Genomic DNA, 48,163 nt, shown 5'->3' on the forward strand with positions numbered 1-48,163 from the left:
CCACAGCTCCTGCTGGATCCGCGTCACCCAAGGCTGGGCCGGGGCGACCTGGGGCTCCATGGCGATCCCGCGTGTGGGTCAGGAGTTAGTGATCAGCTACCTGGACGGAGATCCTGATCAGCCGATCGCCACTGGGACCGCCTACAGACAGACCAACCTGCCGCCCTACCAACTGCCGAAACACAAGACGCGGATGACCATCAAGAGCCGAACCCATAAAGGTGAAGGTTTCAATGAGCTGCGCTTTGAGGATGAGCTGGGGCAGGAAGAAGTTTATATCCATGCTGAAAAAGACAAGAACGTCCACATCAAGCACAACAACACCACCTACGTGGGTAACGACCGAAGCGAGAAGGTCGAACACGACGAGCAGGTAGACATCGGCCATAACCGCAACGAGCGAGTAGGTAACGATGAGCACATTGCTATTGTGCAGGATCAGCATTTGGAACTGGGCCGTGATCGAATTCAGACGCTGGGGCGTAATCATCACACCAGCATCGGCGGGGACCGAGTCGAAGAAATTGCCAACAACCGGCATGATAAAATTGCCGCTGACCATAACATCCAGATCGGAGGCAGTGCTGAGCAATCAGTCCGGAACCGCTACTACCTGTCCGCAGGGCAATGCATTGAGCAAAAAACGACAGTGTTCGATGTCACATCGGGCGAACGCATTGTTCTGAGAGCCCCCGGTGGCAGCATCACGATTGATAGCGATGGCATTACCCTTGATGGGCTGACCATCAAGATCAAAGGCCCCGTCACCACAGACGCAATCGGTACGGGCAATCCGCTTGGCAGTCCACAATCGCCTCCCGCACCGCTTGGAGCATTCCTGGGACGTTACACGTTGCTGAAGAACGATCAACGTGCTTTCGCGGGCTATCGATATCGCATCACCGATGGCGCCACCCTACTCACCGAAGGCCTGACCTGCCCCCAAGGGGGAACTGACTGGACTGTTACCGAGGCATCCAAATCCGTGCAAGCTCATAAGGCAATCATGCGCGACGATCAGCGAATCACCGAAACCTGGCAGCCCTATCTGATGGCTTTCGACGATGAAGCCCCACCCGTAGAGACCAAGGCCATTTTTCCTGATGACTTTCTTGCTCAGCACAGTGGAGACCTCGACTGATGCCAGTAGCCCCCATTGCCCGTACTCTCGCTCACGTTATCGATAGAGCCTATCGGGCCTACCGAGCAAACCAGGCTTATGAAAACGCCAAAACCGCCGCCGAGTTAGCCCAACTCGCAGTAGAGATTAACGAGCGAAGAAACCAGATTAAAAAAATGCTTCGAGCAACTATTGAAGCAATGACGCGTGAAATCGACGTCAAAAGCTCCACGTTTGCCGCAGTGGACCGGGGTGGCAATAGCACGGTTTCTCGAAGAGGCAAGGAGAACTTGAATTTCAAGGAATACATTGAACGTAAAGTGCCTTTTCGCCCAGCCATTAGCCAAGTCTGCACAGTTGCTTTGCAACTGCCGATCAAAGTGCCACGCCGTATCAGCAAGAAAATTGCCGGCGATAAAATTGAGACCACTATTGAAGTCGCCCTAAAGCAGTTCACGGCTTCTCTGTTTTTTGAAGCCGTAGATGAGGCGCTGCAATGGCGAAGTTCACTCAAGGCCGAGCCCAATTACAACGGCACCAGCAAGAAAGCCTTACTGGGGATCCCTGCAACTCGTCCCAAACGGTTCGGCAGCGATATTCAGCCGTTTTGGCCACGGCCTGGAGGATTGCTAGCGCCTGATCTAGTCGTTGTTGAGTACCGACAAGAGCCATTCGAATCGGAAAATGTGTTTGCGGCAGTTGAGATCAAGTTTCCAGGGGATTGGGTAAAACAAAAACAGATCGACCAGTACGCTGAGCTTATGGAGCCGAGAACTGGCGTCAACCGAGAAAAAATTGGTCGGGAGAAAGTGGCCTTGCTACGCGTTCCGGAGGATTGCACTGGCTCTGAAACGGATAACAAACAGCCCCCGACATCCAAAGGCACCAAAAACAGGAGGTGAACGTGAGTACAACCCATGGTTTGTTTGATGAAGATGAGCGTGCTGAATTCATTGCAGAGCTCAAGGAGTGGCCAAACACTGATTGGGGTACGGATGATGCTCGACACAGTGTGAGCCCTTTCATCAACTTCTATTTCCCCCCTGCCCCAGACAAACACCAAGAAGAAGCGCTGCTGATGGTGGATATCCACGAAGCCTTTGAACAGCTCCTTGGCAAGCCTTACACCGTTGGCACCCATCCAATTTCGGAGCGCCCACACCCATATGGCTCGAAACGCCTGCCAAATCTGCGTGAGCAGGCCAGGAAAAGTTTCGACGACGAATCCTTTGTTTTTAATTTTACCGACGAAAAAAATCATGCCTCGTCACCGACGACAGCAGGATATTTCTGGCGCACATGGTTCAAAAAATACGAAGGAAGAAGAACCGCGTACTCCTCAATCACGTTTTATTACCGCTGGCAATGGTGGCTGGACAACCGCGAAGCGTGGCGCTGCTTTGTGCTCAAAACCATTGACCTGCTCAAGGCGCATCAGGTCTACAGTGGCTTCGCCATGGCCAACCCACTCGAATTTGGTACGCGATCAGCCGTTACCACTTGGGAGCGAGCACTAGCCCCCAACTTTCACGGCCTGGATATTGACTACGCCTTTAACATGCGCGGCGAACTGCTCAACGGCATTCGCCCCCCCACCTGGGCCTTCCTGCTTGCCGACCACTGGCGCGAAAAGCTTGACCTGACCCGCGAACAAGTGCATACGGCGCTGTCTCACCCACACATCAGCATCACCGAATTACAGAGCGGCCAATGGATTGAGCTGGGCGAACAGCCAGAATTGTATCCGGTCGAGCAAGGCGTGCCCGAACTGCCCATGCTCTTGAACAAACTGCTCAAGCCCATCCGCTACGACGATTTGGGATTGCTGGGCTTCGGCCAATGGGACGGCGACCCCAACGAACGTTTCACTGACGCTGACAGTCGTCGCTGGATGTCCCGCTTTGACGCCGACAGCGATTGGCCCACGCCAGCAATGCGCTTCATTGCTCCATCGCCCATGCCTTCCGCCCAAACCTCTACGCCAATGCCTCTTCGTATGGTAGCTGGAACAGCTTGTATTCAAGCCGGATGGTGGCTGGTTCCAGGGCAAGCGGAAACCCGGCGAGCCTTCAAACAGGGCGAGATCATGCCAGACCTCAATGCGGCGTCCACAGATGATTTGGTGACATGGCAGCGTGACTTTGATCAAACACCACCAGAGCCTGCCCGCTATGCCAATACCCATGATCCGGCTCCTCGCGCAGGGCGCTGGGAAGTTGAAAACGACCGCTTCATCGCACGCGATGTTCAGTTGAGCGAACCGCTACCCGCCCACGAAGGCCGAGTCGTGCGCTGGCACTGGACGGTCAGCGGCATGCGTGCGAACAGCGGTCAACCCTGTCCGTATCCGGGTGCCTGGGTGTGTGAGTATAAGCCGGGGAGTAAGCAAGTCATCGAGCATGGCGTTCTGATGCCGACAGTCGGTGGTGAGAGAGTCGTCTGGCTTTGGATGGGACTGGAGCCATCGTGATAGCGACGGACAGCGGCCCAATAAGACAATCCTCCAGCATCTAAGCCCCCCTTCACCAGCCAGTGGCAAGTGAACCGCAACGTGGTTCGCGCGCCAGTGGCCGACAAGGCCGTCAGGCCGCGTCAGCCTGAATTGGGTCATCTGTGCCAAAGAGTGATCGCGAGTAAGGGCCGTCACTGCCGCCGCAGTGACGCCCCCCAGCAGCCCCGCAACAATGCGGCATCGCGCAGTTCCTATTTACGTTGGCACTGCATGACGATGCCCTGCACACTGAGCCTGCAACGACCTGCCGGTGGGTCTCATCACCGGAACCCCTGGCGCCGGCAGTAAGCGTCACACCGTGCGATTGACTCGCCGATGCCGTACCCATCCGGTTGCCCAGAGCACAGGTTCCTGAAAGTGCTATCCCATCTCGGGAGGAACCATCCCAGATGCGCCCAGGTTCCACGCTGCGCATCGCCCCCTACCCACGGGGTGGAACCCTGTTCATCCATGGCAAGCACCTTGCCTTCCTCCCTCTTCCGTGCCCTGGGCACGTGTTCGTCTGCGGCAACGTATTCAGGCGCAATGTCTGTCGCCTGCCTTCCACTCTCTCACTCCACAGGAGGTGTTTATCACGGCAACCAAACGTGTCGTTTCTTGGCAACATCCCGCCTCGCGCTTCCCACAGGAAGCACGGCGGACGCCTCATCGAGGCAACAGGTGATCTGAGCACCTGGCCCCTCGGGGATCTCGCCTTGGCGAGTTGGCACCAACACTCACCGAATGCAACTCAGAACAACACAGAACACCGCAGCCCCCCATGGAGCGCACTATGGACGATCTCACCTATACCTTGCGTCAACTGTGCCAGCGCAACCGCGATGGAAGCAACACGACACAAGCCGACCGCCAGCGCAGTCTCACCCTGATCGCTCGCCAATTGCGCGAAGCCGGTTTTCGGCAGATGCGGGCCACTTCGCTCAAAGGCAAGCATATCGAAACGCTGATTGAACGCTGGCAGGCCGAAGGGTTGTCTTCAGGCACCCTCAAGAACCGTTTGGCCCATCTGCGCTGGTGGGCCGAGAAGATCGGCAAAGCAGGACTGATTCCTGCCGACAACACCCGATTGGGTGTTTCTGCGCGCCGCGCCACGCCCCATACCAACAAAGCACAGGCGCTGGGTGACGGCCTGGATCACGTGAGCGATCCCCATGTGCAATGAGCCTGGCCTTGCAAGCCGCATTTGGTTTGCGGCGCGAGGAGTCCATCAAATTCCAGCCACGCTTCGCTGATCACGGCGATCACATCACCCTCAAGGGGTCATGGACCAAGGGCGGGCGTGAGCGCGTCGTGCCGGTCACGACGCCAGGGCAACGAGCACTGCTTGAGCAAGTCCATCAGTTCGCCGGAGCCGGCTCTCTGATTCCGGCGCACAAGACCTACATCCAGCAACGCCATGTCTATGATGGGCAGTGCAAAGCGGCGGGACTGAGCCATATGCACGGTCTGCGCCATCGCTACGCGCAGGAACGTTACGAAGCGTTGACAGGGTGGAAGGCGCCCGCCGCTGGCGGGCACACGGACCGGCCGACCAGCTCCGCTTTAGTAGCTTTCACAGACCTAGGCCTGGGATGAGATCACCATCAATTCATCCAAGTTTTCGTCCGTACCTCCGGTGAGTCGACTTTGTATCGGTACTAACCCCTTGGGGTGATGTACCCGATCCCAGGCAACCTGATCAGCTTGATTGGCTCGGTAGCATCGTTGCTGTCGGCTTTCGAAACAGCTGCGAAATTAATTCGACTGACTTAACCCACAATCCGCAGCCCCTAACTTGCAAGTATTAATGCCGGTTGAGCCTCTCGATGACATGCCCGCGCATCGATTGCACCGTTCATTACCTGACTCCTCTACTGATAGTGATGCAGGCGTTGAAGACGCAGGGCTACGTGCATGCCATCGCACCAAAACTCTTTGCAAGGTTCGACAGCGTTGATCGATTTGACCACCTGCGTCTACCCAGCATCATGCAGGTAACGTCGATGATCGGTCCGAGAACAAACCTCTAGAAACATCACAAGCTGAAACGTATCAGCCTCAACAAAAAACTCAATTATGCATAAATGCATTTTTTCCCTTGACCCGAAAGGAGGAGTCTTTTACAGTTAAATGACTGTATATAAATACAGTATTTTTGATCAGTATTTATTTGAATCCATTCATGGACGAGGTTTTCCCCTATGAAAAGCAACACTGAGAAATTTGGCAAAACACCCCATCAACCCAGCCTGTGGACCCGAGCCGATGCGCTGAAAGTCCGCGCGGACGACCCCACTACCACCCAGCCACTGGTCAGTGCGAACTTCCCGGTACTGAGCGACGAGGTATTTATCTGGGACACCATGCCGCTGCGTGATATCGACGGCAACATCACCTCTGTCGATGGCTGGTCAGTGATCTTCACCCTGACTGCGGATCGTCACCCGAACGACCCGCAATACCTCGACCAGAACGGTAACTACGACATCACCCGCGACTGGAACGATCGCCATGGCCGGGCAAAGATGTACTACTGGTTCTCCCGCACCGGCAAGGACTGGGAACTCGGCGGCCGAGTGATGGCTGAAGGGGTTTCGCCGACCGTTCGCGAATGGGCCGGCACGCCGATTCTGTTGAACGAGCAAGGCGAAGTGGACCTGTACTACACCGCGGTCACGCCGGGCGCGACCATCGTCAAGGTGCGTGGCCGTGTGGTGACCACCGAGCATGGCGTCAGCCTGGTCGGCTTCGAGAAGGTCAAGCCGCTGTTCGAGGCCGACGGCAAGATGTACCAGACCGAAGCGCAAAACGCCTTCTGGGGCTTCCGTGATCCATGGCCGTTCCGCGACCCGAAGGATGGCAAGCTGTACATGCTGTTCGAGGGCAACGTGGCCGGCGAGCGCGGCTCGCACAAGGTCGGTGAAGCAGAAGTCGGTGATGTGCCGCCGGGTTATGAAGACGTCGGCAACTCGCGCTTCCAGACCGCCTGTGTCGGCATCGCAGTGGCCCGTGACGAAGACGGCGACGACTGGGAAATGCTGCCGCCGCTGCTGACCGCGGTAGGCGTCAACGATCAGACCGAACGCCCGCACTTCGTGTTCCAGGACGGCAAGTACTACCTGTTCACCATCAGCCACACCTTTACCTATGCCGATGGGGTGACCGGGCCAGACGGTGTGTACGGCTTTGTCGCAGATTCGCTGTTCGGTCCGTACGTACCCTTGAACGGTTCCGGCCTGGTACTGGGAAATCCGTCTTCCCAGCCGTTCCAGACCTACTCGCACTGCGTGATGCCCAACGGCCTGGTGACCTCATTTATCGACAGCGTACCGACCGACGAAACCGGCACGCAGATTCGTATCGGCGGCACCGAAGCACCGACGGTGGGGATCAAGATCAAAGGGCAGCAGACGTTCGTGGTTGCCGAGTACGACTACGGTTACATCCCGCCGATGCTCGACGTCACGCTCAAGTAATCGCTACCCAGGGCTTTCAGGCAGCGGGTTTGAGCTCGATGAAAAACTCGTTGCGGATAGGATCGAGATATCCCACCTAACTTACTGCGACTTTGCTCGGGAACCCTCTTGAACAATACGTAGTAACAACCCTTTGTTACTGGCTGCAAGGATGCAGCCAGTAATGGGTATCCCCCCTGACAACAACTACATCCGCGCGCTCGTTTATCTCGTCTGCTAAACAGCACGTGAAGATTCTCAGGATTTGCGAGAGCGTGCTCTGGCGCCCCTCCTTCAGGCTCAGCCTGCGGAACTCCACCCATAGATTGAACACGGCCTCGAAGGCCTGCTCTGCCGCAAAACGAACAGCACGACGCTGCTGTTTACGGTGCTCATAGGGTCGGCAAAATTTGTCTGGATATCTAAGCGCGCATAACTGTGCATGAGAAGACCTTAAGGTTCGCCATGTGATTAGCTCTTCACGGCTTGCAAGGTTCGTCATTCAGACCTCAATGCAGGAAAAACCCACCCACAATAGTTGCCTCTCACTGTTCATGACCGCGTATGCGACCTCTGCAATCGTCCTGTCTTGAAAGCAATGCGCTAACCGGACTTTCTCCTGAGTGCGGCAGATGTCAAAACCACCTAGAGAGGCTTCAGGGTGGAGCGTAAGGATTGCATGCCGACTTGCATAGGCCGGCCACCACCCTTGTACGCAATCGAGCACCTTGTATAACTTTTTGCAAGGCGTCTAGAGAATCCTGGGCGATTCATTTTTCTAGCTGTCGCCATTCTGACACGTATCGTCGAAATCATTAAAGGCTTGTGATGGCGCAGAGCCATCACTGTGCTATATTCATCCAATCATCCATATCAATATTGATTATACCTGCCCCCCCTTCTCAGATGACCGCGCCAGTTTTCATCGGTCACGGCTGATTACCAAAGGAACGCTATGAACTCTTGGTTCGCGAATATCAGCGTCATGCTCAAGCTGGCCTTGGGCTTTGCTGTTGTACTCCTTCTAACCGCCATCCTTGCCGCGACCAGCTGGTTCAGCTTGGGAAAAATGATTGACCGTAGTAATCGAATGGCCAGCATCACCGAACTCGGCAACCGTCTTGATCATCTACGGAGGGCCCGTTTTCAGTATCAGGTGGACAAGGGTGACGAGCAGCAAGGTGCATTGATCCAGGATGCGCTGGAACTGTTTGTCGCCAAGCAAAAAAGCCTCGCAAAAGAACTGCAGCAACCTGAAAACTTGCAAAGTCTTGCGCTGATCAACCAAGCCACCACTCAGTATCAAATGGCAATTAATACGATGCGCGAGGCCTATCGCAATAGTGCGGCCACCCGTAAGGAAATGGCCACCAATGCGGTCAAAGGCGCCGCGCTGATTGCCAAGCTCATCAATGACGTAGAAGCAATGCCAGTCTCTGATCAGCGCCGTTATGAGTTATACAAAGTCATCCTCAAGGCCAAAGAGGATGTCGCGCTGGTGCGTTATGAAGTTCGTGGCTACACCGGCAATCCCAACAGCACCACGGAACAAGCCGCCGCCCGCCAGCTTGATAGTGCGCTCAAGGGCATTGAAACCCTCAACAACACCTTTGGTGCTGCCTATGCCGATCCTATCAGGCAACTGGAAACCGCTCTGATGGCTTACCGCCGCTCAGTGCAGGATTTTACAGCCAGTAATGGGGCTATCGACCACTCCGTACAGGACACTGTCAATTTCGGAGGGGCCATCACCCGTCTGACTGATGAAATGTATGCCAGACAGCTGGCCGCCCTTGAAACAGATAGTGCTCAGGCCCGCACGCTGCAGTTGAGTTGCACTGCTCTGGCAATGTTATTGGGGCTTCTTGCAGCTCTGATAATCACCCGCCAGATTACTCGCCCATTGCAGGAAACTCTGGCTGTGGTCGATTGCATTGCAGCGGGCGATCTCACGCAAAACATGGTCGTGACCCGTAGAGACGAACTGGGTGTGCTGCAACAAGGTATTCAGCGCATGGGTCGTACCTTGCGCGATCTGATCGGTGGTATCCGCGATGGAGTCACCCAGATCGCCAGTGCAGCGGAAGAGCTTTCAGCTGTCACTGAGCAGACCAGCGCTGGGGTCAATAGCCAGAAAACCGAGACCGACCAAGTGGCTACTGCGATGCACGAAATGTCGGCCACTGTGCATGAAGTTGCGCGGAATGCGGAACAAGCTTCCGTTGCCGCATCAGAGGCCGATGCTCAGGCGCGCGCTGGTGACAAAGTAGTCGCGGAAGCCATCGCCCAGATTGAGCGTTTGTCCAGCGAAGTCGGGCGTTCAGCGGAAGCTATGAATGAGCTTGAACAAGAAAGTGGGCGCATCGTTAAGATCATGGACGTGATCAAGGCGGTGGCTGAGCAAACTAATTTATTGGCCCTTAACGCGGCCATTGAGGCTGCTCGCGCAGGTGAGGCAGGGCGCGGTTTTGCAGTGGTCGCTGACGAAGTACGAGGACTGGCTCAGCGTACTCAGCAGTCCACTGAGGAAATAGAAAGCTTGGTGGCAGGCTTGCAAGGTGGAACACGTCAGGTGTCCAGTATTATGCAGAGCAGCCGCGAACTAACCGATAGCACTGTGGCGTTGGCAGGTAAAGCAGGCGCATCTTTAGCTAGCATCACTCAGACGGTTTCCGGGATTCAAGCCATGAACCGACAGATTGCTGCCGCCGCAGTACAACAAAGTTCGGTGGCGGAGGAAATAAGCCGCAGCATTTTGAGTGTACGCGACGTGTCTGAGCAGACCGCCTCAGCTAGTGAGGAGACGGCGGCCTCCAGTATCGAACTCGCGCGCTTGGGGGTACAGTTACAGCAACTTGTCAGTCACTTCAAGGTTTGACCGATGAGCCGTTCCCTCGACCTTGCTTCATCTTTCAAGCTCGGCGCATTAGGACGCCTGGATTCGACAGCGAGGTCGATCTGGTCAAGCGAGTACGCAGTATTCTGTCGATAGTCATCGTTTTACCTCGTCTCGGAATGGAGTGAACATTGTTGAGGACTTCATCAAACCAGTGCTCGAGCAGCAGGTTTCTTCCGGCTGAATCGCCACGGACTCTCTAGACACTTTGCAAGCTCATTGCGTAACGCTGATTGGCGCGCCATTCATGGACGATGACGTGTCCAACAGCAGTATGCAGGGGCATCGTTGCTCCGGATTCTCTGCAAACTCGGCGTCCGCAAAAGGTTGCTGCTCAAAATCGGTCATCTTGTCCCCTTTCAGTCCCTGACGAAGCTGTCATACGTGATGGCACGATAACATCGCGGATCATAGAACGCACAAAATGATAGGGACAGCCTTCCGCAGCAGCGTCTCTCCCACCCCGCCCAGACGCCGTGATGGACAGGCTTGCTACCCGCATCTTCTTCCTCTGAAGTTGCCCCGCCACCTTTACGACCGAAGCGTCTCACCAATTTCCTCAATGGCAAAACCAACGTCATGGCCGGCACGAATCAACTCCGCAAACCGCAGCATCACTGAGGAACTGACATCGTGGGCCAACGCTATGGTCATCAATTCCCGTATCGGTTCGTCAAGCTCTGCTCCGACACTAGGTGAACACCCCTGCCCGGTGAGCCAGGTAACAAGGGAAGAGACCATGTGCCCTGAGGTATTTTCGTCAACACTCAGAATTTCACCCAGCACCATGCCCAATGTTCCGGCGGGATGCTGGTCCGGGCGGCTCCATGACTTGAGTTCAATCGACTCGCGCCGCACCTTCTCCAGGTTCCGCCGAATCTTCCCGGGAATGGTCGCAGCCGCTTTTGGACGGTTGTAGTACTCGCGATTAGCTAAACTTGCGGCATCTCTGACAACCTTCCAGACCACCGACCAGAGCTGCGAGACACTATAGGTTTCCAGTGCTGATCGCAGGGTACTTTTAATTTCTTCCAGCTCTTGTTCAGTGAGTTCATGGTTATAGAGTTCGCATTGGATACCCAGATAGCGCATAACATCAGCAGCTGAGTAATCAAGCCACAGATTGAAGATCCCTTCCGCGTCTGTGTACACCCTATCCGACAGACTCCGGATAACCTCGTCTGCACTTCGTGATTCAGCATCGGGTGCCAAACGGTAAACCACTTGGTCCCTCACCATCCAAATCTCATCGCCCTCCCAGTAGTAGGTGCCCGGCCTGGCCTTGCTGGGATCATCAAGGACCAGCCCCGCCTCGCGCAACTGCAGCACAAAGTCACCGATATATAGTGGTGCGAGTCCTCGGCAATCACCTATTGTGAAACCGCCATTGGCCAGTCTCGGTGTAATGGCCCTGTCTAACGCCAACAGCATCAGCACATGAGCATCCGGAATCGCTGAGTAGTCCACCGTTCGGGTTGACTGATTGCGGCAGAATTCTGCCAACTGCCGCTCAAGCTCCGCAGCTTTCGACCTTTTAGCTTCCAGCGCAATGTCATCCTGGTCTTTCTGACACAACGTACAGAGCTTGATGGCTGGCTGGGGGAGCTTCTTAGCCTGTGAGCGATTCTTTATTTCGATCAATTCTGCGCATTTGGGGCAGACCTGATTTTCATCGAACGCGTTGCAACGCTGCCGTATGAAACTGGTCAGCGTAACGCCCTGAGCCATTTCAATGAGGCCCGCTAGCGCGCTCACTTTTTCGAGGTATTGCCCGAACTCATCGACGGCCCAATAACGCTCGATCAACTCAATTTCTTTAGGGTCTTCGGTCAACATTTGTAGCCTGATTGCCATGTAAAGGTCCTTTTTCATTCGTCGTTCATTCATCTCAGCACTGGCTGTTTTTCGTGGTATTGCTCAGCGTCGCGTAACGTCGACGGCGATCTTTTTGCTCCGTCCTTCTTCCAGCAACGTCCTCGGCAGCACAAACCCTTCAAAACTGCGCTGGGTAACCGGGTTATTTGCCTTCTCTGCCCCAATCCGATAACGCATCAACCCATCAGCGACTGAAAAGGTCAGGTCCACGCTGGTGTCGGTCCTGCCATTGAGGTGCCCACGACTGAGCAGCCGGAACAACGACCACGGCCCGCGATAGCTCATGCTGGCGGTGTTGCCGGTGCTGTGTACCAGGGTCAGTTGGCTGCCATTGGTGTTGCCCAGGCTGTTGGGCCACACCAGCCCCGTGCGTTGCGGCGCGCCATGCTGGTAAGGGATCAGTTGGCCGTCGACGCTGAGCATGCTGCTCAGGCGGGTGGCGCTCAGGGCCAGGGGTTCGATGGTGAGTTGCACGGCCAAGTGGCCGCGATGGTTGAAGAAGGTGTCGCGGATGCGCTCGACTTTTTTCAGTTGTTCCAGCACGTCGCTGCGTACCAGGTAGCCGCCGAGGCTGTCGGAGTACAGGGCGTCGAGGTTGTCTTTGAGGAACACGTTCAGGTACTGATCGTGGAACTGCTGCAGGCGCCCTTGTGGGCCGAAGAAGGCTTCGAAGTCTTCCAGCGAAGCGTCCTCGCCGCTGGCCTTGAACGGGTAGCGGCCTGCCAGACGGTCGCGGTAGAAGCTGTAGATTTCGCTGTCCCAGCGTTTTTCCAGTTCGCGCAAGGCGGCGATTACCAGAACCTGTGAGGTCTGGTCGGCGAGTTTTTTGACGTGCTGGTTCAGCGGTTCGGGCAGGCCCACGGCGACGCGCTGCAGGTTGGCAATCGGGTCAGCGCCGTCCAGGGAGAAGCGGTTGAGTACGGTTTTCAGCGCCGCCTTGCCGGGATCGGGGTTGTCGTGCACGGTTTTGGCATAGTCGTAGACGGCACTGACCGAACGCAGGGTTTCTTCGTAGTAAGACGGCTGCTCGCCTCGTGCGGTGATCAGCTCTGAAAGACTGGAGAATGCGCGCCGAATCCCTGCTGCCTGTTGTTGCCCCTCTGGCATCTTGTCCAGCTTGAGCGGCGCCTGCCCTTCAGCCAAGGGCACGGTCGGGTAGATCACGCTGTTGTCGCGCAGGGTTTCCAGCAACCGTCGTAGCGGTGCGGCCGGGCCGGTGACTTGTTCGAGTACCGCCACGCCGTGGCTGAGGTCGTCGAAGTCGGTGACCGCGAACTGATTCAGCGCACGTCGCCAGCTGTCGACGTAATCGGCGCTGTATAACGCACGGACCCGCTGGGTCAGTACTTTGCGGTCTTCGTCGGAGTAGTCCAGACGTTGGCGTTCGCCAAGCACCCACTGGTCGATCATCGCCAGTTCGATGATGCCCTCGGTACCGGGTTCGAAGTAGTCCTTGAAACCCTTGGCGGTGAGCAGCGGCGGCAACTGCAGGCCGCTACCCTCTTGATTGGTGTTCAGTGGGCTGTAGACGATATCGAACGCGGGGCCGACCTCGTTGCGCAGATCCAGCGGGCGATGCAAACGTTCCAGGGCATCCTGTTTCAGGCTCATATAGACCCGTTCGGCCATGGGCAACTGGCGCAGTTGTTGCTGCATCTGGGCAATGCGTTCACGGTAGTGCGGCAGGTCAGCGTCGGCATATTTCAGTGCGTAGCCCAGGTGCCCCATCAGATCGGCCTGCAACTGGCCCTGGCCCGGATAGGCGCGCTGCCATTGCTTGGCGACCCATTCTTCGACGATGGCCGGGCGACGGTTTTGCCGCTCTTCGAGCATGCGGTAGACGCGCAGGGCCGCCAGTTGCTGATTGCTGCCGGCGGGCGCAGTGTTGATTGCATCCAACACACCGCTGGCAATCGCCGGGAGGAAGCGTTTGGACAGCAGATTCAGGTACGCCTCATCCACGGTAGGGCCAATCGCCCTCCCCTGGTACAACCCCATATCCGACAGCAACGGCCAGGCTTGGCGATAGTCGCCATAGACCAGCACCGCATCACGAATCTGGTCCAGGGGCAACAACAGGTTGCGGCCGGTAGGGTCGACCTTGGCGTCGATATCCCGCTCACTGAACTCCTGGCTCTTGGCCAAGACGTTGGCCGCCTTGTCACGGTTGATATTGAAATAAAACTGCCAGGTGCCGATGACGACCAAACAGCCCAGGGATGCGACGCTGAACCCAGCGATCAGCAACCGCCGCTTGCTGCGGGCCACCTTGATGTTGTCGCCCGCCAGGCCCGCTTCGGGATAGATCACCCGCTGGAACAGTTGCTGGGCAAAGTAGATCACCGTGCCACCGGCTGGTTTAACTTCGGGTGGCGGTGGCGGCAGTTGATAGGCTTGCCCCGCTTCTTTGACGAAAGCGTTGCTCAGGGTGCCCTGCTGCAACACCGAAGAGAAATACAGTCCGCGCACCAACGCCGGGGTAGTGAAACGGTCGCTGCCGAGCATTTCGCTGAGGAAGCCGAACAATGCCGGGCGCAAGCCCGCCATCTGATGCATCAGCGCCTGCAAGCGATCACGCTCATCCAATGTACGCGACTCCCTGGTGCTGTTGAAAACCTGCTCGGTCAGGCAGGCGACAAAGGTTTGGTATTGGCGCGTCAGTTCCGCCAGCCAGGCATCAAAATCATCCACCGCGTCCAGGCTGAAAGTGAAGCCCAGCAGGTCCTCGCGCCCGCTGCGCGATAACCGGGCGAAGAATTCTTCAAAGCCTTCCAACAGGTCGAACTTGCTCAGCGTGATGTACACCGGTAAGCGCGTGCCCAATTGCCGCGTCAGTTCAAACAACCGGGTGCGCAGCAGGTTGGCGTGGGCCTTGCGTTGTTCAGGACGTTGCGCCAACAAGACCTGCACATCGATCACCAGCACCACGCCGTTCAATGCGCGACGGCTGCGGTTGCGCGTTAGCCAGTCGAGCAGGTGCGACCAAAGGCGCGCATGGGTGCCACTGGGTAACACCGGTTTGACCTTGCCCTGCTGCTCGATGTCTTCAGCCGGTGAATCCGAGTGACTGAGGAACTCACCCGGCGGGTCGATCAAAACTGCTTCGTCGCCAATCCACCAATCCACCGGATAGGCCAATTGCTCTTCCTGATGCGCCCTGACCCCTGCTTTGGTCACATGGGACAAGGCAAAGCTCTGGTTGGAGCGGGTGATCAGGCTGGTCTTGCCGGCATTTTCCTCACCCAGCACCAGGTACCACGGCAGCTGATAGAGCGAGCGGCGACGCTCCATGTTGTTCAGCAAATTGCCCAGGCTGCGGTCCAGCGCACGCTCCTGCGCCTCGATATAAGGCAGACAAGGATCGGCCTGCACCGCCGCCTCATGCTGACGTTCAACCTGCAGACGCTGGTAACGATTGCGCACCCGCCACGCCCAGATCAGCAGCGGCACCACCAGCACAACGACACTGGCCGAGACGCGCATTGCCAGTTCACCCAGCGGCTGACGCTCGCGCCAGGTCCACTGCGGGCCCAGCCACCAGATGGCGATCAACAAAAACACCACGCCCAGCAGCACCAATACTGGCACCGCTTGGTTGAACTGACGCAGCACCGGCAGGCCCCAGCGTTTTACGTAACTCCAGACCGTCTTCATGAATCGCTCCTTGCGTATTTATGGAATTCGTTGCCTACAGATGGCACGAACGCGTTTGTTTTTGCGTCTGCTAACGCCACAGTCATGGTCATGGCTTGCGCTTTTCAAAGCTGGCGATGAACTCATCAAGGATGCGTTTGTTTTCGGCCGCTTCCTCGGCACTGGGCCCGCGAATGGTGGCCCAAGGATCCGGCTTGAGCGCAACGGCACCGTAGCGGATGCGCACGGACTTCAAAATTGCGTCCCAGACGGCCATGGCTTCGTAATCGGTGAGGGATGGGTTGACGGGATCTGGTGACGCAGGTTGTTGCCAGAGCGGCAGTTCGTAGCCCTTGTTGGCGAATTGGGGAAGGGTCCAGCGCACAAGGTCTTCAGGTTCATCGGGGTCAATTGGACCAGCGCTCATGCCCCCTGCTGAAAGGCGGATACTCATGGCGGGGCGACTTAGTGAGGGGTTGTCTCGATAGTTCTCGCTCACGAAGAGAATTTGACGGTGAGTGTCGTCACTGAAACCGATCAGGGACTCCTCGGCTTGCATATCCGCTAATGTGATTTTTCCAGCGCGCAAATTTTCATAATCGCCAGCGAGAAAAATCTGTGTGTCTTTTTGGGTGCGAACGTGCAAGCGCTCGTCGTCATCCGGTGACAGCGCGTTGATATAGATGTTCAGCGAGACATCCGAAGCAGGCGGGCGAAAGTAAAAACTGGCAATCTCCTGATCGTGATGGCTTCTGATCACAACAGGTCCCAACGCAAAGCCCGCACCTGCGTTTTCCGGCGCAACTTTGAATATTTCCTTGGACAGCTTTAACAGCCGGGCCTCAACGGGGGCTGTGTTGCCGTTGTAGGACTCGGCGCGGAGCATGATGTAGGCATCGTCTACCAGCAGGTGGAACTCATGAACGAAGGTATCCGGGAGTTCGGTGCTCTCGAAATACTGCAGCGTTACACTTTGCGGCGAGAGCCGTACCGCCGACACCAACATGGATGCATCAGACAACTTATAGTTTTTAATCGCCGCGATTCGATGCGACCGCTCATTCAAGGCGGCGTCAAACCGTTGTTGTGTCACGCCTTCTCCCAACACCCGCACCTCAACCGACGAGTGATCGGCGCCCAGCCCGTAGTACAGCTTCACATCGCCGCCGCCAGTCCAGTTGGCGGGCAAGTCGATCAGGCCCCGGCCCAACGCCCAGGTGCGCATGTGGGTAGTCATTTCGCTCACGTTGTGTTTCTCCTGTTCGCTGGGTTGTTTGAAGGTGGTACATGCGGTGAGGGAACCCAGCACCAGGCAGGCAAAAAAAACGGTCAGTTGACGCATACTCATCAACCCTCCTTCCACGGATCCGCCTTCGGCTTCTCGAAGCTGGCGATGAACTCATCCAGGATGCGTTTGCTTTCAGCCGCCTCCTCAGCGCTGGGGCCGCAATAGTTGGCCCATGGGTCTGGCTTGGGCGCGACGGCGCCGTAGCGGATGCGCACAGACTTGAGGATCGCGTCCCACACGGCCATGGCTTCGTAGTCGGTCAGTGAGGGGTTGACGGGCTCTGGGCTTGCGGGGCGCTGCCAGAGCGGCAGCTCGTAGCCTTTGTTGGCGAACTGGGGAAGGGTCCAGCGGACGAGGTCCTCGGGCTCATTTGGATCGTCAGGTCCGGTTTTCATCCCTCCTGCTGATAAACGCAAGCTCATGGCAGGCCGGCTTAGGGAAGGATCGGCTCGGTAGTTTTCACTCACGAAGAGTATTTGACGGTGAGTATCGTCACTGAAACCGATCAGGGACTCTTCGGCTTGCATTTCAGCCAGTGTGATTTTTCCGGCGCGTAAGTTTTCATAATCGCCAGCGAGAAAAATCTGTGTGTCTTTTTGGGTGCGGACGTGCAAGCGCTCGTCGTCATCCGGTGACAGCGCGTTGATATAGATGCTCAGCGAGACATCCGAAGCAGGTGGGCTGAAATCAAAGCTGGCAATCTCCTGATCGTGGTGGCTTCTGATCACGATAGGTCCCAACGCAAAGCCCGCACCTGCGTTTTCCGGTGCAACTTTGAATATTTCCTTGGACAGCTTTAACAGCCGGGCCTCAACGGGGGCTGTGTTGCCGTTGTAGGACTCGGCGCGGAGCATGACGTAGGCATCGTCTACCAGCAGGTGGAATTCGTGAACGAAGGTTTGACGGCGTGATTCTCGCTTGTAGTACTGCAGCGTTACACTCTGCGGCGAGAGCCGTACTGCCGAAACCAGCATGGATGCATCCTGCAGTTCATCGTTTTTAATCGCCGCGATTCGATGCGACCGCTCATTCAAGGCGGCGTCAAACCGTTGTTGCGTCACGCCTTCTCCCAGCACCCGCACCTCAACCGACGAGTGATCGGCGCCCAGCCCGTAGTACAGCTTCACATCGCCGCCGCCAGTCCAGTTGGCGGGCAAGTCAATCAGGCCCCGGCCCAGCGCCCAGGTGCGCATGTGGGTAGTCATTTCGCTCACGTTGTGTTTCTCCTGTTCGCTGGGTTGTTTGAAGGTGGTACATGCGGTGAGTGGCCCGAGCACCAGGCAGGCCAAAAAAACGGTCATCCGACGCACAGGGGCTCCTTGGCTTTCGCCGCAATTTTGATGATTGAATAAAGGGTGAACTGCTGTGTTAACGGGTTGGTATAGGACGCTTCATGATCAAAGCCTGGGGCCTTGATTTGCTGGCGAACGCCACCATTGCGCGCCTGTTTTATCGGCGCGCTGCCCGAACTGACCGGTACGGTGCCGTCGCCGGAGCCGTCCTGCATTTTGCAATGCAGCTCCCAGTAGCTGGTCTGCACGGTTTTGACGGGCGCATCGGGATCGCCCCGCAGGGGCGGTATGGATTGTTCGTGGCCGCCGACGTAAACAGGGCTGCGGCCGTCATCCCTGACCTGATGCATCTGCAGATTTGAAACCGTGTAGCTATCGGGGCGTGAACCGTGAAGGCCATTGACAGTGGCCCCGCGAGTCATTTTCCAAGTGATGGACTCGAAGCTGGGGTGTTTGTCTTCACTGCCGTAGTAGACGTAGGTTTGAGGGTGGTAGGAGCCAGCGATTTTCTGATGAAACTCTTTCGCTTCGGATATGTTGTCCGCAAATATCTCCCACGTGATCGAATCGCCATCTTTCGGCGCCAACCATTCTTCACGCAGCAATCCCCACCAACGGTCACGGCGTAGATAGATCTCTTCATAAGGATCTTTTACCGGCTGACGCGGCATTGCCGAAAGGCCTTGGTCGTCGACCAGCCTCAGCCAGCCAGGCGTGTAATCCTGGTTCGGCAACAATTGCAAGGCACCGGGTGCCTGGGCGAAGACCGCCGTAACTTCTTGACCGGTCGGACCAATCACTGCACCGGCAATAGGGTCTTCATCTTTCATGCCGACCTTGCAACGGCGATAGGCAACTGGCGCGCCGGTTGCCGGCATGACGCCATGCACGACACCGGCAATTTTGTCGGCCATGCCGGGCAGTTGTGCGCACCGCCTTGCCACCAGCCCGCCCATGGAGTGCGTGACCAAAATTACCTGCTGACAATTGCGACCGTACTGGCGCATCAGTTCGTCAATGCGCTCAGCCAAACGACTTGCGGCGACTTTGTTGGAATCCAACCAGTTATACCCACACGCATGCACCGGCATCCGATAACCGCCACGCGCCACCAGCTCATCCGACACAATCGGCGGCAACTGACTGGCCAGGGTGGCACCCAGCCCTGGCATGCCGATGTTTAAAGCGGGCTTGAGACGGGTGATGTGAGTCGGCCCCGGTTCGACGGCGACGGTATGCAGGTGCTCCGGCCGAATATCGAATTGAGGCCACCGCTGGGGCACGAACTCGCTATTCAGGGTCTCTTCCAGCCAAAGAAGAAACGCGTGATAGCTGGTTTCGCTGACTTCGCCCCAGCCGCGCTCCTGATAGCGTTTAGTCAGGGCAAGCATTGTGCTTTTTTTGTCCGGCCCAGGCGTCGTCAAGACGGTGCCTACAGGCCGTTCGGGCACCGCGCCTTCTCTATCGACTTCCACCCTTTGCGGGTGTAACAGGCGCTGGCGTATGCCTGCCTTTTTGTTGATCCAGTTCACGGCCAGCCACACATTTTTGCCCATGAATCCAGCGTCCAGACGCCATACAGGAACCGCCTTTTCCTTTTCCTTGCGCTTGTCAGGCTTACTCTTCAAATTCGACCCCATAATCCCCGGCACAAAGATCACCGGCAGCACCCCCTCCGGCGGCAGCATGCATAGAACCGGGTCGGTGATATGGCTGGGCGTCAAGGCCCAGGTATGCACAGGATTGCCGCGTGCGTTATAGGCCATGGGCGCAATACGAGGCGCCGAAGGGTTATCGGTCATACGGGCTCTCCGTTTTCAAGCCATTCCAATTCAAGCCCTTCCAGCGTCATGCCCTGTTGCAGGGTGACGAAGCCTTCAGCATCGGTTCGCCCTTCAAAGCGTGCGCCGTCCTTGCGAACCAAGGCGTAGGCGCGGTTTCGGATAGGTTTCCCGTCGGAGAAGAGGGTCTGAAAGCGTTCGTTGAACGATGTGCTGGGCCAGCTATTGAGTTCGGTGGCGACATTGCTTGGGTCAATGAAGTACTTGTTCGCTGCCTTCACCGTGAAATTTCCCGGCATCCCCAGCTCGATATTGCCGCCCTGCATCTTGATATATGCCCCACCGCACAACAGGGTGATGTGCTTGTCCGCCGCCACCAGCACATGTTGCTGGCTGGCGCTGAGCTCCACGCTCTGATCCGCCTGCACCCGGATGCTGTTGTGCTGGGCCTGCAACAGCAGTTGGCCGTTATGGGCGATATGGCGCATGTCGCCGCCTTGGGCAAACAGACCGATTTCGTCGCCTGCATTGATCACCACTTTTTTGCCGGCGGTGAGTTGCTGGTTTTGTTGTGCCACGCTATCGATATGCTCGCCTGCGCCTATGGCGATGCTGCGGGACGTCGCGGCAGCGATGCCGGCAGGCCCACTTAACGCGATGATGGGTTGCGCGCCATTGCCGATGCCATTGGCCTGATCATTGGCACCATGGCCCAACGCGTTCACGGCATCAGTCAGGGACTGCTGCGGCTGCGCATCCAGGGCAATTGCCTGGGCGTTTTCGGCAGATGCTCCCAGCTGTTTGGCCAATGTCAGGGCGGCTTGCAATACATCAATCACCTGCTGGCGTTCTAGCTGACCCGCACCGGCCTTCAGTTGCGCTTCGGCAGTCAGCAACAATCCTTTTGCTGCACGCAACGCACCATGACCATCCGTGCGTAATTCAAAGCCTTCGCCCCTTGGCCGACCACCACCATAGTGACGTGGATGCGTGAGGTAACCCAGGTGCAGAGCGCTGTGCGTGTGCTCGCTCATTAATGCCGCACTGATTTGCCCGGTGGTGTCGTCAATACGCAACTCATTGGCTTGGGTGCCGCCAAACTCGCGGCTTTTGGTTGTTGCTATAGCTTTCAGCTTGGGTAGCTCATAGGGCGGCAAATTGGTCTGCCGGTACGCTCGCCCAATGGCGATCGGCTGATCGGGATCTCCGTCCAGATGGCTGATCACCAATTCCTGACCCACACGGGGGATGGCCATCGAGCCCCAGGTCGCGCCGGCCCAGCCTTGGGTGACGCGGATCCAGCACGAGCTGTGGTCGTTGTTTTTGTCCGAGCGATCCCACGGGAATTGCACCTTGATCCGGCCCCATTCATCGCAATAGATCTCCTCACCCGGCGGGCCGACCACGGTGGCGATCTGCGGGCCGTCGATACGGGGTTTGTTGGGCAGAGGAGCTTTCCAGTCAGAGGTCCAGCGGATGGCCGTGGCCTTCACTTCATAGGAAGTGCCGCTGTCACTGCCAAACGCTTCTTCCTGCAAGCTGGTGTGCTGCTTGCCTTCATGCTTGATGGCAATGGTGCGCCAGCGATCATTGAAGTCTTCGCGCGGGTGGTCGTTGAGGTCGAAGGCCAACCCCGGTTGCAGGCGTTCGTCGTCACCTTCCACATGGGCCAGCTTGGCGTCATTGCGCAGGGCGGCCAGGCGGGTTTTGGTAAAAGGCTTGCCGGCAATATCGCGTTTGTAGCGGCCGGGATAGTCGTAGCGTTCGTAATCCTTGTGCTGGTTGTTCAGGTCCTGGTCGCCGGTCGCGGTGTGCTGCTGGTTGTAGAGCGGGTGGGTGAAGGTGTAGTCGCGTTGCACTTGTACGGCGGTGCGCACTTGTTCGGTGTAGTGGAAGCGGGTCAACGCCGGTTCCATGGAATCGCCGCCACCCATGGGCTGGTAGATCACCGGGCAATCGGTGTGGGTGCCGATGGTGCCCAGGCCGCCGACGCGGTCGGTAAGAACGAGGGTGTGGCCGTCGGCGCGGTGTTCGAAGGTGTAGAGCAGGCCTTCCTCGGCGGCGAGGCGGGTGATGAAGTCGAGGTCGGTTTCGCCGGCCTGTACGCAGTATTCGCGGGGTTGGTGCTCGAAGCAGATTTCGCTGCGGATGTCGGTCAGTTTCTGCTCGGCCAGCATGCTGGTGATGATGTCGGGCGCGGTCTGGGCCTGGAAGATGCGCCAGTTGGAGCGCAGATCGAAACGCTTCAGGGTCGGTTCGACCACGGCGGTGTAGCGGGTGCGGCGAAAGCCGGTGTCGCCCTGTTGGAACAGGCTGACCAGTCCATGCACGTAACGTACCGGAGTTTCACCGCGCCAGATCGTGAACAGCCCCGCCAGGTCGAGCACGTTATTGAAGTCGATGGCGGCGTTGTGGTTGGCCAGTTCCAGGGTGAGCTTGAACGGCTGGGACAGGCTTTCGTCGAGCTTGAACGAAATCACGTCGAAGGCGTCGCCTTTCAGGGGTTCGAAGGTAAAACGCAGATCGCTTTGGCGGGGCACGTGACTAGTCCTTACGTTCACTGATAATGGTTGCCACCTTCTGATACAACTCCGGCTCCCACCCCTGCGCCGCGGTCTCGCGCATCAACCGCGCCACACTGGCGTACAGGTCATCCGCCAGCCACGACAAGCCACGCGAGGCCAACAGGTCGGCAGCAATCACTGTGGCGTAGCTGCGCTGGCGCGGAGCCTCATGGGTGGCGTGCAGTTCCTGCAGGCGCAGCAGCACCACTTCCACGCCTTCGGTATTGAGCTGGGTGGTCAGTTCGTCGCGCAGGCCGGCGTATTCCTGCACCGGGCTGCCGGTGGTTTGCGCCTGGTCGGCGCCGGTGATCCAGGCCTGGGTTTGCACATCCACGAACGGTGTGCCGTCGCTGAAGCACAACTCCAGCAAGGCCGGCAAACGGCAGACAAACCGCTCGCAGGTCTGGCGAATGGCGGCCGCCACTTCTTCCATCGCCAGGCGCGAGGCGACCTCGGCGGCCAGGTAACTGCCGCGTAGCCAGTACGGCGAGGCGCAGACGCTTTTTTCGATGCGCAGCAGCAGGTTCGGCTCAATGGCGTTGTGGTTCAGCGCGTCCTGGTAGCCGTCGACGATATCCTTGGGCACGGCGGTCAATTCGGTGCGACGGTCGCGGGTGATGGGCGGCGCAGTACGCAAATGCGACCACAGGCCGAATCGTCGTAGTTGGTAGCCGGTGGGGTCGTAGGGATCTTGTTGGTTGATCTGCTCGGCCATGTTCAACACGGCGCGGCGTTGTTCGCGCTCGTTGCTCGGCGCTTGCGGTTTGGGGAGGGCGAAAAAGGCCGACTCCAGCACACTGCCGGAGGCGGCCGCACGGGCGGGCTCAGTAGCAACGACCGGCTCGCTGTATTTGTCCAGCTGGCGTTGCAACGCGTCCAACGGGGCCGGGTCGAGCTTGGCGATTTCGACACAGTGTTGCAGGTTGGCCAGGGCCAGTTCCGCCGCGGCTTGGTAGGCCGGTTCAAAACTGCTGCGCTCCAGGGTCGGCAACACCTGCCCCAGGTCGCCCAACAGGCGCTGCACTTGCTTGCGTTTGTTCAGGTAGCCGGTGGGGCCGGGCTTGGGGTGAGCGCTGTCCCAATACAACTCGACCATGCCGGCCAACAAACCCAGGGCATCGGCCCAGCGCGCCCATTGCCGGGTGCGCAGCCACACCACCTGTAGGTGCGCGACGACCCGCCAGTGCTTGCACTGGGTCGCCAGGTATTGGCGGGAGGCTTCGTCGATATACGGCCAGTCGATATCGCCTTCACGCAGGCCGCCGAGCTTGACCATCTCTTGGTCGATGGCCTGGTAGGTTTCATCCTCCACATCGAAATGCCCGGCAGGTTGCTCCGGGTCGATGGGGGTCAGCAGCAACTTGACAGTGTCCGCCGGCACGTCGATTACCAGCGACATACTTGGCGCTCCTGTTCGATCAGTTCACCCAGCCCTTCAGCGTCGAAGACCAGGCCGTGCAGCCGCGGATAGTCGCTCTCCAGTCGTAGACGCTGGCCACCGCCCATATTGCGCAACAAGGCAATCGCCTGCAGCCCGCGCCCGGCGTCGACCACCAGACCCGCGTCGTCCAGCACCTGCCACTGATAAGCCCCGGAGACTGGGCGCTCATCCTTGAACAGTTGGATGCGAATCTTGTTAGGCTTGGCCGGTTCATCCAGCACCAACTGCAGGCGCGAGATTTTCGACTCACAACTGATGGCCAAGTAAGGCCGAGGCGGTAGCGCGCCCAACGCTGGGGCTGAGATCACCAGCCGCTGTTGCTGGTCGTTGTCCGGCTCCGGGAATGACGACAACAGAAAACGCTGATCCTCGGATGGACGCTTGGCCTCATTGCGTTGGACCAGATCGACAATCGGCAACACCCGGCCCAGGGCACGTGGCGGCGCAGGTGGCTGATGAATGGGCGTGCCGGCCGCCAGATCAAAGCATTCCAGGCGTTTCAAGGGCGAGACGATGGCAGGGCAATCCTGGGTCGCTGCCCGCGCCTCCATTACCGCCACAACCGTCAGGCAGAGCGCCCATTTCCATCCTCGCCATCCGTTGCGCATCAACGCCTCCTGAATATGCCTCGTTGAATCCAAACCGGATATTTTTCAACTTTCGAACTAACGCGGCTTAGACCGAAAGTTAAATTCATTAACTTGCAAAGCGTCACCCGCCCTCAATGGATAGGCAAGTAAAAGACGAGCAACACACTGCCAAATCGAGAATAAAAAGAGATATCTTTCAGATAGCTCCATAGCGAGCGTAGGAAATTTAGAAATCCTTATCGCGATGCCTTTTCCTACATCCAAAGCCCACGAATCGCGTCCATTTCGTCCTACAAGACAAACCTTGCAACAGCTGGTTCTAATACGCCGACCTTACGAAAAGGATTTTTCCAATGTCGAAAACTCAGGGTTCTGTCGCCCCAAAAGAACGCATCAACATCAAGTACGTCCCAGCCACAGGCGATCAACAAGCAGAAGTAGAGCTTCCCCTGAAGCTGTTGGTTACCGGCGACTTCAAAGGCCACGGTGAACTAACCGCCCTTGAAGACCGGCAATCCGTTCGAATAGATAAAGACACCTTCAATGAAGTACTCACCAAAGCCGAAGTTGCTCTGGACATGGCGGTGCCGTCTTTTCTGAACAACGATCAAGACACCGACTTGAACGTGCAACTTCAATTCAAAAGCATCAATGACTTCGGCCCCGATGCGATCGCCCGCCAAGTACCGGAGTTGAACAAGTTGCTGGAACTGCGCGAAGCCTTAGTTGCGCTCAAGGGCCCGATGGGCAATGTCCCGGCCTTTCGTAAACACCTGCAAAACCTGCTGACCGATGAAACCGCCCGTCAACGCCTGGCCAGTGAACTGAATCTGGTGCTCGACGCGCCCAACAACTGACTTGAACACCCTTCTCAACGGAGTACTCCCCATGCCTATGGAAAGCGCCGCCGCCAAAGTATTGGTGGCTGACGAACCGCCGTCGTTGCTTGACCAACTGCTGGCCAACACCACCATTCGCCCGTCCCAGGAAGGCTATGCCGTTGCCCGCCAAGGCGTGGCTGCGTTTATCAGCGAGATCCTGCAAAGCGGCGATCACCAGCAGCCGGTCAATAAGCACCGCGTCGACCAGATGATTGCCGAAATCGACCGCGCCTTGAGCAAGCAGATGGACGTGATTCTGCATCAACCGCAGTTCCAGCAACTGGAGTCGTCGTGGCGTGGTCTGAAGCTGTTGGTGGATCGCACGGATTTCCGCGAGAACATCAAGCTGGAAATGCTGCACGTCACCAAAGAAGAGCTGCTGGACGACTTCGACAACGCCGGCGACATCACCCGCAGCGGCTTGTACAAGCACGTCTACACCGCCGGTTATGGTCAGTTTGGCGGCGAACCAGTGGGCGCCATCGTCGGCAACTACACCTTTGGCCCCAGCTCGCCAGACATCAAGTTGCTCAGCTATGTGGCCTCCATCGGCGCCATGTCCCACGCGCCGTTTGTCTCGGCGGCCGGGCCTGAGCTCTTCAACCTCGAAGGGTTCCAGGGTCTGCCCGACCTCAAGGAAATCAGCGATATTTTCGAGGGGCCGCGCCACACCAAGTGGCGTGGTCTGCGGGAATCCGAGGATGCCCGCCATCTGGCCCTGACCCTGCCGCGCTTCCTGTTACGCACGCCGTACAGCACTGAAGACAACTCGGCGCGCAGCTTCGGCTATGACGAAACCGTCGACGGTAATCACGATAATTATCTGTGGGGTAACACCGCGTTTCTGATGGCCTCGCGCATCACCGACAGCTTCGCCCGCTACCGCTGGTGCCCGAACATCATCGGCCCGCAATCTGGCGGCGCGGTGGATGACCTGCCGGTGCACCTGTATGAATCCCTGGGCCAATTGCAGGCCAAGATCCCTACCGAAGTGCTGATCTCCGACCGCAAGGAGTTCGAGCTGGCCGAAGCCGGTTTCATCCCACTGACCATGCGCAAGGACAGCGACAACGCGGCGTTCTTCTCTGCCAACTCGGTACAAAAACCGAAGAACTTCCCCAAGACCCGCGAAGGCCAGGAAGCCCAGACCAACTACAAGCTTGGCACCCAGTTGCCGTACCTGTTTATCGTCAATCGCCTGGCCCACTACATCAAGGTGCTGCAACGCGAACAGATCGGCAGTTGGAAGGAACGCCAGGACCTGGAGCGCGAGCTGAACGACTGGCTTAAGCAGTACATCGCCGACCAGGAAAACCCTTCGTCCGATGTGCGCAGCCGTCGCCCCTTGCGCGCCGCAAAAGTCGTGGTGCAGGACGTGGAAGGCAATCCAGGCTGGTACCAGGTGTCGCTGGCCGTGCGCCCGCACTTCAAGTACATGGGCGCCAACTTCGAGATCTCCCTGGTCGGTCGGCTGGACACCCAATAAGTGGGCGCCAGCCTGTTCGAACGCTTGGAACCCGACGCACCGCGCTACCGCCCCGGCAGCGCGGATGAGCAGGCGCGCCAGCGGGTCGAGGCGATCAAACGCCACTTGGAACAGGTGCTCAACTCACGCCAGGGCTGCTCGCAAAGCAGCCCTGAACTGGGCCTGCGCGATTTCAACGGCGTCACCCAGGCCAGCAGTGACTTGGTGGTGGCCATCAGCGCAGATATCCGGCGCTCGGTGGAAGCGTTTGAACCGCGCATCAAGGTCAGGGGCGTACGTTTTCAGCCCGACCCGGACCTGCCACTGGAGCTGAACTTTCGCCTGGATTGCCAGGTGCAGGTCAACCACAAGGAAGAACAGGTGCAGATCGAGGTGGCCATGCACGGCCGCGACGGCTACACCCGCGTGCGATGAGGATGCAATGGACTTGAAACAACGCTTTGCCGAGGAGCTGCGCTACCTGCGCGAACTCGGCCGCGAGTTTGCCGAGGACAACCCGCAACTGGCGCAATTTCTCGGTGATCAGGCCGGCGACCCGGACGTGGAGCGGCTGCTGGAAGGCTTTGCCTTCCTCACCGCCAAGCTGGGCATGAAGATCGACGACGATTTGCCGGAGCTGACCCATCCGCTGTTGCAGATGCTTTGGCCCAATTACCTGCGGCCCCTGCCCAGCGCGACCATCATCCGTTTTACACCGTTGCCGGATGCGATCAGCCAGCGCCAGGTGATCCCAAAGGGCACGCCGGTGTTTGCCAAACCGGTGGATGGCATCTCCTGCCAGTTTCGTACCTGCACTGACGTCAACCTGTATCCATTGGCGTTGCAGGAAGTCAGCGATGCCCACAGCCGCGAGGCCTCGGTGATGCGCATCGACCTCAAGGTGTTGACCGAGCAACCGCTGACCAGCATGGCCTGCGACCAACTGGATTTTCATCTGGGTGGAGATAACGCCACCGCCATGACGTTGTACCTGTGGCTCGCCCACTACTTGGACAGCGTCACGTTACATATTGATAAGCAAAGCTATCGCCTGCCAGCCAAGGCTATCGGCTTTCCCGGTTTCACCGCCGAAGAAGCGCTGCTGCCCTACCCGCGCAATGTGTTCGATGGCTACCGGATCCTGCAGGAGTATTTTGTATTCCCGCAGCGTTTTCACTTTTTCAGCCTGACCCAGCTGGCGCGCGTCTGGCCGGAGATCAGCGCCACCAGCCTGCGCTTTGAATTTCAGTTCAGCCGGCCCATGCCGCCTGATATCCGCCTGCGCACCAGTGACCTGCACCTGTACTGCGCGCCGGCGGTCAACCTGTTCCGCCACGATGCCAACCCTATTGCACTGGATGGGCGCAGTCTGGAGCGGCGTATCAGCCCCAGCGGCAACCGCCCCGAGGCCTTCGAAATTTTCAGTGTCGATAACGTGGCCGGTTGGGATGCCGCCGACAAGGAGCGCAAAGGCGATCCGCTGCGACGCTTTACTCCATTCGAATCGTTCCAGCATGAGATCGAACACGCGCGGGGCCGCACGGCACTGTATTTCCGCACGCATATCGAAGAGTCCCACGGGCGCGAGGGCTTGCGTCATCGCATCGCTTTCGTGCGCGGCGATGAAAGCCTGTACATCGGTGAGCATGAAGCAGCGTCCATCGAATTGACCTGCAGCAACCGCGATTTGCCGCAGTTGCTGGGCGTGGGAGATGTATCGCTGTCCACCGAAGTCACGCCGTCGTTTGCCACCTACACCAACCTGATCGCACCGACCCGAAGCTACCGGCCCGTGCTGGACAGCAGCCTGCACTGGACGCTGATTTCCAACCTGTCGCTGAACTACCTGTCGTTGCTGTCGGCCGAGCCGCTCAAGGCGGTGATCCGCGCCTATGACTTCGCCGCCCTGCACGACCTGCAACAAGCCCGCGCCACCCGCAAGCGCCTCAACGGCATCCGTGATGCGGTGACCACGCCGATTGACTGGCTGATGAAGGGCCAGCCCGTGCGGGGCGTGCAGACCCGCCTGCAACTGGACCAGAACGCGTTTCTTTGCGAGGGCGAGTTGTACCTGTTCGCCAGCGTGCTTTCGCACTTCTTCGCCCTCTACGCGAGCATCAATTCCTTCCACCGCCTGGAAGTGATCAATACCACTAACAACGAGCGCTACGAATGGCCACTGTTGACCGGCAGACAACCCGTGATCTAGCCGATATGCTGCTGGCCGACGCGCGGAACTACTCGTTTCACCGTCTGCTGGAGCATCTGCACGCTTTGCACGGCGATGACCTGGAGGCGCAGCCCTTGAGTGCGGCGGCGAGACGCCGCGTGCGCCTGCAAAGCCATGCAGGGTTGGGCTTTCCGGCCTCCGATGTGGTCGAAGCGGCACGCATTGAGGAGGACCGCGAAGAAGTGCGCTATCGCTTGCAGACCAGCTTCTTTGGCCTGCACGGTACCGACTCACCGCTGCCCGGCTATTACCTGGACCGCCTGGCCTACGAGCAGGCTCAGGAGCGCGGGATTCGCCCGGCGTTCATAGACTTTTTCAATCATCGCCTGCTGACCCTGCTGCACACCAGCTGGCGCAAGTACCGCTACTACATTCGCTTTCAGGCCGAGGCCAGCGATCGCTTTTCGCGCTACGTATTTTCCATGGTTGGGCTGAACGATAACGACCTTCGCGGTGCGACACCGCTGCCGTGGGGCCGATTGCTGAGCTTTGCTGGCTTGATCGCCAGTCGCAGCCGTTCACCTTCGATAGTGTCCGGCATTGTTGAGCACAGCTTTGATCTGCACGGCGTTTATATCCGTGAGTTCGAGGTGCGCTCGGTAAATTTGCCGCAGCGTCAGCGCCTGGCGTTGGGCAAAGCCAACGGCACCCTGGGCAGCGATTTTGTGGTGGGCGACCGCAGCAAGACCCGCGCCAGCAAGTTCACCCTGGTGATTCCCAACCTGACCCAGACGCGCTTTCGGCAGTTTTTGCCCAGCGGCGAGCAGTTCGGGCGATTGCGCCAGTTGATGGATTTTCTGCTGCGCGATGCCACCGCCTACGACCTGGAACTGGGGCTGCGCGAAGAAGATGTACCGCCGTTCAACCTGCAACGCACCAGCGGTACCCACCTGGGCTGGACCAGCTTTATCGAACATCAAGAACACCGCCATCCCGCCGTGGTGCGGATTCGGGGGCGCGCATGAAGTTGACACTGGTCATCAACAATCCTGCGCAGTTGTTGCACGGGTATTTGCCTCTTCACCGGTTTGGCCCACAGGGCGGCAGCATCGGCAGTGCCGCTGTGGACTGGCGCCTGGAAGATCGCCACAACAGCGTACGCCCCAACCATTGCGATATCCGCGTCATCGAAGGGCGGTTCTGCGTGATCGACCGCAGCGGTAGAACCTACGTCAACGGTCACGAACTGCCGCTTGAGCGCCATGTTGCGATAAGCCTCAACGACGGTGATCGATTGCAGATTGGTGCGTATCAGGTTGCGGTGCAGTTGGGCGAATACGCCCCCGGACAGCATTCGCTCGATGAGCTGCTCGGCGACCACCCTGAGGGCATGCACGTATGGCACCAGGAAGACCTGCCGAGTCGGCCACCAGCGGATAAGCGACCTGCCACTTGCCCGGAGTTCGAGCGTCTTTGCCAGCCAGTGGATTTGACGGAGCAAGGCGATCCGCTGCGAGCACTGGAAGCAGCGCCGCCTTCAAAAAATCAGCCGCCTGAAGTTCGCTCGATGGTTCCAAAACCTCCCACCATTTTGTTCAGCAACCTGCGCCTGGGCACCCTGTTGCTCGCCTGCCTGGCCCTCGGCGGCTGCACCATGCTCGGCAAGATCGGCCAAGTGATCTGGACGCCCTCCATCCCGGTCGGCGGCCCCGACGATCAGCCCAGCCGCTACTCCCTGAGCCTGCACGCCAGCGACGACGTCAACCCGCGCCTGATCAGCACCGGCACGGCACTGGATGAAGACGCGAGCCGTTCGCCCTACACCCTCAACGTGCAAGCAACCAGCCCGCAGGCGCTGACGGACAAAGTACAAACCTTGCTCAGTCACCTTTACGAAAGCGTACCGGCCCAGTCGCCACTGAGCTTGGAGCCAGCCCCTGTAGTGCCCATGTCGCCTATCGAAGACGCGCTGCTGGGCGACTACGACGCTCAAGGCGTGAGCCTGACCACGCCCTGGGGCAACCCGGTATTGCAGCACGTCGCCACGCCCATCGCCTTCAAGGTCTTGCAGTTGACTGACGACTCGCTGCTGGTCAACGCCAGTCCCCAAGCCATGGCCGACGACCTGAAAAAGACCCTGGGCAGCACCTACATCCGCGCCGACGACTACCTGCTCAACCCCGGCCAATTCAAGTTCATCGACCTGCGCGCCCTGGATGAAGACACCCGCTTTATCGCAGTGATTGCCAACTACCACAGCACTGATGTCGGCCGGTGGAAACAGCGCCTGCGCGTCGAGCCCAAGGGCCGCCAATACGCCGTGCTGGTGCAGTTGGACGCCGCCCAGGTCAGCCTCAAAGGAGAAACCCGATGACGCCTTTTTCAGTCGCTTTTGCCCCGAGTAATCACCGATGAGTTCACGCAACCCCGTCATCTGGCATGAAGGTTTGTTCGTCAAACCCCAGCACTTCCAGCAACAGGCCCGCGCCGCCGAAGCCGCCGTGCACCAGCGCCTGCACAGCCTCAACGACGCGCTCTATGGCTTCAGCGAGCTGGCGTTGAACGACGAATACTTGAGCTTCGGCAAAATCGCCATTACCCGGGCACGCGGGATCATGCCCGACGGCAGCGTCTTCGACATTCCCCACGACCTGGCACCGCCCTCCCCGCTGGAGATCGCTGACAGCAGCGCGGTCGGCCAGATCGTCTACCTGGCACTGCCGTTGCGCTCCAACGGAGCCCTCGAAGTGCGCTGGCCCGACCAGTACGGCAACAGCCGCTACATCGCCCGCCGCGAGGAAATCCGCGACACCCACAGCGATGACGGCGATCAAGTCGGCATGGACCTGGCCGTGCCCAACCTGCAACTGATGCTCGAACGCAGCGACCGCAGTGCCTTTACCGGCATCGCCCTGGGCAAAATCAAGGACAAACGTCCGGACGGCAGCCTGGTAATGGACGAGCACTTCTACCCCACCAGCCTGTCCCTGCAAGCGGTGCCGGCGTTGCACCGCTACCTGGGTGAAGTGGCCGGGTTGATGCGTGAACGCGCCAAGAACCTGGCCCAGCGGATCGGCTCACCGGGGCAATCGGGGGTGGCCGATGTCACCGACTTCAACCTGCTGCAAACCCTCAATCGTTTGTTCCCGCTGTTCCAGCACCTGGCCCGGCAACGCCAGGTTCACCCGGAGCGGCTGTACATCGCGCTGGCGCAAGCCTGCGGCGAACTGGTGACCTTTACCGACGAGGGCCACCTGCCCCAGGAATACCCGGCCTACCAGCACGACAACCTGCGCGAATCCTTCCAGATGCTGGAGCACACCCTGCGCCGCGCCCTGGGCACAGTACTGCAACCACGCGCGGTGTCGCTGCCGATTGTCGAGCAGCAGTACGGCGTGCGCAGCGCCGCCTTGAACGACAAGCGCCTGCTGGACAACGCCGAATTCATCCTCGCCGTGCGCGCTGAACTGCCCGCGGAAACCCTGCGTCAGCAACTGCCGAGGCAGATCAAGATCACCTCCACCGAAGGGCTGGAGCAATTGGTCAGCCTGCAACTGCCGGGCATCCCATTGCGGCCGCTGCCGGTGGCGCCGCGCCACCTGCCGTTCCATGCCGGCTTCAGCTACTTCGAACTCGACCGCCATCACCCTGCCTGGCAAAGCCTGAGCAGCGGCAGCGGGTTCGGTTTCCATATTGCCGGTGAATTCCCGGAGCTGGAGTTGCAGTTCTGGGCGATCAGGAGTGAGAGAGATGACTAAGACCACACCAAATTCATGGCACCACGAGGAAGTCTCCGGCGCCATCGACTTTGCCGGCGAAACGATCACTGCCAACAGCCAAAGACAATTGGCCGACCCTGAATTCGACTTGCGCGGCGTAGCCTGGAACCCGCTGTGCGATGCCGCCACGCCACTGATCGGCCTGGTGATCCGCCTGCGCCGCCTGGACCAGCACGATGACGTACCTGCGCTGTACCTGAGCGTCAGCAACCAGATCACTACGATCATGGAAGAAGTCAGCCAGCTCGACTACGACGCCGGCATGCTCAAGGCCTACTCCTACAGCCTGTGCCTGTTGCTCGACGAAGTGGTCATGAGTACCACCTGGGGCCGGCTCTCCAGTTGGAGCGCACGCTCATTGCTCAGCCAGTTCCATGGCGAAACCCAGGGTGGCGAAAAATTCTTCACCGTCATGAACAACATGATCCCCGAAGCCGCCCGGTATCAGCATGTGCTGGAGTTCATGTACCAGTGTCTGATCTCCGGCCTCAAGGGCAAATACGGCGCCCATATCAAGGGCGATGACGAGATACAGAAGATCATCGACCAACTGCATGGCCTGTTGCGCCCCCTGCGCGGCGAGACACCCAAGCGCCTGACCGACCCGCTGAAAAACGTCGCGCCGCGCAACTACCGGATCAAACGCGCATGGCCGCTGTGGACGCCTTGGGCCATGGCCGCCGTCATGCTGACGGTCGCCTACACAATCTACTCCATCCGCCTGAACACCATCACCCAGCAGGTGCTGGTGTCGCTGGAGCGGGTGCTGCACCTGTAACCGATTTTCAGCGTGCTCATCCCGAGCGCCTGCAAAGCCATGGCCGTATAGGCCATAACCCGCGACCCCATGGGTCGTTCACTTGATCGCGACAAGGAGCATGTCATGCCAACACCCGCGTACATCAGCATCCACGGCAAAAACCAGGGCCACATCACTAAAGGTGCCTTCACCGCTGATTCGGTGGGCAACGTCTTTGTGGAAGGCCACGAGGACGAAATCCTCGCCCAGGAAATAGACCATCAAATCGGTGCCCCAACCGACCCGCAAAGCGGCCAACCCACCGGACAGCGCGTGCATAAACCGCTGACCTTCACCAGCGCGCTGAACAAAGCCTCGCCGCTGCTTTACCAGGCCTTGGCCACTGGCGAAATGCTGCCGACCGTTGAGGTCAGGTGGTTCCGCACCTCCACCGACGGTAAACAGGAGCACTTCTTCACCACCAAACTGGAAGAGGCCACCGTCGTCGACATCCACACCGTGTTGCCTCACGCCCAGGACAGCGAGAACGAAAACTATACCCAACTGATCAAGACCAGCCTGGCTTACCGCAAGGTCAGCTGGAGTCATGTGGTGGCCGGCACTGAAGCTTCGGACGACTGGCGCAAACCGGCAGCGGCGGGTTAAGCGCGCCCCTGCTCCTCCGCTGCTCTTCGTGCAGCGGCGGAGCCTTCACTGACTCAATGCTTATCAGGAGGTTCTATGCCTGCCGTCGTTCTGGTCGGTCACGACCATGACTGTCCTTTGTGTGGCCCCACCACGGTCGACACTGGTACTCGCAACGTAACCGTCAATGGTCGCGCCGTCGCCCGAGTTGGCGACACCCTTGGATGTGGCGCCGTGATCACCAGCGGCTCGCCCTCGATGACCGTCAACGGAAAAGCCGTGGCCCGTGTCGGCGATACCACCGACCACGATGGCGAACTCGAAAACGGTGATAGCAGTTGGTTGATCGACTGACACTCACATACTTGAAATGGAGGCCCCATGCCCCGCCAAAGCGACCTGCGTTTTACCTTTGAGCCCTTGAAGGGCGATCCATTCGAGGTGGTCTCGTTCACCCTTAACGAAGGCTTGTCCCAGCCCTTCAAACTCGAACTGGAACTGGCCAGCCACAACGCCGCTGTCGACTTCAATCGGGTGCTCGATCTGGCGGGGCTGTTCACGATCTGGCGTGGAGAAACGCCGGTACGTTACGTTCACGGCCTGGTCAGCCTGTTCACCCAGGGCGACACCGGCTTTCGCCGCACCCGCTACACCGCCGTGGTCGAACCGACTCTGAAGCGGTTCGATCTGCGCTCCAACTGGCGCATCTTCCAGGCCCAGACCGTGCCCGACATCATCACCAGCCTGCTGGCCGAGCAGAAATTGACCGACCTCCGCAGCGAAATCTGCTTCGAACACCAACCCCGCGAATACTGCGTACAGGCCGGCGAAACCGACCTCGACTTCATCGCCCGCCTCGCCGCCGAGGAAGGCCTGCTCTACACCTTCGAACACCACGCCGACGGCCACACCCTGGTCCTCACCGACCGCGTCGGTGGCCTGGGCACCATCGGCACGCACACCGACTGCCCGGTGATCTACCAGCCCATGGGTGGCGGCGATGCTACGGAACCGGCGTTGACCCGCTTCCACTACACCGAACAAGTGCGCACCGCACGCCAGGTGCAGCGCGACTACACCTTCACCCACCCGCGCTACAACCAGCAACACACCGCCACCGGCGACCAGGACCTGAACAACCAGCACAAGGACTACGAACGCTACGACTACCCCGGCCGCTACAAGCACGACATCGCCGGCAAGCCTTTCACCAAGACCCGCCTGACCGCCCTGCGCAACGACGCCAAGCTTGCGCATGTGGCCGGTGACGATGCGCGCCTGCAACCGGGGTTGGCGTTCGACCTCAACGAGCATCCCCGTGAGGATTTCAATGATCGCTGGCGCACCATTGCTGTTACCCACGAAGGCAAACAGCACAGCAGTCTGGAGGAGGAAGCATTCGGCAGCGACAGCGGCACTTCCTACAAAATGAAGGGCAGCGCGATCCACTGGATGTCCGACTGGAAAGCGCCGCTGTGCGACAAACCCTGCATCGACGGCCCGCAGATCGCCACCGTAGTCGGCCCGCCAGGGGAAGAGATCTATTGCGATGAATGGGGCCGGGTCAAGGTGCAGTTCCCGTGGGATCGCTCGGACAAAAACAACGACCAGAGTTCGTGCTGGGTTCGAGTGGCGCAAGGCTGGGCGGGCGCGACCTGGGGGGCGATGGCGATTCCTCGTGTAGGGCAGGAGCTGATCATCAGCTACCTGGATGGCGATCCCGATCAGCCTATCGCAATCGGCCGGGCTTACCACCAAACCAATCTGCCGCCGTATGAGCTGCCAAAACACAAAACACGAATGACCATCAAGAGCCGCACCCACAAGGGCTCTGGCTTCAACGAACTGCGCTTTGAGGATGAGTTGGGCCACCAGGAAGTGTTCATCCATGCCGAGAAAGACAAGAACGTTCATATCAAGCATGACAACACAATATTTGTGGGAAATGACCGCAAAGAAGAGGTAGGCAACGATGAACAGATCACTATCGGGAACGACCAGTCCCATGTGATCGGCCGGGACCACACGCTCTCGTCCGGACGTGATCATGAAACAACTGTCGGTCGAGATCGCAGTGAGCGGGTCGGCAATAACCGCTACGACACCACAACGGCCAACCACCAAAGCGAAGTGGGCGGTCACTGCCAGCAAACGATCTCAGGGCAACATCGTCTGACTGCCGGCCAAGGCATGCACCACACCACCACGGTCTATCAACTGCAAGCCAGTGAGCGTGTGGTCTTCCAGAGCCCCGGCGGCAGCCTCACGCTGGATGCGTATGGCATCCACCTCAATGGCATAGCGATAACCCTACGGGGTCCGGTGACTTCCACGGCCCCAGGCACCGGCCAAGCCCTGACCTTGCAATTGCAACCCGAGTCAGGGCAGACCTGCGTGGAGAAAAACCGATGACCCCGGCTAGCGTCCAGGCGTTCGTGGCCGAACAGCACGCACCCGATGCTACGCTTTACGTGTTACTCGACCTCTTGGCCGACTGCGCCGCAGATGATCCGTTACATATCGAGGCATTGCGTCAAACGCTTGGCAATGACGCCGTCATGCCTCTGCATCGGCCCGATCTAATCCATACGCCATCGGCCTGCCCAGTGCTGGTGGCCCTCGCCACGCCCGGGACCTCACCGTCGCAAGAACTATTGACGCTATCCGCCTTACGCGCTCATGAAGATCTGGACCGTTACAAACGTTACGTGTGCGGCTGGCTCAGTAGCAGCGCTCCATCCCGAGACCTAAGTGCCCACATCGTGTTGCTCGGACAACTTCCCGTGGAGCAGGGCCGAGCGTTTTTTCCGGTCCATGAGCCCCTTCGCCTGGAGTTGCTGGCTGGCACCTTCCGTAGCAATGAGGGGCCTTGGTGGCCGATCCGTCACTGGCTGGTGCCCACCAGCAGCGGTACCGGCAGCGTTTTGGTGGGCAAACCCGAACATAGCACCGCCATGGGTATCTGCACGGCGGCCGTGCAGTTGGACGCCCTCATGGTGTCCTCCTTACTGAATAGTTGGCGACGCGCCCTTCGCTTGCCGCTGGCGTATGCCCCCGCCCGCTGGAACGGCCCTGCTGCACTCCCGCCCCAAGCGGCGGCACAGGCCTATATCCAGATCCAGCAAGCCCGCCAGCTTGGGCTTAGCCACCAGGACGACATCCTTACATTAGCCTTGCATCGCCTGATGCTGCATCCGCACCTGCACCAGCACACCGGCGTTCGAGCGTTGATTGAGCAAGCGGTCCAAGGGCAAGCGCCGCTTAGCCAATTGCTGGCCCCCTACAACGACAACGCCTGGCAGCGGGCCGTGTCGGATCTGACCCATGCCGGAGCACTTCAATGACCTTGGGCACTCAACTGAGCATCGCCATAGCCGAAACCGCCGTTTCAAACGATCAATGTAAGGCCTGTCAACGTAAAGGGCTGCCCATCCTGCCATTGCGCCACGCCCTGGTGCCGCGCTCACCGAATGAGCCGGTGCGGCCGGATACCGTGCACATTGATACGCGCCTGGGCTTACGCACGTTGCGCGCCGGCTACCTGTATGTATTGTTGGATCGCAAAATCTGGCAGGCCTATCAGGTCAGCCCGGACGGGTATCTACGTCAATTCAACCCCTACGCACCACCGCCTGCCAACGAGACCCCGCTGTCCGATGCTTGCGTCGCGGCCAACCACGACTGCCCCGCATCGTTCCTCAACATCGACACCGACAAACATACCCAAGCGTGGCTGGCCTTTGCCAATGACCCGTGGCCCGCCAGTGTGCTGGACGCCTACAAGGACGGTCAGGCTTCAGAGCGATTCCAAACACTCGACCTCGCCAGCGCACGCGACAACCCTGCCAGCGTTGGCCTGGCCATGACGGATGAAAATCTGCGGGTAGACAAGCAGGTCTACGAATATCAGCAACACCCGACGAGCCCATTGCCCCTTTCTACCGAAACCGACTGGCGCTTTTATGAGCATCCGCCGCAAGAGGTAGCGCCAAGATTCGACAGCGTGCATGGTTTCCATAGCCGTACCCATCGCCTGAGCGCGCTGAAGGGCTTCCTGCGCAGCGCCATCCCACAGCATAAGCTCCAACACGGCGTCCTTGCGTTTGTACTGGATGACATTATTGGTCTGGTGCAGGAACTCAACGACACCCGCAACCGCTGGGTCCAGCAGCGACAGGCCTGGATAAACGACCCGGACCGGGCTTATCGTTACCAGACCTCTCAGTTACTGCTGGCCATTCGCGAAGTCCATCGCGAACAGGCAGAAGGCCAGACGCCCCTACCGGCGTCTGTCGAGCCCATGACCGGTGATGGCCCACCGGTATTTTCCAGCCCTGAGCAGCAACGCGAGCGGATCGTCCAGAAGCGCACACTCGCCAACAACCAGAAACTGGAAGAGCGCTACGATGAACAGAGCCGTGCCCTGTTTCACCAACTGTATGAGGAGGAATGGGCCAATTATCAGCGTTACATCGACCAGAGCGCACACGCCTATGCGGCAGCGTGTCGCTCCAGTCTGTTTGCATGTGTCGAGCAAAATGACTACGACGGTAATGACCGCCCATCAGGGCGGGCCTACAGCCAGACCATGGCGCTGTGCCTGGAAGGTGGTATCAGTGAAGCGCCCGCGACTCTAGATGACGGCCATACCGCCTCCCTGTGGAGTGAATGGCTGAACGACCCACAGAGCCCGATCTACCGCGCCCTTCTCTTGCGTGACAAAGGCTTGCTGGCCGATCTGTTGCCCAGTTTCAATGCCACAGGTGATAGCGACTGGAACGACAGCGAAAAGCTCTACTCCACCATTACCAAGCTCATCGCCAACGACGACTTCAAGAAGCATGTCCGCCCCCGTCTACAGCATGCCATGGCGCAGCTTCTCGGTGCCCTCAACGCCGCTGCCGCCCGCTTGCAACCGTCGCTCGGCCCTGGCGTGGGCCGGGCGGTTTCGCGCATCAACAGTGCCAGCCAACTGCTCTACAACGGCATTCATCTGACCGAACTCAAGATAAAGATGAAGCTCGGTGAATACTACGCCCTGCAATGCGAGCACCTGCGCAACCTGCAACGCAAAGCCGCTGATGCCATCGACCGCACCTGGGAAGGCCTCAAGGACGAGTTGGGCAAAACCGACGATGAGGCCCGCAAGGCGCGCAAGCAAGTGCGCCCGCTGATTCAGGGCGGCCTGCTCAGCCTGGCGGTGCTGGACCCGAAAATAGCCAACCTCAGCGTGACCCTCAGCGTTTGGGTGGAAGGCCAGGTCACCCAACTGCAGGACAGCCTGATGCGCCAGGCCAACCTCGGCGTGGATCAGCTAGGCAAAGGTGCCCACGCTGCGCTAGTCGAAATCGCTGCTGGGGTTGGCACCCTGGACCCGCAGGCGCGCAAGGTGCTGCAGGGGGTCAAGGTGTCCTCGTACCTGGCGGCTGGATGGGTTCGCAGCGGCTTTACCGGGTTGCGTGGCGTGGTCGGCAGTAGCGAGTTTTTGATGGCGATGGGCGGGATGTACCTGCTTAGTGACTCGCTGAACAAAAGTCTCAAGGAAGCGGAGAAAGCCATGGGCGAAAAGGCCGTTGAGGCCAGGTTGGCGTTGTATGGAAGTAGTTTGGGGGTGTTGGGTGGAGGGGTGGAAATCGTAGGCATCGCCTTGGAAAAAGGGGCGGTGCAGATGCAGAAGGCGGGCAGCTTGTCTACCCAGGCGATGACTGCCGCAAAAGCGACTGCACGCGTAGGCAACGTATTTGTACGGGTCGGGGGGAGTATTGGTGCTGTGGCGGGATTGTACGATGCGACGCGGGCGGGGTTTGCTTTTAATCGCACTCGGAACGAAGGGGATACTCCAGCAGCAACAGCCTATTTCCTGTCTGCCATTGCCTCTGGTCTGGGAGCGGGGGCCAGCATTTGGGCAGCAGCCGCAGGTACCAGCACACTACTTGGTCCATTGGGTATAGCCATACTTCTCGGCCTAGTAGGATACGGTTTGTACAAATGGGCCGAGGGAGAAGAATCAACACCACTCGACCGCTGGGCGCGCCGTTGTTTTTTTGGTTTGCACAACGAAGTTCCCCCCATTCATTGGAACAAACCTGAACACGCCCACATCGCAATCGCCGAACTCAATGCCGCGACCATAGGTGTTGAAGCAGGAATCAATTTTCGCTTACGAATCGTCGATAGCGGCTCACATGGCTGGGGCGGCCCCATGGGTAGCGTAGGCGCGCAGGTCCATGAACAGCACCTTGAATATCACCTGATTCTGCCGCTCTTCGACGCCAACCGGTCGGCCTATCGCTGGTCGCTAACGGTTCATCGTCACGGCGATGGCTCGGCCAACCAGTACACCGGCGGCGAAGTGCTGGCCGAAGGCGAGCTGAATCCCCCCACCCTGGCAACCGCCGCCAGCGAACGCCGAGCAGCGCTGGCTGTGCCCAAACGCCCGAACAAGCCAGATTACCGGGCCGACAGCACCCTGCCCACGCAGGAAGTTCGCACCGTCTCGTTGCCCGATAACCGTACCTCGCAGGTCAACGACATCAAAGGCGCGGTTGTACTGTTGCCCGACCGCCGCCGGCACAACATTGAAGCGGCGACCTTGTCGGTAACCTACTGGCCCGATTGCGACATTCACGATGCCTACGCCGAGCTCATCTTGATGGATAGCTTGTAAACCACAGCCTTGGGTGAACTTGGCATGGGCATTTGCCTACTTTTCCCATGGCGACCATCGCTGCTCGTCATCAACAGTGTGCCTGCCTGCTGGTTATCTGCTGCCTGATCGACAAGCCAAAGGTCACACACAGCTCTTACCCCGAACTGGAACTTTCCATCATGTTATTTACAGCACCGTTACTCGACAAACCTGCTCCTGGCTGGACGCGCGACCTGCCGGGGCCAAACGAACAACCGTTAAGTGAACCATACCCTCCTGTACTCTCAAACCCACCCAATCACGTTGATGATGTATGCCTTGAACTAGCACGCGCCACAGTGCGATCTCGCGGAGTGGGTATTTGGATAGCACTTTTTATGTTTCTGCTGTCCATGGCTATACCTGTCGGTTTGATTAGCTATGTTGTCGCGGAGCAATATCTCCCTCCCTTTGTGCTGAGTTTTCTCAGCCTCATCTTATGTACTACTGGCATATGGCTAGGCATTTATATCTGGCGAATGGACATTACCCCTCCCCTGGACGAACCCATCCGCTTCAACCGCTTTCGACGCAAAGTCTATGTCTACCGCTTTTACCGTGATGGACTCAGGCCCTTCAGCCGCACCGCCTGGGGCGTACGAACCGAAGTCTATGACTGGGACAATCTGCGCGCCGAAGCTTGCAGCGTATATGGCCCCATGGGCAGCGGCGGCCTCATCGAAACTGTGACCTTGGCCGTTGTAAAAACCGGTACAAACCAAGTCATTGACCGCTTTCATTTCGCCCACGAAATCCAGCAAGGCGAAATGTACTGGGCCATGGCTCAACTGTTCATGCAACAGGGCCCGCAAGCCCTGCCCACCTTCCCCCACCAGCCCCGGGACTGGAACAACGAAGACGTGACTTTCAATCTCGCGCGTCGCTTGGCCCCCAAAGTGCGATGGCCAGCCGAAATAGACCTGGAGTCACGCAGCGCGCCCTGAATAAAAGCCATCAACCAAAGCAGCCTTAATACGACGACCGGCTAAAGATACAAGCGGCGATCACCCCGAACTGGAACTGCTCATCATGGTATTTAAAACACCTTTACTCGACAAACCTGCTCCTGGCTGGAAGCACGATCTGCCGGGACCAAACGACTCGCCCTCCAATGAACCGTATCCTCCCGTACTATCGAATCCGCCCAATCATGTTGACGATGTGTATCTCGAACTGGCGCGCGCCACGATGAGAGTTCGTGGAGTTGGTGTTTGGATGGTTCCTTTCATCTTTCTATTGTCTCTAGGATTTCCGGCTACGCTGGTTGCTTTTGCAGTTAAAGAGCATAGTGCCCCCCCTACCTCTCTCGTTTTAGTAGCATTTTTTGGACTCATCACAGCTTTGTGGCTAGGGATTTACTTCTGGCGAATGGACGTTGCCCCTCCCCGTGACGAACCCATCCGCTTCAACCGTTTCCGACGCAAAGTCTATATATACCGCTTTTACCGCGACGGCCTCAGACCCTTCAGCCGCACCGCTTGGGGCGTTCGGGCCGAAGTCTATGACTGGGATAACCTGCGTGCCGAAGCCAGCAGCGTGTACGGCCCCATGGGCAGTGGCGGCCTCATCGAAACCGTCACCCTTGCCGTGGTGAAACCTGGCACCCATCAGGTAATAGAACGTTTTCATTTCGCCCACGAAATTCAACAAGGCGAAATGTACTGGGCCATGGCCCAACTGTTCATGCAACAAGGCCCGCAAGCCCTGCCCACTTTCCCCCGCCCACCTCGTGACTGGAACAATGAAGACGTGACCTTCAATCTCGCGCGTCGCTTGGCCCCCAAAGTGCGATGGCCAGCCGAAATAGACCTCGAGTCACGCAGCGCGCCCTGAATACAAGCCATCAACTGAAGCAGCCTATATCCCTCATGACCTGGCGCCGCCCTACTCGCTGGAAATCGTCGACAGCAGCGCGGTCGGCCAAATCGCGTATATCAGCATCCACGGCAAAGAGCACTGCCCGGTGATCTACCAGCCCATGGGCGGCGACGATGCTACGGAGCCGGCACTGACCCGCTTCCACTACACCGAACAAGTGCGCACCGCACGCCAGGTGCAGCGTGACTACACCTTCACGCACCCGCGCTACAACCAGCAGCACACCGCCACCGGCGACCAGGACCTGAACAACCAGCACAAGGACTACGAACGCTACGACTATCCGGGACGCTACAAACGCGACATCGCCGGCAAGCCTTTCACCAAGACCCGCCTGACCGCCCTGCGCAACGACGCCAAGCTTGCGCATGTGGCCGGTGACGATGCGCGCCTGCAACCGGGGTTGGCGTTCGACCTCAACGAGCATCCCCGTGAGGATTTCAATGATCGCTGGCGCACCATTGCTGTTACCCACGAAGGCAAACAGCACAGCAGTCTGGAGGAGGAAGCATTCGGCAGCGACAGCGGCACTTCCTACAAAATGAAGGCCAGCGCGATCCACTGGATGTCCGACTGGAAAGCGCCGCTGTGCGACAAACCCTGCATCGACGGCCCGCAGATCGCCACCGTAGTCGGCCCGCCAGGGGAAGAGATCTATTGCGATGAATGGGGCCGGGTCAAGGTGCAGTTCCCGTGGGATCGCTCGGACAAAAACAACGACCAGAGTTCGTGCTGGATTCGTGTGGCTCAGGGCTGGGCCGGCGCGACCTGGGGCGCCATGGCTGTACCGCGTGTAGGTCAGGAGCTGGTGATCAGCTACCTAAGTGGTGATCCTGACCAGCCCATCGCCACCGGCCGCACCTACCGCGAAACTAACCTGCCGCCGTATGAGCTGCCCAAGCACAAAACGCGGATGACCATCAAGAGCCGGACCCATAAGGGCGAAGGTTTCAACGAGCTGCGTTTTGAGGATGAGCTGGGGCAGGAAGAGGTGTACATCCATGCCGAAAAGGACAAGAACGAACACATCAAGCACGACAACAGTATCTTCGTCGGCAATGACCGAAAAGAAGAAGTCGGTAACGACGAGCACGTATCGATCGGTAACAACCAGTCCCATGCTATCGGCCAGGATCGCAGCGTTACCGTGGGCCGGGATCATAAAGCCAGTGTGGAGCGTGACCGCTGGGAGCGCGTGGGCAATGATCGCTACGATTCCACAATCGCCAACCACCGAAGCGAAGTCGGTGGTCACAGCGAACACACTATCAAGGGGCAACATAGCCTGACTGCAGGTCAGGGCATTCAGCTCTCTACCACCCTTTATAACTTGCAAGCCAGTGAACGGATCGTCTTTCAAGGTCCTGGGGGGAGCATTACTCTCGATGCTTTTGGCATTCACCTCAACGCCGTTGCCATAACCGTCAAAGGCCCAGTTACGGCAACAGCGCCGGGCAACGGTCAGCCATTTTCCCTGCAGCTGGCACCCGAGTCGGGGCAGACTTGTGTGGAGAAAAACAAATGACTCCAACTATCGTTCAGACCTTTGCATCCGAGCAGCATTCGCCCAGTGCATCGCTGTATCTGTTACTTGATCCATTGGCTGATTGCGCCGAAGGCGATCCTTTGCACCTTGAAGCACTGCGCCATACTTTGGGCGACGATGCGCTCACAAGACTACGCCGCCCCGATCTGGATCACACGCCACATGCTTGTCCAGTGCTAGTGACTCTCGCCACCGCGGCCATCAAACCCTCAGAGTATTTACTGTCATTATCGGCACTGCGTGCCAAGGAGGATGAAAATCGTTCAAGACGCTACGTATGCGGCTGGCTCAGTAGTACAGCAATAGCAGCAACCGTCAGTACTAACCTGATAGAGCTCGGACAGTTGCCACTGCCAGCAGGAACGCAGTTTTTCCCAGTGTATGAACCGCTGCGCCTAGAGCTGTTAGCCGCTACTTTGAAGCACGGTGAGATGGGCAGTTGGTGGCCAATTCATCACTGGCTCTTTCCTACTAGCAGTGGAGCCAGCAGCCTTTTGGTGGGCCAGCCTGATACGGGTATTGCCTTTGGGCTACGCGCAACCGCTGTGCAGCAGGATGCAGCACTGGTGTCCTCGTTGCTCAACACTTGGCGCCACGCCCGCCGCCTCCCCCTGACTTACGCCCCCGCCCGTTGGCGTGGGCCTACACTTCTCCCTCCCCAAGCCGCTGCCCAAGCTTATAAGCAGATACTTCAAGCCCGCCAGATGGGACTAGTCGATCAAAAAGACATCGTGACCTTGGCATTACACACATTGATGCTGCACTCGCGGTTGCATGAGCACATCGACGTGCGCAGGCTGATCGAAAAAACAGTCAGAAATGAAATGTCACTCACGGCGCAATTTAAAGCCTTAAATGACCAATATTGGCAAAGGATAGTGTCGGATTTGACCCTTGCAGGAGCACACCCATGACCCTAAGCTCACAGCTTGGCGGTGCCGTCGCTGAAACATGCCTTCCAATGGATCAGTGCAATGCCTGCACACGCCAGGGCTTGCCAATTCTTCCGCTGCGTCAGGCACTGGTGCCCCGATCTTCAGAAGAGTCTGGTGCGTTGTCCAACACGCGTAAGGGGCTGCGCACATTACGCGCTGGCTACCTGTACGTATTACTCGACCAGCAGACGTGGCAAGCCTATCAGGTGACACCGGATGGCTATCTGCGTCAATTCAACCCCTATGCACCACCAGCGGCCAATGAAACCCTGTTGTGCGATGCCTGTACCTCGGCTAACCATGATGCTCCGGCTTCCTTTCTCAATATCGACACCCGTAAGTACACCAATGCATGTCTGGCATTTGCCAGTGATCCCTGGCCTCGTAGCGTTCTGGATGCCTACAAAGACAACATCGCTCCGGAACGCTTCCGCAATCTTGACCTGCGGACTGCCCGAGATAACCCCGACCTCATAGAGGATGCACTGGTAATGACGGCCGAAAGTCCTCGTGTAGACCAAGAGGTGCATGAATACCAGCGTCAACAGGCCGTCGGAGGCCTGGACAAGGTGCATGGTTTTCATAGCCGCTTTACACGCGTGAGAACACTGAAGGATTTCCTACGCAATACAGTTGACCAGCAGGCACTCAATCAAGGCGTGCTCGCCTTGGTGCTAGACGATACCGTGGGCCTAGTTCAACAGTATAACTACATGCGCAACGGATGGATTGAGGCCCGTCAGCGGCACATTGAAGAACCAATGAGAGCCTATAAACACCAAACGTCAGACCTGCTTATCGCCATTCGCAACATGCACCCCATTTGGGCCGAGCAGCAAACCGCCTCATTCGAACCCATGACCGGTGATGGTCCACCCATCTTTGGTATTCCCGAGGTCGAGCGTCAGCACGCTATCCAACAAAAAATCCGGAATTACGACGCGTCGCTGGAAAAACGCTACAGCGAAGCCGATCGCGCCTCGTTTGAAAAAAACGATCACCGAGAATTGGAAAACTACCAACACTATATCGACTGGTGTGGAAAACTCTATGCAGAGCTCTGCCGTAGCGCGCAGTTCAAGCGCATCGAGCAGCATGACTATGACGGAGCCGACTTCACTTCAGGGTTGGCTTATAGCCAAACCATGACACTATGTCTGCGCGGAGGTGTCAGTGAAGCGCCACCCTTAACTGGCGAACGTCTGGATGGAAAGGCATCCTCCCCGGATAACGGCCCCACGGCCCTGCTGTGGGTTGAGTGGCTGAACGATCCGGAAAGTCCGGTCTATCGTGCTGTATTGATGCGGGACAAATCCCTACTGGCAGGTTTGTTACCCAGTTTCAGTACGACCGACGAAATCGACTGGAACGACAGCGAAAAACTATATTCGGCAGTGACCAAAGCCCTGACCAGCGAAGAGTCCAGTCGCTATGTCCAACCTTACCTCCAAGCGGGGACAGCCCAACTCCTTGGTGCGCTCAACGCCGCCAGTGCCCGGCTCCAACCGCTACTAGGGCCCGGTGTCGCGCGCGCGGTATCTCGACTCAACAGCGCGAGCCAACTGTTGTACAACGGGATTCACCTCACCGAACTTAAGATCCAAATGAAGCTCAGCGAGTACTACGCCCTGCAATGTGAACAGTTGCGCAATCTGCAAAGTCGGGCATCTGAGGCTATTCGTCGAAGCGGAAAAGACGTCAAGGCCGCCATGGGTAAGGTGAACCATGAGGCCCAGAAGGTACACAGAAAGGTTGTCCCGCTGATCCGGACCGGTCTTCTCAGCTTGGCCGTGCTGGACCCCAAGGTAGCCAATCAATTGATCACCATCTCGGTTTGGGTGGAAGGCGAGGTCGACAAGCTTCGGCAAGATCTGATGCGCAAGGCTGAACTAGGTGTCGACCGGGTGGGTTCCAGCGCGCACCATCTGCTGCAGGAGATCACGATAGGCGTCGGCAGCTTGGACCCGAGAGCCCGCACAACTCTACGCGGCCTCATGGTGTCCGCAGAGGGGACAGCCAACTGGGTGCGCACCGGGTTTACCGGCCTGCAGGGAGTCGCGGGCAGCGGCCAGCTGCTGTTGGCGCTGGGCGGATTCTACCTTCTCAACGACTCGATGAAAAAGAATTTTGAGGAGGTGGAGCGAGCATTGGGCGACAAAGCGCCGGAAGCCAAGCTGGCGCTGTATGGTGCCACCCTCGGGGGGCTGGCCGGCGGTGTGGAAGTCGTAGGGATCGCGCTAGAAGCCGGAGCTGGGAGAGTTCAGCAGATGGGGGGGCTGTCTACTCGGGCAGCAGCCTCCGCCAACGCTTCATTTCGCGCAGGCCAAATGCTCGCCAGAGCGGGGGCGGTCGTTGGTGCGGTGACTGGGTTGTTTGATGCGACTCAGGCCGGAATGGCGGCTACACGGACTTCGAAAAGTGGTGATCAATCAGCGGCAAGCCTTTACAAACTATCGGCGGCATTTTACGGAGCTGGCGCCATTGTTGGCATTACTGCTGCCGTCTATGGCGCGACAGCTCTCATGGGCCCAATGGGCATCGCTATCCTGCTGGGCATGGCAGGATATGGTTTTTACCAATGGGCCAGGAGTGAAGAATCCACGCCACTTGAAAGATGGGCCAGGCGTTGCGTCTTCGGTTTCGCCGACGAAACGCCCAAGGTTCACTGGAATCAGCCCGAGCATGCCCCGGTTGCCATCGCCGAGCTCAACGCCGCTACCTTCGGCGTCGAGGCCGACGTGCGCTTTCGTCTGCGTTTGACCGCCGGTCAGAGCTACCACCGGGGAGGCTCGACTGGCGGCGCCGGGACCCTCGCACAGGAGGCGAGGCTGGAGTACCGCTTGGTTTTACCTTGCTTTCATCCGGAACGCTCAGACTATCAATGTGTAGTGGTCTAATGAAACCGGACACCCATTTAGGCGAGAATGCTCGCCAGAACGAGGTGTCAGATGACCAAACAACGCCGTACCTTTTCCCCTGAATTCAAACGCGAGGCTGCCGACCTCGTTCTC

At 58.5% G+C, this 48,163-nt stretch carries 30 protein-coding genes and 3 pseudogenes (1 of these 33 running past the window's edge); 25 read left to right on the forward strand and 8 right to left on the reverse strand.

The annotated features are described in order from the left end of the window. The 7 genes and pseudogenes from INT12_RS14970 to INT12_RS32000 all read left to right on the forward strand — a co-directional run. Positions 1–1,141: the final stretch of a type VI secretion system Vgr family protein gene (locus INT12_RS14970; protein ID WP_193040121.1), read on the forward strand. Its footprint begins 1,226 nt before the window's first position; 1,141 of the gene's 2,367 nt are visible here — the last part of the coding sequence; its start codon lies beyond the left edge, outside the window; the stop codon is at positions 1,139–1,141. After that, positions 1,141–2,022, forward strand: coding sequence for a hypothetical protein (locus INT12_RS14975; RefSeq protein WP_046483807.1), 882 nt, complete (start codon positions 1,141–1,143; stop codon positions 2,020–2,022). Before INT12_RS14970 ends, INT12_RS14975 begins: the two co-directional genes overlap by 1 nt. Before the next feature lie 2 nt (positions 2,023–2,024). Continuing rightward, positions 2,025–3,590: a type VI immunity family protein gene (locus INT12_RS14980; protein ID WP_017847968.1), complete on the forward strand. Its 1,566-nt coding sequence runs from the start codon at positions 2,025–2,027 to the stop codon at positions 3,588–3,590. An 814-nt stretch (positions 3,591–4,404) separates the two neighbouring features. Beyond that, positions 4,405–5,147: pseudogene (locus INT12_RS14985) on the forward strand (phage integrase N-terminal domain-containing protein); the annotation flags it as partial. 665 nt (positions 5,148–5,812) lie between these two features. After that, complete coding sequence (locus tag INT12_RS14990) at positions 5,813–7,087, forward strand: glycoside hydrolase family 68 protein (RefSeq protein ID WP_017847970.1); 1,275 nt, start codon at positions 5,813–5,815, stop codon at positions 7,085–7,087. Between the two features lie 964 nt (positions 7,088–8,051). Further along, a pseudogene (locus INT12_RS31995) lies at positions 8,052–9,089 on the forward strand (methyl-accepting chemotaxis protein); the annotation flags it as partial. Between the two features lie 141 nt (positions 9,090–9,230). After that, complete coding sequence (locus INT12_RS32000) at positions 9,231–9,944, forward strand: methyl-accepting chemotaxis protein (RefSeq protein WP_371918765.1); 714 nt, start codon at positions 9,231–9,233, stop codon at positions 9,942–9,944. A gap of 549 nt (positions 9,945–10,493) precedes the next feature. Here the strand turns inward: INT12_RS32000 and INT12_RS15000 are convergent. The 8 genes from INT12_RS15000 to vasI form a co-directional block, all read right to left on the reverse strand. Then, on the reverse strand, positions 10,494–11,834 hold the full coding sequence (locus INT12_RS15000; RefSeq protein ID WP_226926202.1) for a hypothetical protein: 1,341 nt from the start codon (positions 11,832–11,834) through the stop codon (positions 10,494–10,496). Positions 11,835–11,879: 45 nt separating this feature from the next. Continuing rightward, positions 11,880–15,491 carry a type VI secretion system membrane subunit TssM gene (gene tssM / locus INT12_RS15005; RefSeq protein ID WP_193040122.1) on the reverse strand — a complete coding sequence of 1,204 codons (3,612 nt, stop codon included), beginning with the start codon at positions 15,489–15,491 and terminating at the stop codon, positions 11,880–11,882. Between the two features lie 88 nt (positions 15,492–15,579). Next, positions 15,580–16,818 carry a T6SS immunity protein Tli4 family protein gene (locus tag INT12_RS15010; RefSeq protein WP_193058899.1) on the reverse strand — a complete coding sequence of 413 codons (1,239 nt, stop codon included), beginning with the start codon at positions 16,816–16,818 and terminating at the stop codon, positions 15,580–15,582. Continuing rightward, positions 16,818–18,059, reverse strand: coding sequence for a T6SS immunity protein Tli4 family protein (locus INT12_RS15015; RefSeq protein ID WP_193058900.1), 1,242 nt, complete (start codon positions 18,057–18,059; stop codon positions 16,818–16,820). Before INT12_RS15015 ends, INT12_RS15010 begins: the two co-directional genes overlap by 1 nt. After that, on the reverse strand, positions 18,056–19,852 hold the full coding sequence (locus tag INT12_RS15020) for an esterase/lipase family protein (protein WP_193040503.1): 1,797 nt from the start codon (positions 19,850–19,852) through the stop codon (positions 18,056–18,058). Before INT12_RS15020 ends, INT12_RS15015 begins: the two co-directional genes overlap by 4 nt. After that, positions 19,849–22,371: a type VI secretion system Vgr family protein gene (locus tag INT12_RS15025; RefSeq protein WP_193040502.1), complete on the reverse strand. Its 2,523-nt coding sequence runs from the start codon at positions 22,369–22,371 to the stop codon at positions 19,849–19,851. The genes INT12_RS15020 and INT12_RS15025 overlap by 4 nt, the downstream gene beginning before the upstream one ends. Before the next feature lie 4 nt (positions 22,372–22,375). Then, positions 22,376–23,794, reverse strand: a complete 1,419-nt coding sequence (tssA, locus tag INT12_RS15030) for a type VI secretion system protein TssA (RefSeq protein WP_169884029.1) — start codon at positions 23,792–23,794, stop codon at positions 22,376–22,378. Next, entirely contained in the window at positions 23,782–24,444 is a 663-nt protein-coding gene (vasI, locus tag INT12_RS15035) for a type VI secretion system-associated protein VasI (RefSeq protein ID WP_226926203.1), read from the reverse strand. Before vasI ends, tssA begins: the two co-directional genes overlap by 13 nt. 335 nt (positions 24,445–24,779) lie before the next feature. On the opposite strand from vasI, the gene tssB reads away from it, so the two are divergent. The 18 genes and pseudogenes from tssB to INT12_RS15125 all read left to right on the forward strand — a co-directional run bounded on the left by tssB (position 24,780) and on the right by INT12_RS15125 (position 48,049). Continuing rightward, positions 24,780–25,283: a type VI secretion system contractile sheath small subunit gene (gene tssB / locus INT12_RS15040; protein ID WP_193040500.1), complete on the forward strand. Its 504-nt coding sequence runs from the start codon at positions 24,780–24,782 to the stop codon at positions 25,281–25,283. 37 nt (positions 25,284–25,320) lie between these two features. After that, positions 25,321–26,793, forward strand: coding sequence for a type VI secretion system contractile sheath large subunit (gene tssC, locus INT12_RS15045; protein ID WP_032804672.1), 1,473 nt, complete (start codon positions 25,321–25,323; stop codon positions 26,791–26,793). Further along, the gene (gene tssE / locus INT12_RS15050; protein ID WP_017847983.1) at positions 26,794–27,207 is read left to right on the forward strand and encodes a type VI secretion system baseplate subunit TssE; all 414 of its coding nucleotides are present in this window, start codon (positions 26,794–26,796) and stop codon (positions 27,205–27,207) included. It abuts the gene before it with no gap. A gap of 7 nt (positions 27,208–27,214) precedes the next feature. Continuing rightward, entirely contained in the window at positions 27,215–28,981 is a 1,767-nt protein-coding gene (tssF, locus tag INT12_RS15055; RefSeq protein ID WP_193040499.1) for a type VI secretion system baseplate subunit TssF, read from the forward strand. Next, positions 28,945–29,967 carry a type VI secretion system baseplate subunit TssG gene (tssG, locus tag INT12_RS15060; protein ID WP_026140155.1) on the forward strand — a complete coding sequence of 341 codons (1,023 nt, stop codon included), beginning with the start codon at positions 28,945–28,947 and terminating at the stop codon, positions 29,965–29,967. The genes tssF and tssG overlap by 37 nt, the downstream gene beginning before the upstream one ends. After that, complete coding sequence (tssJ, locus tag INT12_RS15065; protein ID WP_193040498.1) at positions 29,964–31,316, forward strand: type VI secretion system lipoprotein TssJ; 1,353 nt, start codon at positions 29,964–29,966, stop codon at positions 31,314–31,316. The genes tssG and tssJ overlap by 4 nt, the downstream gene beginning before the upstream one ends. A 37-nt stretch (positions 31,317–31,353) precedes the next feature. Next, positions 31,354–32,700 (forward strand): type VI secretion system baseplate subunit TssK, encoded by a 1,347-nt coding sequence (tssK, locus tag INT12_RS15070; protein WP_017847987.1) that lies wholly within the window; start codon positions 31,354–31,356, stop codon positions 32,698–32,700. Beyond that, complete coding sequence (gene icmH / locus INT12_RS15075; protein ID WP_046483834.1) at positions 32,693–33,499, forward strand: type IVB secretion system protein IcmH/DotU; 807 nt, start codon at positions 32,693–32,695, stop codon at positions 33,497–33,499. Before tssK ends, icmH begins: the two co-directional genes overlap by 8 nt. 105 nt (positions 33,500–33,604) lie before the next feature. Further along, the gene (locus INT12_RS15080; RefSeq protein WP_017847989.1) at positions 33,605–34,126 is read left to right on the forward strand and encodes an Hcp family type VI secretion system effector; all 522 of its coding nucleotides are present in this window, start codon (positions 33,605–33,607) and stop codon (positions 34,124–34,126) included. 75 nt (positions 34,127–34,201) lie between these two features. Next, positions 34,202–34,459, forward strand: a complete 258-nt coding sequence (locus INT12_RS15085) for a PAAR domain-containing protein (protein WP_193040497.1) — start codon at positions 34,202–34,204, stop codon at positions 34,457–34,459. Between the two features lie 27 nt (positions 34,460–34,486). Then, complete coding sequence (locus INT12_RS15090) at positions 34,487–36,517, forward strand: type VI secretion system Vgr family protein (RefSeq protein ID WP_193040496.1); 2,031 nt, start codon at positions 34,487–34,489, stop codon at positions 36,515–36,517. 350 nt (positions 36,518–36,867) lie between these two features. Next, on the forward strand, positions 36,868–37,449 hold the full coding sequence (locus tag INT12_RS15095; RefSeq protein WP_126587393.1) for a hypothetical protein: 582 nt from the start codon (positions 36,868–36,870) through the stop codon (positions 37,447–37,449). Beyond that, entirely contained in the window at positions 37,446–40,772 is a 3,327-nt protein-coding gene (locus INT12_RS15100; protein WP_193040495.1) for a T6SS effector BTH_I2691 family protein, read from the forward strand. The genes INT12_RS15095 and INT12_RS15100 overlap by 4 nt, the downstream gene beginning before the upstream one ends. A 32-nt stretch (positions 40,773–40,804) precedes the next feature. Next, the gene (locus INT12_RS31290) at positions 40,805–41,737 is read left to right on the forward strand and encodes a DUF6708 domain-containing protein (RefSeq protein WP_226926204.1); all 933 of its coding nucleotides are present in this window, start codon (positions 40,805–40,807) and stop codon (positions 41,735–41,737) included. Between the two features lie 85 nt (positions 41,738–41,822). After that, positions 41,823–42,626 (forward strand): DUF6708 domain-containing protein, encoded by an 804-nt coding sequence (locus tag INT12_RS31770; protein ID WP_319017453.1) that lies wholly within the window; start codon positions 41,823–41,825, stop codon positions 42,624–42,626. Positions 42,627–42,744: 118 nt separating this feature from the next. Beyond that, a pseudogene (locus INT12_RS15115) lies at positions 42,745–44,196 on the forward strand (type VI secretion system Vgr family protein); the annotation flags it as partial. Beyond that, complete coding sequence (locus INT12_RS15120) at positions 44,193–45,131, forward strand: hypothetical protein (RefSeq protein WP_193058901.1); 939 nt, start codon at positions 44,193–44,195, stop codon at positions 45,129–45,131. The pseudogene INT12_RS15115 and the gene INT12_RS15120, both read left to right, overlap by 4 nt. Then, positions 45,128–48,049, forward strand: coding sequence for a T6SS effector BTH_I2691 family protein (locus INT12_RS15125; protein ID WP_193058902.1), 2,922 nt, complete (start codon positions 45,128–45,130; stop codon positions 48,047–48,049). Before INT12_RS15120 ends, INT12_RS15125 begins: the two co-directional genes overlap by 4 nt. Positions 48,050–48,163 lie beyond the last annotated feature (114 nt).

The sequence above is a fragment of the Pseudomonas sp. K8 genome (assembly GCF_014889455.1).
Lineage (GTDB): Bacteria > Pseudomonadota > Gammaproteobacteria > Pseudomonadales > Pseudomonadaceae > Aquipseudomonas > Aquipseudomonas veronii.

Coding starts and splice junctions, on each gene's coding strand:
- INT12_RS32000 (WP_371918765.1), top strand. CDS start 9,231: ATGCACGAAATGTCGGCCACTGTGCATGAAGTTGCGCGGAATGCGGAA.
- INT12_RS14975 (WP_046483807.1), top strand. CDS start 1,141: ATGCCAGTAGCCCCCATTGCCCGTACTCTCGCTCACGTTATCGATAGA.
- INT12_RS14990 (WP_017847970.1), top strand. CDS start 5,813: ATGAAAAGCAACACTGAGAAATTTGGCAAAACACCCCATCAACCCAGC.
- tssF (WP_193040499.1), top strand. CDS start 27,215: ATGGACTTGAAACAACGCTTTGCCGAGGAGCTGCGCTACCTGCGCGAA.
- INT12_RS15015 (WP_193058900.1), bottom strand. CDS start 18,059: ATGACCGTTTTTTTGGCCTGCCTGGTGCTCGGGCCACTCACCGCATGT.
- INT12_RS31770 (WP_319017453.1), top strand. CDS start 41,823: ATGGTATTTAAAACACCTTTACTCGACAAACCTGCTCCTGGCTGGAAG.
- INT12_RS15120 (WP_193058901.1), top strand. CDS start 44,193: ATGACTCCAACTATCGTTCAGACCTTTGCATCCGAGCAGCATTCGCCC.
- INT12_RS15010 (WP_193058899.1), bottom strand. CDS start 16,818: ATGAGTATGCGTCAACTGACCGTTTTTTTTGCCTGCCTGGTGCTGGGT.
- tssJ (WP_193040498.1), top strand. CDS start 29,964: ATGAAGTTGACACTGGTCATCAACAATCCTGCGCAGTTGTTGCACGGG.
- INT12_RS15085 (WP_193040497.1), top strand. CDS start 34,202: ATGCCTGCCGTCGTTCTGGTCGGTCACGACCATGACTGTCCTTTGTGT.
- INT12_RS15090 (WP_193040496.1), top strand. CDS start 34,487: ATGCCCCGCCAAAGCGACCTGCGTTTTACCTTTGAGCCCTTGAAGGGC.
- tssA (WP_169884029.1), bottom strand. CDS start 23,794: ATGTCGCTGGTAATCGACGTGCCGGCGGACACTGTCAAGTTGCTGCTG.
- tssK (WP_017847987.1), top strand. CDS start 31,354: ATGAGTTCACGCAACCCCGTCATCTGGCATGAAGGTTTGTTCGTCAAA.
- INT12_RS15020 (WP_193040503.1), bottom strand. CDS start 19,852: ATGACCGATAACCCTTCGGCGCCTCGTATTGCGCCCATGGCCTATAAC.
- tssB (WP_193040500.1), top strand. CDS start 24,780: ATGTCGAAAACTCAGGGTTCTGTCGCCCCAAAAGAACGCATCAACATC.
- INT12_RS15000 (WP_226926202.1), bottom strand. CDS start 11,834: ATGAAAAAGGACCTTTACATGGCAATCAGGCTACAAATGTTGACCGAA.
- icmH (WP_046483834.1), top strand. CDS start 32,693: ATGACTAAGACCACACCAAATTCATGGCACCACGAGGAAGTCTCCGGC.
- INT12_RS15080 (WP_017847989.1), top strand. CDS start 33,605: ATGCCAACACCCGCGTACATCAGCATCCACGGCAAAAACCAGGGCCAC.
- INT12_RS15125 (WP_193058902.1), top strand. CDS start 45,128: ATGACCCTAAGCTCACAGCTTGGCGGTGCCGTCGCTGAAACATGCCTT.
- vasI (WP_226926203.1), bottom strand. CDS start 24,444: ATGCGCAACGGATGGCGAGGATGGAAATGGGCGCTCTGCCTGACGGTT.
- tssC (WP_032804672.1), top strand. CDS start 25,321: ATGGAAAGCGCCGCCGCCAAAGTATTGGTGGCTGACGAACCGCCGTCG.
- tssM (WP_193040122.1), bottom strand. CDS start 15,491: ATGAAGACGGTCTGGAGTTACGTAAAACGCTGGGGCCTGCCGGTGCTG.
- INT12_RS15100 (WP_193040495.1), top strand. CDS start 37,446: ATGACCTTGGGCACTCAACTGAGCATCGCCATAGCCGAAACCGCCGTT.
- tssG (WP_026140155.1), top strand. CDS start 28,945: ATGGCCACTGTTGACCGGCAGACAACCCGTGATCTAGCCGATATGCTG.